At 57.3% G+C, this 57,072-nt stretch carries 52 protein-coding genes, 5 tRNA genes, 1 other RNA gene and 1 pseudogene (2 of these 59 only partly in view); 18 read left to right on the plus strand and 41 right to left on the minus strand.

Going from position 1 to position 57,072, the window contains the following annotated elements; genetic code table 11:
• A protein-coding gene (zitB, locus tag HCK03_RS18820) for a CDF family zinc transporter ZitB (protein ID WP_041144649.1) crosses the window boundary here: on the plus strand, positions 1 to 841 show its 3' portion. The gene continues 98 nt to the left of window position 1, outside the view; only the last 841 of its 939 coding nucleotides appear in the window; the start codon falls outside the window, past its left edge; the stop codon is at positions 839 to 841.
• Here zitB and pnuC read toward each other — a convergent pair.
• From pnuC to sdhC, 27 genes are all read right to left on the minus strand, one after another.
• Entirely contained in the window at positions 838 to 1,557 is a 720-nt protein-coding gene (gene pnuC, locus HCK03_RS18825; protein ID WP_041144648.1) for a nicotinamide riboside transporter PnuC, read from the minus strand. The two genes, zitB and pnuC, sit on opposite strands and share 4 nt — an antisense overlap.
• 33 nt (positions 1,558 to 1,590) lie before the next feature.
• Positions 1,591 to 2,634 (minus strand): quinolinate synthase NadA, encoded by a 1,044-nt coding sequence (nadA, locus tag HCK03_RS18830; RefSeq protein ID WP_134525433.1) that lies wholly within the window; start codon positions 2,632 to 2,634, stop codon positions 1,591 to 1,593.
• Between the two features lie 347 nt (positions 2,635 to 2,981).
• Positions 2,982 to 3,118: non-coding RNA, RtT sRNA (locus HCK03_RS18835), on the minus strand.
• 31 nt (positions 3,119 to 3,149) lie between these two features.
• Positions 3,150 to 3,225, minus strand: a tRNA-Lys gene (locus HCK03_RS18840).
• Positions 3,226 to 3,355: 130 nt separating this feature from the next.
• A tRNA-Lys gene (locus HCK03_RS18845) sits at positions 3,356 to 3,431 on the minus strand.
• 157 nt (positions 3,432 to 3,588) lie between these two features.
• Positions 3,589 to 3,664: transfer RNA gene (locus HCK03_RS18850), tRNA-Lys, on the minus strand.
• A 3-nt stretch (positions 3,665 to 3,667) separates the two neighbouring features.
• Positions 3,668 to 3,743, minus strand: a tRNA-Val gene (locus HCK03_RS18855).
• A 147-nt stretch (positions 3,744 to 3,890) separates the two neighbouring features.
• Positions 3,891 to 3,966: transfer RNA gene (locus HCK03_RS18860), tRNA-Lys, on the minus strand.
• A 162-nt stretch (positions 3,967 to 4,128) separates the two neighbouring features.
• On the minus strand, positions 4,129 to 4,926 hold the full coding sequence (cpoB, locus tag HCK03_RS18865) for a cell division protein CpoB (protein ID WP_167692037.1): 798 nt from the start codon (positions 4,924 to 4,926) through the stop codon (positions 4,129 to 4,131).
• Between the two features lie 9 nt (positions 4,927 to 4,935).
• Positions 4,936 to 5,460 (minus strand): peptidoglycan-associated lipoprotein Pal, encoded by a 525-nt coding sequence (gene pal / locus HCK03_RS18870; protein WP_004859700.1) that lies wholly within the window; start codon positions 5,458 to 5,460, stop codon positions 4,936 to 4,938.
• A gap of 34 nt (positions 5,461 to 5,494) precedes the next feature.
• Positions 5,495 to 6,787 (minus strand): Tol-Pal system beta propeller repeat protein TolB, encoded by a 1,293-nt coding sequence (gene tolB / locus HCK03_RS18875; RefSeq protein WP_041144645.1) that lies wholly within the window; start codon positions 6,785 to 6,787, stop codon positions 5,495 to 5,497.
• Positions 6,788 to 6,916: 129 nt separating this feature from the next.
• The gene (gene tolA, locus HCK03_RS18880) at positions 6,917 to 8,272 is read right to left on the minus strand and encodes a cell envelope integrity protein TolA (RefSeq protein ID WP_167692038.1); all 1,356 of its coding nucleotides are present in this window, start codon (positions 8,270 to 8,272) and stop codon (positions 6,917 to 6,919) included.
• Between the two features lie 102 nt (positions 8,273 to 8,374).
• The gene (tolR, locus tag HCK03_RS18885) at positions 8,375 to 8,803 is read right to left on the minus strand and encodes a colicin uptake protein TolR (protein ID WP_015367661.1); all 429 of its coding nucleotides are present in this window, start codon (positions 8,801 to 8,803) and stop codon (positions 8,375 to 8,377) included.
• Between the two features lie 3 nt (positions 8,804 to 8,806).
• Complete coding sequence (gene tolQ, locus HCK03_RS18890) at positions 8,807 to 9,499, minus strand: Tol-Pal system protein TolQ (protein ID WP_115193300.1); 693 nt, start codon at positions 9,497 to 9,499, stop codon at positions 8,807 to 8,809.
• On the minus strand, positions 9,496 to 9,900 hold the full coding sequence (gene ybgC, locus HCK03_RS18895) for a tol-pal system-associated acyl-CoA thioesterase (protein WP_041144642.1): 405 nt from the start codon (positions 9,898 to 9,900) through the stop codon (positions 9,496 to 9,498). Before ybgC ends, tolQ begins: the two co-directional genes overlap by 4 nt.
• Before the next feature lie 285 nt (positions 9,901 to 10,185).
• A complete protein-coding gene (gene ybgE / locus HCK03_RS18900) occupies positions 10,186 to 10,470 on the minus strand; it encodes a cyd operon protein YbgE (protein WP_041144641.1) in 285 nt (94 codons plus the stop codon).
• Between the two features lie 130 nt (positions 10,471 to 10,600).
• Entirely contained in the window at positions 10,601 to 10,714 is a 114-nt protein-coding gene (gene cydX / locus HCK03_RS18905; protein ID WP_004100325.1) for a cytochrome bd-I oxidase subunit CydX, read from the minus strand.
• Positions 10,715 to 10,731: 17 nt separating this feature from the next.
• On the minus strand, positions 10,732 to 11,871 hold the full coding sequence (cydB, locus tag HCK03_RS18910) for a cytochrome d ubiquinol oxidase subunit II (RefSeq protein WP_167692039.1): 1,140 nt from the start codon (positions 11,869 to 11,871) through the stop codon (positions 10,732 to 10,734).
• Between the two features lie 15 nt (positions 11,872 to 11,886).
• Complete coding sequence (cydA, locus tag HCK03_RS18915; protein ID WP_041144639.1) at positions 11,887 to 13,455, minus strand: cytochrome ubiquinol oxidase subunit I; 1,569 nt, start codon at positions 13,453 to 13,455, stop codon at positions 11,887 to 11,889.
• Positions 13,456 to 14,732: 1,277 nt separating this feature from the next.
• On the minus strand, positions 14,733 to 15,602 hold the full coding sequence (sucD, locus tag HCK03_RS18920; RefSeq protein WP_041144638.1) for a succinate--CoA ligase subunit alpha: 870 nt from the start codon (positions 15,600 to 15,602) through the stop codon (positions 14,733 to 14,735).
• Positions 15,602 to 16,768 carry an ADP-forming succinate--CoA ligase subunit beta gene (gene sucC, locus HCK03_RS18925; RefSeq protein ID WP_041144637.1) on the minus strand — a complete coding sequence of 389 codons (1,167 nt, stop codon included), beginning with the start codon at positions 16,766 to 16,768 and terminating at the stop codon, positions 15,602 to 15,604. The genes sucD and sucC overlap by 1 nt, the downstream gene beginning before the upstream one ends.
• Before the next feature lie 121 nt (positions 16,769 to 16,889).
• Positions 16,890 to 18,110 carry a 2-oxoglutarate dehydrogenase complex dihydrolipoyllysine-residue succinyltransferase gene (gene odhB / locus HCK03_RS18930; protein WP_041144636.1) on the minus strand — a complete coding sequence of 407 codons (1,221 nt, stop codon included), beginning with the start codon at positions 18,108 to 18,110 and terminating at the stop codon, positions 16,890 to 16,892.
• Positions 18,111 to 18,124: 14 nt separating this feature from the next.
• Entirely contained in the window at positions 18,125 to 20,932 is a 2,808-nt protein-coding gene (gene sucA / locus HCK03_RS18935) for a 2-oxoglutarate dehydrogenase E1 component (protein WP_041144635.1), read from the minus strand.
• Positions 20,933 to 21,439: 507 nt separating this feature from the next.
• Positions 21,440 to 22,156 carry a succinate dehydrogenase iron-sulfur subunit SdhB gene (sdhB, locus tag HCK03_RS18940; RefSeq protein ID WP_041144634.1) on the minus strand — a complete coding sequence of 239 codons (717 nt, stop codon included), beginning with the start codon at positions 22,154 to 22,156 and terminating at the stop codon, positions 21,440 to 21,442.
• A gap of 15 nt (positions 22,157 to 22,171) precedes the next feature.
• Positions 22,172 to 23,938 (minus strand): succinate dehydrogenase flavoprotein subunit, encoded by a 1,767-nt coding sequence (gene sdhA, locus HCK03_RS18945; protein WP_041144633.1) that lies wholly within the window; start codon positions 23,936 to 23,938, stop codon positions 22,172 to 22,174.
• Positions 23,938 to 24,285, minus strand: a complete 348-nt coding sequence (gene sdhD / locus HCK03_RS18950) for a succinate dehydrogenase membrane anchor subunit (protein ID WP_041144632.1) — start codon at positions 24,283 to 24,285, stop codon at positions 23,938 to 23,940. Before sdhD ends, sdhA begins: the two co-directional genes overlap by 1 nt.
• A complete protein-coding gene (sdhC, locus tag HCK03_RS18955; protein ID WP_041144631.1) occupies positions 24,279 to 24,683 on the minus strand; it encodes a succinate dehydrogenase cytochrome b556 subunit in 405 nt (134 codons plus the stop codon). The genes sdhD and sdhC overlap by 7 nt, the downstream gene beginning before the upstream one ends.
• A 324-nt stretch (positions 24,684 to 25,007) precedes the next feature.
• Here sdhC and HCK03_RS26700 point away from each other — a divergent pair, with 324 nt between their 5' ends.
• Both HCK03_RS26700 and gltA read left to right on the plus strand, forming a co-directional pair.
• A complete protein-coding gene (locus HCK03_RS26700; RefSeq protein ID WP_421672170.1) occupies positions 25,008 to 25,139 on the plus strand; it encodes a hypothetical protein in 132 nt (43 codons plus the stop codon).
• A gap of 180 nt (positions 25,140 to 25,319) precedes the next feature.
• Entirely contained in the window at positions 25,320 to 26,603 is a 1,284-nt protein-coding gene (gene gltA / locus HCK03_RS18960) for a citrate synthase (RefSeq protein WP_041144630.1), read from the plus strand.
• A gap of 118 nt (positions 26,604 to 26,721) precedes the next feature.
• Here the strand turns inward: gltA and nei are convergent, their stop codons facing one another.
• The 6 genes from nei to HCK03_RS18990 are packed head-to-tail and all read right to left on the minus strand — an operon-like array spanning position 26,722 to position 31,302.
• Positions 26,722 to 27,513 (minus strand): endonuclease VIII, encoded by a 792-nt coding sequence (nei, locus tag HCK03_RS18965; RefSeq protein WP_167692040.1) that lies wholly within the window; start codon positions 27,511 to 27,513, stop codon positions 26,722 to 26,724.
• 15 nt (positions 27,514 to 27,528) lie between these two features.
• Positions 27,529 to 28,173: a pyroglutamyl-peptidase I gene (pcp, locus tag HCK03_RS18970; RefSeq protein ID WP_167692041.1), complete on the minus strand. Its 645-nt coding sequence runs from the start codon at positions 28,171 to 28,173 to the stop codon at positions 27,529 to 27,531.
• A 41-nt stretch (positions 28,174 to 28,214) separates the two neighbouring features.
• Positions 28,215 to 28,973, minus strand: a complete 759-nt coding sequence (gene pxpA / locus HCK03_RS18975; protein WP_115193305.1) for a 5-oxoprolinase subunit PxpA — start codon at positions 28,971 to 28,973, stop codon at positions 28,215 to 28,217.
• On the minus strand, positions 28,963 to 29,895 hold the full coding sequence (gene pxpC, locus HCK03_RS18980) for a 5-oxoprolinase subunit PxpC (protein WP_123551106.1): 933 nt from the start codon (positions 29,893 to 29,895) through the stop codon (positions 28,963 to 28,965). The genes pxpA and pxpC overlap by 11 nt, the downstream gene beginning before the upstream one ends.
• Positions 29,889 to 30,545 carry a 5-oxoprolinase subunit PxpB gene (gene pxpB, locus HCK03_RS18985; RefSeq protein ID WP_041144625.1) on the minus strand — a complete coding sequence of 219 codons (657 nt, stop codon included), beginning with the start codon at positions 30,543 to 30,545 and terminating at the stop codon, positions 29,889 to 29,891. Before pxpB ends, pxpC begins: the two co-directional genes overlap by 7 nt.
• 13 nt (positions 30,546 to 30,558) lie before the next feature.
• On the minus strand, positions 30,559 to 31,302 hold the full coding sequence (locus HCK03_RS18990; RefSeq protein WP_041144624.1) for a type 2 GTP cyclohydrolase I: 744 nt from the start codon (positions 31,300 to 31,302) through the stop codon (positions 30,559 to 30,561).
• Positions 31,303 to 31,572: 270 nt separating this feature from the next.
• On the opposite strand from HCK03_RS18990, the gene dtpD reads away from it, so the two are divergent.
• Positions 31,573 to 33,051, plus strand: a complete 1,479-nt coding sequence (gene dtpD, locus HCK03_RS18995) for a dipeptide permease DtpD (protein ID WP_167692042.1) — start codon at positions 31,573 to 31,575, stop codon at positions 33,049 to 33,051.
• On the opposite strand, the gene phrB is transcribed toward dtpD, so the two are convergent.
• The 3 genes and pseudogenes from phrB to HCK03_RS19010 form a co-directional block, all read right to left on the minus strand.
• Positions 33,023 to 34,465, minus strand: a complete 1,443-nt coding sequence (gene phrB, locus HCK03_RS19000; protein ID WP_134525419.1) for a deoxyribodipyrimidine photo-lyase — start codon at positions 34,463 to 34,465, stop codon at positions 33,023 to 33,025. The two genes, dtpD and phrB, sit on opposite strands and share 29 nt — an antisense overlap.
• Before the next feature lie 35 nt (positions 34,466 to 34,500).
• Positions 34,501 to 34,981, minus strand: a pseudogene (locus HCK03_RS19005) (YbgA family protein); the annotation flags it as partial.
• Positions 34,982 to 35,082: 101 nt separating this feature from the next.
• On the minus strand, positions 35,083 to 35,289 hold the full coding sequence (locus HCK03_RS19010; protein ID WP_004859627.1) for a DUF2517 family protein: 207 nt from the start codon (positions 35,287 to 35,289) through the stop codon (positions 35,083 to 35,085).
• Between the two features lie 309 nt (positions 35,290 to 35,598).
• Here HCK03_RS19010 and kdpF point away from each other — a divergent pair, with 309 nt between their 5' ends.
• The 6 genes from kdpF to kdpE are packed head-to-tail and all read left to right on the plus strand — an operon-like array spanning position 35,599 to position 43,418.
• Positions 35,599 to 35,688: a K(+)-transporting ATPase subunit F gene (gene kdpF, locus HCK03_RS19015; RefSeq protein WP_015584874.1), complete on the plus strand. Its 90-nt coding sequence runs from the start codon at positions 35,599 to 35,601 to the stop codon at positions 35,686 to 35,688.
• Complete coding sequence (gene kdpA / locus HCK03_RS19020; RefSeq protein ID WP_167692043.1) at positions 35,688 to 37,367, plus strand: potassium-transporting ATPase subunit KdpA; 1,680 nt, start codon at positions 35,688 to 35,690, stop codon at positions 37,365 to 37,367. Before kdpF ends, kdpA begins: the two co-directional genes overlap by 1 nt.
• Positions 37,368 to 37,387: 20 nt before the next feature.
• Positions 37,388 to 39,436, plus strand: coding sequence for a potassium-transporting ATPase subunit KdpB (kdpB, locus tag HCK03_RS19025; RefSeq protein ID WP_041144618.1), 2,049 nt, complete (start codon positions 37,388 to 37,390; stop codon positions 39,434 to 39,436).
• Positions 39,437 to 39,446: 10 nt separating this feature from the next.
• Positions 39,447 to 40,022, plus strand: coding sequence for a potassium-transporting ATPase subunit KdpC (gene kdpC / locus HCK03_RS19030; RefSeq protein ID WP_115193310.1), 576 nt, complete (start codon positions 39,447 to 39,449; stop codon positions 40,020 to 40,022).
• Positions 40,023 to 40,024: 2 nt separating this feature from the next.
• The gene (kdpD, locus tag HCK03_RS19035) at positions 40,025 to 42,721 is read left to right on the plus strand and encodes a two-component system sensor histidine kinase KdpD (RefSeq protein ID WP_134525417.1); all 2,697 of its coding nucleotides are present in this window, start codon (positions 40,025 to 40,027) and stop codon (positions 42,719 to 42,721) included.
• 19 nt (positions 42,722 to 42,740) lie between these two features.
• Complete coding sequence (kdpE, locus tag HCK03_RS19040) at positions 42,741 to 43,418, plus strand: two-component system response regulator KdpE (protein WP_041144615.1); 678 nt, start codon at positions 42,741 to 42,743, stop codon at positions 43,416 to 43,418.
• A gap of 106 nt (positions 43,419 to 43,524) precedes the next feature.
• On the opposite strand, the gene pgm is transcribed toward kdpE, so the two are convergent.
• A complete protein-coding gene (pgm, locus tag HCK03_RS19045) occupies positions 43,525 to 45,165 on the minus strand; it encodes a phosphoglucomutase (alpha-D-glucose-1,6-bisphosphate-dependent) (protein WP_041144614.1) in 1,641 nt (546 codons plus the stop codon).
• Positions 45,166 to 45,198: 33 nt separating this feature from the next.
• Positions 45,199 to 45,747, minus strand: a complete 549-nt coding sequence (gene seqA, locus HCK03_RS19050; RefSeq protein WP_041144613.1) for a replication initiation negative regulator SeqA — start codon at positions 45,745 to 45,747, stop codon at positions 45,199 to 45,201.
• Between the two features lie 183 nt (positions 45,748 to 45,930).
• Here seqA and ybfF point away from each other — a divergent pair, with 183 nt between their 5' ends.
• The 8 genes from ybfF to tcuC all read left to right on the plus strand — a co-directional run bounded on the left by ybfF (position 45,931) and on the right by tcuC (position 53,585).
• Complete coding sequence (gene ybfF / locus HCK03_RS19055; RefSeq protein ID WP_167692044.1) at positions 45,931 to 46,704, plus strand: esterase; 774 nt, start codon at positions 45,931 to 45,933, stop codon at positions 46,702 to 46,704.
• 133 nt (positions 46,705 to 46,837) lie between these two features.
• Positions 46,838 to 47,131: a LexA regulated protein gene (gene ybfE / locus HCK03_RS19060; protein WP_041144611.1), complete on the plus strand. Its 294-nt coding sequence runs from the start codon at positions 46,838 to 46,840 to the stop codon at positions 47,129 to 47,131.
• A 150-nt stretch (positions 47,132 to 47,281) separates the two neighbouring features.
• Positions 47,282 to 47,812 carry a flavodoxin FldA gene (gene fldA, locus HCK03_RS19065; RefSeq protein WP_148250773.1) on the plus strand — a complete coding sequence of 177 codons (531 nt, stop codon included), beginning with the start codon at positions 47,282 to 47,284 and terminating at the stop codon, positions 47,810 to 47,812.
• A gap of 292 nt (positions 47,813 to 48,104) precedes the next feature.
• The gene (fur, locus tag HCK03_RS19070; RefSeq protein WP_071844897.1) at positions 48,105 to 48,551 is read left to right on the plus strand and encodes a ferric iron uptake transcriptional regulator; all 447 of its coding nucleotides are present in this window, start codon (positions 48,105 to 48,107) and stop codon (positions 48,549 to 48,551) included.
• Between the two features lie 129 nt (positions 48,552 to 48,680).
• Positions 48,681 to 49,607 (plus strand): tricarballylate utilization LysR family transcriptional regulator TcuR, encoded by a 927-nt coding sequence (gene tcuR / locus HCK03_RS19075; protein WP_041144608.1) that lies wholly within the window; start codon positions 48,681 to 48,683, stop codon positions 49,605 to 49,607.
• A gap of 97 nt (positions 49,608 to 49,704) precedes the next feature.
• Positions 49,705 to 51,108: an FAD-dependent tricarballylate dehydrogenase TcuA gene (gene tcuA, locus HCK03_RS19080; RefSeq protein WP_167692045.1), complete on the plus strand. Its 1,404-nt coding sequence runs from the start codon at positions 49,705 to 49,707 to the stop codon at positions 51,106 to 51,108.
• Positions 51,095 to 52,234: a tricarballylate utilization 4Fe-4S protein TcuB gene (gene tcuB, locus HCK03_RS19085; RefSeq protein ID WP_143967548.1), complete on the plus strand. Its 1,140-nt coding sequence runs from the start codon at positions 51,095 to 51,097 to the stop codon at positions 52,232 to 52,234. The genes tcuA and tcuB overlap by 14 nt, the downstream gene beginning before the upstream one ends.
• Positions 52,235 to 52,289: 55 nt before the next feature.
• Positions 52,290 to 53,585 carry an MFS transporter gene (gene tcuC / locus HCK03_RS19090; RefSeq protein ID WP_167692046.1) on the plus strand — a complete coding sequence of 432 codons (1,296 nt, stop codon included), beginning with the start codon at positions 52,290 to 52,292 and terminating at the stop codon, positions 53,583 to 53,585.
• A gap of 52 nt (positions 53,586 to 53,637) precedes the next feature.
• On the opposite strand, the gene chiQ is transcribed toward tcuC, so the two are convergent.
• From chiQ to glnS, 3 genes are all read right to left on the minus strand, one after another.
• Positions 53,638 to 53,970, minus strand: coding sequence for a ChiQ/YbfN family lipoprotein (chiQ, locus tag HCK03_RS19095; RefSeq protein WP_041144604.1), 333 nt, complete (start codon positions 53,968 to 53,970; stop codon positions 53,638 to 53,640).
• A 47-nt stretch (positions 53,971 to 54,017) separates the two neighbouring features.
• Positions 54,018 to 55,421: a chitoporin ChiP gene (chiP, locus tag HCK03_RS19100; protein WP_076944938.1), complete on the minus strand. Its 1,404-nt coding sequence runs from the start codon at positions 55,419 to 55,421 to the stop codon at positions 54,018 to 54,020.
• Positions 55,422 to 55,859: 438 nt separating this feature from the next.
• On the minus strand, positions 55,860 to 57,072 hold the 3' portion of the coding sequence (gene glnS / locus HCK03_RS19105) for a glutamine--tRNA ligase (RefSeq protein WP_167692047.1). Its footprint extends 455 nt past the window's final position; only the last 1,213 of its 1,668 coding nucleotides appear in the window; its start codon lies off the right edge, out of view; its stop codon occupies positions 55,860 to 55,862.

Consider the following 57,072-nt stretch of genomic DNA (forward strand, 5'->3'; position numbering starts at 1 on the left):
AGCCATTGGCGGTGCGCTCTCAGGCTCTCTGGCGCTGCTGGCCGACGCCGGGCATATGCTCACCGACTCCGCCGCCCTGCTCTTCGCCCTGCTGGCCGTCCGTTTTGCCCGCCGCCCGCCCAACGCCCGCCATACCTTCGGCTGGCTGCGTCTGACGACCCTCGCCGCCTTCGTCAACGCCATCGCGCTGGTGGTGATTACCATTCTTATCGTATGGGAAGCGATTCAGCGTTTTAACCATCCGCAGCCCGTCGCCGGGGCGCCGATGATGGCGATCGCCGTTGCCGGGCTGCTGGCCAATATTATGGCCTTCTGGATCCTTCACCGCGGCGGCGAGGAGCGCAACCTTAACGTTCGCGCCGCGGCGCTGCACGTGCTGGGTGATTTACTCGGTTCGGTAGGGGCGATCGTCGCCGCAATAGTGATTTTAACCACCGGCTGGACCCCGATTGACCCGATTCTGTCGGTGCTGGTGTCATGCCTGGTACTGCGCAGCGCCTGGCGCCTGCTGCAGGAGAGCCTGAACGAACTGCTGGAAGGCGCGCCGCGTTCGCTGGATGTTGAAGGCCTGAAGCGTGATTTACGCCGCTCGGTGGCCGAAGTCCGCGACGTGCATCATGTCCACGTCTGGCTGGTCGGAGAAAAAACGGTGATGACGCTGCACGTCCAGGTCGTCCCGCCGCACGATCACGACGCCCTGCTGAATCGTATTCAGGAATTTTTGCATCACAAGTATGACGTTGAGCACGCAACCGTGCAGATGGAGTATCAGCCCTGCAGCGGCCCGGAGTGCCGCCTTAACATGGCTCACTCCGGACACGCCCATCAGCATCATCATTAGCGAGAAAACGCGTGAGAACCCCGCTCACGCGCGCTGTTGATCCACATCCGGCTACCGTTGAGCGCAATAAAGGTCAGCAGCAGGTATTCCAGCGACATCGCATAGACGCCCTGGCGCGCAAAAATGACCACGCTGATCACGTTAATGATCACCCACAGTAGCCAGTTCTCAACGTATTTGCGGGTCATCAGGATCATGGCGGCTATCGACAGCACCATCATGCAGGAGTCCCAGAACGGGAAGGCATCCGGCTGTAGCGCCGGCATGGCGACCTGCAGCCCCAGCCCCTGCATTAGCGTCACCGCCACCCGCGTCAGGAATGCGAACACCGGATCGATAAATACCGTCATCAGGCCAATCGCCACCACGCACGCCGCCAGCCAGCCCAGCGCTTTGGGCAGCGGTAGCCAACGGATTTGCAGCGCGGCCTCATGGCTGCTGGTCTGCCGCGACCATGCGTACCAGCCGTAGACGTTCGCCACGAAGAAAAATACCTGCAGCAGCAGGCTGGCATAGAGCTGGATCTGGAAGAAGATAATGGCAAACAGGGTGACGTTAATCAGCCCAAAGGCATAGTTGCCGATCTTTTCCAGACTCGCCAGCCAGATGCACAGCAGACCGGCAATCGTCCCGACGGCCTCAATCCACGAGAGGTCGTATCCCCCGGCGCCAATGGGTATATGTACCAAAATATTCTGCGTACTTAAAAAATCCATCTTATCCCCAGAGCGTATTGCACGCGTTGTCGGTTATCCCCGTAGTGTAGCCGCAAAATCCAGCATTCTGTTAAGCGGGATTAATGCGCCGGTCCGCAGCTGCTCGTCAACCTGAATCTCGTGCGCTGCGCCGCCGTGCTCGAGGCCTTCTGCAATCGCCTTCAGGCCGTTCATCGCCATCCACGGGCAGTGGGCGCAGCTGCGGCAGGTAGCGCCTTCACCGGCCGTCGGCGCCTCCAGCAGCTCTTTCTCCGGTACCGCCTGCTGCATTTTATAGAAGATGCCGCGATCGGTGGCGACAATCAGCTGGCGCTGAGGCAGCGTTCTCGCCGCATTGATCAGCTGACTGGTAGAGCCGACGGCATCGGCCATATCGACAATTGACTGCGGCGATTCCGGATGGACCAGCACCGCGGCCTCAGGGTACAGCGACTTCATTCTGCTCAGCGCCTGGGTTTTAAATTCATCGTGAACAATACAGGCGCCCTGCCAGCACAGGACGTCTGCGCCGGTCTGTTTTTGCACGTAGTTGCCCAGATGGCGGTCCGGCGCCCAAATGATTTTTTCGCCCAGGCTATCAAGATGCTCAATCAGCTCAACCGCAATGCTGGAGGTCACCACCCAGTCAGCGCGGGCCTTAACCGCCGCGGAGGTGTTGGCGTAGACCACCACGGTGCGGTCAGGATGCGCATCGCAAAATTGATTGAACTCATCGATGGGGCAGCCGAGATCGAGGGAGCACTCGGCGTGGAGCGTCGGCATCAGGATTTTTTTTTCCGGACTGAGGATTTTTGCCGTTTCCCCCATGAAACGCACGCCGGCGACCAGCAGCGTGGATGCCGGGTGCCGGGCGCCAAAGCGCGCCATTTCAAGCGAGTCGGCGATGCAGCCGCCGGTCTCTTCCGCCAGCTGCTGAATTTCGGGGTCGGTATAGTAGTGGGCAACCATTACCGCATCGCGTTCGCGCAGCAGGCGCTTTATCTTTTCGCGATAAAAGTGCTTTTCATCGCGGCTTAACGGCATCGGCTTGGGGGGAAAAGGATAAATCGCCGTTTCAGGGTCAAACATTACGCTCATCTTGCAATCTCGTTTTACTGGCTTAACTCAAAGACCGTTAAAATGCCTTCACGCGGCACCGGGACGGCCGTAGTGTTTTATATGCTAAACAAGATAGCCGATTGTACAGAAAATGTCGTGGGGAATTTATCCGTGGGAAAAGGGATAACGCTGCGGGTTGAAGCTTGTATATCGCGAAGAGCAAAAAGGCGGCTATTGCGTTGGTGGGTCGTGCAGGATATCACTCGTCTCATCCTGAGACTCGCCCTGCGGGTCGCCACAAGTGGCGATTTTGTCGAACGTGCTGTAGGTTCGAATCTTATATATCGCAGATAGTAAAAAGGCGCCTTTAGGGCACCTTTTTAGATTGGTGGGTCGTGCAGGATATCACTCGTCTCATCCTGAGACTCGCCCTGCGGGTCGCCACAGGTGGCGATGCAAAATCGCTCCCGGCGATTTTGTCGAACCTGCAGCAGGTTCTCATCCAGCACGAATTGGAAATAGCAAAAAGGCGCCTTTAGGGCGCCTTTCTACATTGGTGGGTCGTGCAGGATTCGAACCTGCGACCAATTGATTAAAAGTCAACTGCTCTACCAACTGAGCTAACGACCCCTTGCGGGTTTACTACTTTAATCATTCAGGCCGGTGGGTCGTGCAGGATGACTCGGCTTTGCCTCGCCCTACGGGCCGTTGCTGCGCAACGTTATCCTTCACTGTCTCTACCGGTAAATACCTTAAGCGTTGGTGGGTCGTGCAGGATTCGAACCTGCGACCAATTGATTAAAAGTCAACTGCTCTACCAACTGAGCTAACGACCCGCTCGGGTACTACCTGAATCATTCTTCACTCGGCACTCGGCACTCGGCACCAATAAAATTGGTGGGTCGTGCAGGATGACTCGCTTGCGCTCGCCCTACGGGCCATTGCTGCGCAATGTTATCCTTCACGCTTAACATCTGAGTAAGACGTTAAAATTGGTGGGTCGTGCAGGATTCGAACCTGCGACCAATTGATTAAAAGTCAACTGCTCTACCAACTGAGCTAACGACCCGAGTGGTGGGTGATGACGGGATCGAACCGCCGACCCCCTCCTTGTAAGGGAGGTGCTCTCCCAGCTGAGCTAATCACCCGATACTACGCTGGATACTGCTACTAATTAACTTAGTCATTAATTAGTGGTGGGTTGTGCAGGATGACTCGGCTGCGCCTCGCCCTACGGGCCGTTGCTAATGCAACGTTATCCTTCACGTTTTACTATCGCGTTCCACCAGAACGATTGGTGGGTCGTGCAGGATTCGAACCTGCGACCAATTGATTAAAAGTCAACTGCTCTACCAACTGAGCTAACGACCCACTTTTTTTATCGCTTCAGGCTTGTTCGATATCCCTTGGCAACGGCGGCATATATTACTGATTTAAGAATTCAGCGCAACAAGTATTTCGATAAAAAACATCTGACTGCTTAGGATTCATGCGACACGACCAGAAATACTGCAATTTCTGGTCATGGCATAATCAGCCGAGAGCGTTAAGGCGTTTCTGAGCTTGTTTCGCGCCATCGGTCCCAGGAAATTTACCGACCACCTGCTGGTAAACGGCCTTCGCTTTTGCGGTATCACCTTTGTCCTGCATGATCACGCCGACTTTAAACATCGCATCCGGCGCTTTTGGGGATTTAGGGTAATTCTTCACCACCGAAGCAAAATAGTAGGCCGCATCGTCTTTTTTCCCCTTGTTGTAATTCAACTGACCGAGCCAGTAGTTGGCGTTCGGTTGATACGTTGAATCCGGGTACTTTTTGACGAAATTCTGAAACGCAGCCATCGCATCGTCCTGGCGGGACGAATCCTTCACCAGCGCAATAGCGGCGTTGTAATCAGTATTGGCATCTCCGGTCAGCGCCGGAGCGCCGGAGTTCGCCGCTGGAGCCGCCGTAGCGGCCGCTGCGCCCTGCGCGTCGTCGGACGATGCCGCCGGCGCCTGTGCATCCGGCGTAGCCCCACCGCTGCTCATACCGTTAATTTGCAGCAGGATCTGTTTCTGGCGCTCAACAACCTGATTAAGCTGATACTGACTTTCCTGAATCTGACCGCGCAGGGAATCAATATCGTTCTGGTTATCGGAGAGCTGTTGCTGAAGCTGAGTTAAAAGCTGACTGTGAGCGTTAGAAATACGCTCGAGTTGAGTGACGCGGTCTTCGACCGAGCCTGAGCCGACACTACTGATTGGCGCCTGAGCAAAAGCGGCCCAGGGGGCCGCTATGCCAACCAGTAACGACAGACTCAACAGATGATGTCTGAAGTTACTGCTCATGCAATTCTCTTAGTAAACCAGTACGGCGCGACGGTTTTTGGCGTAAGCCGCTTCGTCGTGGCCCAGTACTGCAGGTTTTTCTTTACCGTAAGAAACGATGGAGATCTGGTCAGCAGAAACACCTTTGCCCTGCAGATACATCTTAACGGCGTTAGCACGACGCTCACCCAGAGCGATGTTGTATTCCGGAGTACCGCGCTCATCCGCGTGACCTTCAACGGTCACTTTATAGGACGGGTTGCTACGCAGGAAGTTAGCGTGCGCATCCAGCATTGCAGCGAAGTCAGAACGGATATCGTACTTGTCCAGATCGAAGTAAACGATGTTGTTCTGCTGCAGCTGCTGCATCTGCAGACGAGCCTGCTCTTCGGAAGACATGTTGCCGCCGTTAGCGTTAGCATCCATACCAGTGCCGGCACCCAGCATGCCTTCACCGCTCTGGTCGTTGCTGGCGTTCTTGTTGGAAGAACACGCCGCGATTGCCATAACCGGCAGAGCGATCATCAGCCCTTTCAGCACTTTGTTCAGTTGCATTTCTTTGATTCCTTTAATAATCAATTATTTATTATCACAGATACGGAGACCAGGCAGGGAATTTTACCTGTCCATCAGTCGCCGGAAGACGCGCTTTGAAACGCCCATCTGTAGAAACCAGATTCAGCACGGATCCCATCCCCTGAGAAGAGCTGTAGATTACCATAGTGCCGTTAGGTGCCAGACTTGGCGTTTCGTCCAGGAACGTTGACGACAGAACTTGTACGCCACCCGCTACCAGATCTTGTTTGGCAATGTGCTGCTGGCCGCTGGCCGAGCTCACCATTACCATAAATTTACCGTCACTGCTGACGTCCGCATCCTGGTTCTGCGAACCTTCCCAGGAAATACGCTGCGGAGTACCGCCGCCAACGCTGACTTTGTACACCTGCGGACGACCGGCCTGGTCAGAAGTAAAGGCCAGGTTTTGACTGTCCGGGAACCAGGTTGGTTCGGTGTTGTTGCTACGACCGTTGGTCACCTGACGAATCTGACCAGAGCCCAGATCCATCACGTACAGGTTCAGGCTACCGGTTTTCGACAGCGCGAAGGCCAGCTTGCTGCCGTCCGGCGAGAACGCCGGCGCGCCGTTATGCTGCGGGAACGAGGCAATCTGACGCACCGCGCCGTTAGCCAGGGTCTGAACGACCAGCGCAGAACGACCGCTTTCGAAGGTAACGTAAGCCAGCTTAGAACCGTCCGGAGACCATGCCGGAGACATCAGCGGCTGCGGCGAACGGTGGACAACAAACTGGTTGTAGCCATCGTAGTCGGAAACGCGCAGCTCATAAGGGAACTGGCCGCCGTTGGTCTGTACAACGTAAGCAATACGGGTACGGAACGCGCCCTTAATAGAGGTCAGCTTCTCAAATACCGCATCGCTGGCGGTGTGACCCGCATAGCGAAGGTACTGTTTAGTCACCTTATAAGAGTTTTGTGCCAGAATCGTCCCCGGCGCACCGCCGGTGTCAACCAGCTGGTAAGCAACGTTGTAAGAACCGTCCGGGTTTGGCGTGACCTGACCTACGACCACGGCGTCAATACCCAGCGCGGACCATGCGGCAGGTTGAACTTCCTGCGCGGTTCCCGGCTGTTGAGGCAGACGCGAGCGATCCAGCGGGTTGAATTTACCGCTGTTGCGCAGGTCAGCCGCCACCACACCGCCAATATCTTCAGGTGCAGCACCCGGTCCGGCCCACTGGAACGGTACAACGCCGATCGGGCGTGCCGAGTCCACCCCTTGGGTGATCTCGATACGTACTTCTGCGTGCAGCACAGCTGCCCACAGCATTAAAAAACCAAATGCTACTCGTAATGCCTGCTTCATCATATCTCCCTTATCCGGGCGGAAGGCCCACGATAATTTAGCAGAATGTTAACAAACTCAAATACACAAAACTACCAAAACCCGGTAACAACCATAGATTGTTTTGCCCCGTTTTCACGGGGAAAACTATCACAGTTTAAAGTCTAGTTTGGCATCTTTTACTTTCTCATAAACTGCCTGGCTAGGTGGTTTCGGAATCCTCGCCGTTTTGGCCGCAGTCAATGCTGCCTGGCAAAGAGCCGGATCCCCACCTTCCTGTTGTATATCAAGCAATTGCCCATCAGGACCCAGCTTGATATGCAGCACACAAGACTTTCCTGCATACAAATCAGCACCGTACAATCGGCTCTGAATAGCATTACGAATCTGCGACGCGTAGCCGCTGATATCTGCGCCAGACGCCCCGCCGTTGCTGCCCGAGGTGCCGGTTGAGTTCGACGGCTGCCCCTGACCTTTCGCTCCGCCACCTTTCGGCGCATTCTTACCCGAACTCAGATCGCCGAGCAGGTCGTCAACGCCGTCAGCTTCTTTCGCTGCCGCGGCTTTCTTCGCGGCGGCGGCTTTACCGGCTGCGGCTTTCGCTGCGGCGGCCTTAGCAGCCTTATCCGCGGCCGCTTTTTCGGCGGCTGCAGCTTTGGCGGCAGCGGCTTTCTCCGCTTTTTCTGCTGCTGCGGCTTTATCAGCCGCGGCCTTTTCAGAGGCGGCCTTTTCAGAGGCGGCTTTGGCTGCAGCCGCTTTCTCTGCGGCTTTCTCTGCCGCAGCCTTCTCGGCGGCGGCCTGTTTAGCCGCGTCCTGCTGGGCTTTCTTCTCAGCCTGCTGCTGCGCTTTTTTAGCCGCATCGGCTTCAGCTTTCTTCTGCGCGTCTGCCGCAGCTTTCGCCTCGGCCTTCTTCTGCGCGTCAGCTGCGGCTTTCGCCGCTTCAGCTTCCGCCTGCTTTTTCGCATCGGCGGCGGCCTTGGCTGCCGCAGCTTCCGCTACTTTAGCCTGGGCATCAGCCTTCGCTTTTGCATCGGCAGCGGCTTTCGCCGCCGCTTCCTGCGCTTCTTTCGCCTGAGTGTCAGCTTGCGCTTTCGCCGCTGCAGCCGCTTTCTCTGCCGCCTCTTCAGCCTGCTTCTGCTGTTCTTTCGCTTCTTTAGCCGCTTCCTGAGCCTGCAGACGATCCTGCTCCAGCTGCTTCAGGCGCTCCTGCTCTGCGGCTTGTTTTTCACGCAGCTCTTCGGCCTGCTGCTGAGCCTGCTTTTCGCGTTGCTCCGCGGCGCGGCGCGAACTGGCCTGCTGCTGCTGCTGACGGTTGTAGTTGTTAACGACCGCCCCAGGATCGACCATCACCGCATCAATGGAAGAGCCTCCTCCTCCACCGGACGAAGTATCCAGATGCTCATCGAACGAACTCCAGATCAGCAGCGCGATCAGAATGATGTGCAGCACGACTGAAACTATGATGGCTCGTTTAAGCTTGTCGTTTTGTTCGGTTGCCTTTGACACTATCGGTTCCCAAAAACTGTTCGCCTGTTCCCGCTTTTCTCGCAGGCGACGAGCCTGTTTATCTCGTCGCCTGCGTCCGGCGGGCGCACATATCTGAAGCGATTAAATAGGCTTGGTCATTAAGCCAACCGATTTAACCCCTGCGCTATGCAACAGGTTAAGCGCTTTAATAATTTCATCGTAAGGTACGTCCTTCGCACCGCCGATCAGGAACACCGTTTTCTCATTGGCCTCGAGTCGGCGCTTCGCTTCGGCAATAACCTGCTCCGGCGGCAGCTGCGACAGCGTTTCCTGGCCAACTTTCACGCTGTACTGCCCGACGCCGGAAACTTCAACGATCACCGGCGGTTCGTCGTTGCTTTTAACCGCCTGCGATTCGGTAGCATCCGGCAGGTCGACCTCTACGCTCTGCGTAATGATCGGCGCTGTTGCCATAAAGATCAGCAGCAGCACCAACAAGACATCCAGCAGCGGAACGATGTTGATCTCGGACTTCAGTTCGCGACGTCCGCGTCCACGTGCTCTGGCCATGGCTTACCCCTTATTGCTTTCGCTGCTGGTAAACGCCTGACGGTGCAGAATCGCGGTGAACTCTTCCATAAAGTTGTCGTAGTTCAGTTCAAGTTTGTTCACCCGCTGGTTCAAACGGTTATAGGCCATTACCGCCGGGATTGCTGCAAACAGGCCGATTGCCGTGGCGATAAGCGCTTCGGCGATACCCGGCGCAACCATCTGCAGGGTCGCCTGCTTCACCGCACCAAGGGCGATAAAGGCATGCATAATCCCCCAAACGGTACCAAACAGGCCGATATACGGACTGATGGAGCCGACGGTTCCGAGGAACGGGATATGCGTTTCCAGGGTTTCCAGCTCGCGGTTCATGGAGATACGCATGGCGCGCGATGCCCCTTCAACCACCGCCTCTGGCGCATGGTTGTTTGCGCGATGCAGACGAGCAAACTCTTTGAAACCACTATAGAAAATCTGTTCCGAACCGGCCAGGTTATCGCGACGCCCCTGGCTTTCCTGGTACAGGCGAGAAAGCTCAATACCCGACCAGAACTTGTCTTCAAAGGCCTCAGCCTCGCGGGTTGCGGTATTGAGGATACGCGTTCTCTGAATAATGATAGCCCAGGAAGCGATAGAAAAACCAATCAAAATCAACATGATAAGTTTAACCAGAAGGCTGGCCTTCAGGAACAAATCAAGGATATTCATGTCAGTCACTGCTTAAACTCCGCGACAATAGACTTGGGAAGCGCACGAGGCTTCATTAAGAGTGGATCAACGCACACAATGAGAACCTCAGCTTCGTTTAACACTGTATTCTCGGCGTTGACGATTCGCTGCGTGAAGACCAAAGAGGTGCCTCGCATCGAAGATATTTCCGTCTGGATTTCGAGCATGTCGTCGAGTCTGGCGGGCGCAAAATATTCAAGCGTCATTTTGCGAACCACGAAGGCAACTCGCTCAGCCAACAAAACCTGCTGACTGAAGTGATGGTGGCGCAGCATCTCTGTACGTGCTCTTTCATAAAAAGCGACGTAGCTGGCGTGGTAAACCACACCACCGGCATCGGTATCTTCGTAGTAGACCCGAACCGGCCATCGAAACATATACTTATTCATTCCTGCTGCCTCTTTGTTGGCTTCGTCCACTCACGCCAGTCACTTACTCTTGTAAGCTCCCGGTGATTTGCGTACCTGCCGCCGCGATGCATTGAGAATGCCGTTGTATATCGCGTTGTGTTCACTTTACATCCCGGTAATGCAAAAAAAGATTAGTGCTTTCAAACTTCGCTACTATACGCGCGGGAATCGTGGTTTGGAATGGGAGAAAGTAAACGGCGAGTAAATTTTTATGGGCTTATGCAAGCCCATGAGGTTACCAGAGTTCTCTTATACTCTTATCTTTCAAAAGAAGAAAAAGAAAAGCCCGGTTATGAGGACAATATCAGCGATAAGTGGACAGAAAATCCCCTGCCAGAAAACGGCGCGCGGACGAAAGCCCACGCCGTGGATAACGCCGGCACAAACGGCCCACATCAGCAGGAAACCATGCCAGATTTCAAGCTCGCTGGTTTTCGCCGCAAAGCGCGACGGATCCCAGAAAATGCAGCCCGCCAGCAGCAGCGCCATCACCAGAGAAAGCGCCCTGAGCGGGCGCTTATCCATTATCGCATAGATATATTTTATCATTCGTGTTGCCTCCTTGTTGGCTGCGTCCGCTTACCCCAGTCGCTTACCTCAGTAAGCTCCCGGGGATTCCCTGGCTTGCCGCCTCGATGCAACCCGACTGATTTCGTATATCGCGTTGCGATAACTCTCATCAGTGTTCTTCTTTACCTGCTTTGGTGGCTTCCACGTGCTCAAGCGCCAGCGCGGTGATAACCCCAAAAGCACAGGCAAGAAGCGTTCCCAAAATCCATGCGAAATACCACATATATATAGCTCCTTACCTTAGTACAGCGAGTGGGTGTTCTTTTCGATGTCTTCTCTGGTGATGCGGCCAAACATTTTCCAGTAACACCAGCTGGTGTAGCCCAGAATAATCGGCACGAAGACAATCGCCACATAGGTCATCAGGTTCAGCGTCAGCTGGCTGGAGGTCGCATCCCACATGGTCAGGCTAACGTTCATCATCGTGCTGGACGGCATGATGAATGGGAACATAGCGATACCCGCAGTCAGGATGATACACGCCAGAGTGATGGAGGAAGAGACAAACGCCAGAGCGCCCTTCTCCAGCCGTGAGGTCAGAATAGTCAACAGCGGCAGCACGACGCCCAGCGCAGGGATGGCCCACAGCGACGGCATGTTGTTGAAGTTGACCATCCACGCACCGGCCTGACGCGCCACTTCTTTCGTCAGCGGGTTAGACGGCGCTGCGCGGTCGATAACCGAGGTCACCACGTAACCATCGATACCGTAGACCACCCAAACGCCTGCCAGCAGGAAGCAGACCAGCGTGACCAGTGCCGCAACCTGTGAGGTGACGCGAGCACGCAGGTGCAGTTCACCGACGGTACGCATCTGCAGGTAGGTCGCGCCCTGGGTCAGGATCATCGCCACACTCACTACGCCGGCCAGCAGGCCAAACGGATTCAGCAGCTGGAAGAAGTTACCCGTGTAGTACAGGCGCATGTATTCATCCAGGTGGAACGGCACGCCCTGCAGCAGGTTACCGAACGCCACGCCGATCACCAGCGGCGGCACGAAGCTACCGATGAAGATGCCCCAGTCCCACATGTTACGCCAGCGGGTGTCCTCAATCTTCGAGCGGTAGTCGAAACCAACCGGACGGAAGAACAGAGACGCCAGCACCAGAATCATTGCCACGTAGAAGCCGGAAAACGCCGCGGCATAGACCGTCGGCCAGGCAGCAAACAGCGCGCCGCCCGCGGTAATCAGCCATACCTGGTTTCCGTCCCAGTGTGGAGCAATGGAGTTGATCATGATTCGACGCTCGGTGTCGTTACGACCGAGGAAGCGGGTGAGCATGCCCACCCCCATGTCGAAGCCATCGGTGACGGCAAAACCAATCAGCAGAATGCCGATCAGCAGCCACCAGATTAAACGCAATACTTCATAATCGATCATTTGACGACTCCTGTCTTAGCGTGCCGGCTGAGTAGTCGCGGAAGACTGCTCAAAATGGTAGCGACCGGTTTTCAGGCTGCTTGGGCCACGGCGTGCGAATTTGAACATCAGGTACAGCTCCGCCACCAGGAACAGGGTGTACAGACCGCAAATCAGCAACATCGAGAAGATCAGGTCAGCGGCGGTCAGCGAGGAGTTCGCCACCGCGGTCGGCAAGACCTCACCTATCGCCCACGGCTGACGGCCGTATTCAGCAACGAACCAGCCGGATTCGATGGCAATCCACGGCAGCGGAATAGCGTAAAGCGCGATGCGCAGCAGCCATTTTTTCTCGCCGACCTGATTGCGGATAACCGTCCAGAAGGAGGCCGCAATAATACCCAGCATCAAAATGCCGCAGGCAACCATGATACGGAAGGCAAAGTACAGCGGAGCCACGCGAGGGATCGAGTCCTTCGTTGCCAGCGCAATCTGAGCTTCCGTCGCGTCGGAGACGTTCGGCGTATAGCGTTTCAGCAGCAGCCCGTAGCCAAGGTCTTTCTTGACGCTGTTGAATTCGTCACGAACGGCCTGATCTTTCGAACCAGCACGCAGCTCTTCAAGCAGGGTGTAGGCCTTCATGCCGTTGCGGATACGCGCTTCGTGCTGAACGAGCAGCTCTTTCAGACCGGTAACCTGCTTATCCACGGAACGGGTGGCAATAATCCCCAACGCATACGGAATTTGAATCGCGAAGCGGTTTTTTTGCGCATCCTGATCGGGAATACCAAACAGGGTGAAGGCGGCCGGTGCCGGCTGCGTTTCCCATTCGGCTTCGATAGCCGCGAGTTTGGTCTTCTGCACGTCGCCCATTTCGTAACCGGACTCATCACCGAGAACGATAACGGAGAGAATAGCGGCCATACCGAAGCTTGCCGCGATGGCAAAGGAGCGTTTAGCGAAGGCGAAGTCGCGACCGCGCAGCATATAGTAGGAGCTGATGCCCAGAACGAACATCGCGCCGCAGACGTAACCAGAGGCGACGGTGTGGACAAACTTCACCTGAGCAACCGGGTTCAACACCAGCTCGGAGAAGCTGACCATCTCCATACGCATGGTTTCGAAGTTGAAGTCCGAGGCGATCGGGTTTTGCATCCAGCCGTTAGCCACGAGGATCCACAGTGCGGAAAGGTTGGACCCCAGAGCCACCAGCCAGGTTACCGCCATGTGCTGTACTTTGCCCAGACGATCCCAGCCGAAGAAGAACAGACCGACAAAGGTAGATTCGAGGAAGAAGGCCATCAGCCCTTCAATGGCCAGCGGCGCACCGAAGATATCGCCCACGTAGTGAGAGTAATAAGACCAGTTTGTCCCGAACTGGAACTCCATGGTCAAACCGGTTGCTACACCCAGCGCAAAGTTGATACCAAACAACTTGCCCCAGAATTTGGTCATATCTTTATAAATCTGTTTGCCGGAAAGGACGTAAACCGTTTCCATGATGGCCAGCAGGAACGCCATACCGAGCGTCAGTGGCACAAAAAGGAAGTGGTACATCGCGGTCAAGGCAAACTGTAAGCGCGACAGTTCGACTATATCTAACATCATGACTCCTTGCTCATCGCATGAAGACTCCGAGAGTGAACCCCGTTAGAAAGGGTCACACACATGCCCCAATACAAATTTATTTGCGCCTTTTCGCCGTACCCTTTCTTCCTGAGAGGAAACGGTAATGGAGAAAAGTTACAAACATGTTAAAAAAACACCCAAATTGATCCCGTGGTTATATTACGCTGCAAATCCCTTACAATAAATAGGTTTTTATTGAGATAAATTTGCGCTTTTCGACAGCGATCAATTTATAGCGAAAATACCGGTTTTCGGCCAATTTGATCGGCGACAATTTAACTCCATTTCTCATTTTTTTCCAACAGTTAAACATTGATTTAAATCAATTTTCATTTTGAATGTTAATTATGTTTACTATGTGCAACGCTAGTAAACGATAGGTTAAAGATATGTTTTGCGAAGGTGTCATCAGTTACTGAAAATGATAGTCGATTTATTTAAAGCCGGATCGTCTTTTAAGCGGAAGGGACAATGCCGGGACGGGAGACTATCGGCAAATAATGCCGCATAGCTCACGGATTTTTTTTATCAAGTTATTGCCCGTTTATTTTCAACTTATTTTATTTATCATTGTTTTTACCAACACTTAACACCGCAGGGAAACTATCTCACAATCGACGAAGCAGGGATGCCGCTCCGCTACCGCCGCGATGTTCTGGCCATGCCTCGCGCCACCACGCTGACGGCGTAAAGAATAATGCCCAATGCTGGTCAGCCCTCCCCTCTTGCGCCCTGCAAAAAAATAAATATATAACAAAGGGTTCTGCCATCACCTCCGGGGTTTAAAAGAACATATGCAGAAAACCGCCCTCGCCCAGGCACCGTTTTATACCCGTTGAGAATTAATTTAAAAACGATTTTATAACGTTATTAAATCGTTATTTAACATCGATGATAAAAATAAAATATCGTGTAAAAATATAAACTCAGCCTTATTTAAGCCGCTATTTATGGCCTATACCCTGCAAACAAAATTAAAGTAACCCCTTGATTAACATTGATTTAAATGAGGTCATTAAACCTTCAGCTCGTCCTGCATTGATAGCCGATGCTCCTGAGGAGAGCGCGTAAAAAAACGGCCCGAGTCACGGGCGTTATTGATCGCCGTAGTCGGCGTAACGGAAAAGGTCGGAAATATTAGCGGGAGCGGCGCATAAAAAAGGCCACCGGAAGGTGGCCAACCATGTCGAAACTGGACCGGCCCCGAGCTATTCACTCTCAGCGATCGAATAGCAGGGGCCGTTTTATTACATTTACTTAATGATAGATTTCAGCGCTTCGCCGATGTCTGCCAGGCTACGAACGGTTTTCACACCGGCCGCTTCCAGGGCAGCAAACTTCTCGTCAGCCGTGCCTTTACCGCCGGCGATGATGGCGCCTGCGTGGCCCATACGCTTGCCTTTCGGCGCGGTCACACCGGCGATATAACCCACTACCGGCTTGGTTACGTGCTCTTTGATGTAGGCTGCCGCTTCTTCTTCAGCGCTGCCGCCGATCTCACCGATCATCACGATCGCTTCGGTCTGCGGGTCTTCCTGGAACAGCTTCAGGATATCGATGAAGTTAGAACCCGGGATCGGGTCACCGCCGATACCGACGCAGGTAGACTGGCCGAAGCCGTAGTCAGTAGTCTGCTTAACCGCTTCATAGGTCAGCGTACCGGAACGGGAAACGATACCCACTTTACCCGGCTGGTGAATGTGGCCCGGCATGATGCCGATTTTGCATGCGCCAGGGGTGATAACGCCCGGGCAGTTAGGGCCGATCATGCGCACGCCGGCTTCATCCAGCTTCACCTTCACGGTCAGCATATCCAGCGTCGGGATACCTTCGGTGATGGTGATGATGAGCTTAATGCCCGCATCGATAGCTTCCAGAATGGAGTCTTTGCAGAACGGAGCCGGTACGTAGATAACGGTCGCGGTTGCGCCGGTTGCGTCTACGGCTTCGCGCACGGTGTTGAACACCGGCAGGCCCAGATGCGTGGTGCCGCCTTTGCCCGGCGTCACGCCGCCGACCATCTGCGTACCGTAAGCGATCGCTTGTTCGGAGTGGAAAGTCCCCTGGCTACCGGTAAAGCCCTGGCAGATAACCTTGGTGTTTTTATCAATTAAAATGGACATTATTTCCCCTCCACTGCAGCAACAACCTGCTGCGCTGCGTCCGTCAGACTTTTCGCTGCAATAATATTCAGGCCGCTGTCAGCCAGTTTCTTCGCGCCCAGTTCGGCATTGTTACCTTCCAGACGAACGACCACCGGAACGTTAACGCCCACTTCCTCTACCGCGCCGATAATGCCGTCAGCGATCAGGTCGCAACGCACGATACCGCCGAAGATGTTAACCAGTACGGCTTTAACATTGCTGTCGGAAAGGATGATTTTAAACGCTTCGGTTACGCGCTCTTTGGTTGCGCCGCCGCCAACGTCAAGGAAGTTAGCCGGTTCGCCGCCGTGCAGCTTAACGATGTCCATGGTGCCCATCGCCAGGCCTGCGCCGTTAACCATACAGCCGATGTTGCCGTCCAGCGCAACGTAGTTCAGCTCCCACTGTGCAGCCTGAGCTTCACGCGGATCTTCCTGAGACTGGTCGCGCATTTCGCGCAGATCCGGCTGACGGAACAGGGCATTGCCATCGGCGCCCAGCTTGCCGTCGAGGCAGATCAGGTCGCCCTGTTTGGTGATAACCAGCGGGTTGATTTCGATCAGCGCCAGATCGCGCTCGAGGAAAATATTCGCCAGCCCCATGAAGATCTTGGTGAACTGCTGAACCTGCTTACCTTCCAGACCCAGTTTGAACGCCAGCTCACGGCCCTGGTAAGGCATCGGGCCCGCCAGCGGGTCGATAGCAATTTTGTGGATCAGGTGCGGCGTCTCTTCCGCCACTTTTTCGATTTCCACGCCGCCTTCGGTGGAAGCCATGAACACAACGCGACGGGAGCTACGGTCAACCACGGCGCCAAGATAGAGCTCTTTGGCGATATCGGTCGCCGCTTCAACCAGGATTTGGTTAACCGGCTGGCCGTGCGCATCCGTCTGGTAGGTCACCAGGCGTTTGCCGAGCCAATGTTCAGCAAATGCGCGAATGTCTTCTTTGCTGTTAACTACTTTCACACCGCCCGCTTTACCGCGGCCGCCAGCGTGAACCTGACATTTCACTACCCACGGACCCGCACCGATTTTTGAAGCGGCTTCTTCTGCTTCGCGCGGAGTAGTACAGGCATAACCCACCGGCGCCGGTAAGCCATAGCGGGCAAACAGTTGTTTTGCCTGATATTCATGTAAGTTCATGTGTTCAGTCCATCCTTCAGGTAATCGTTATCATTTAGTCTGTAAGGCGATAAATCGCCGTTTACAGCGCTGATGATGTTTTTATTGGCCCGGCACGCTGAACGCTGCCGGGCCATGATCGCTACACGTCCAGCAGCAGACGAGTCGGGTCTTCCAGCAGCTCTTTAATCGCTACCAGGAAGCCTACCGATTCACGTCCATCGATCAGACGGTGGTCGTAGGAGAGCGCGAGGTACATCATCGGCAGAATTTCTACCTTGCCATTGACCGCCATCGGACGATCTTTAATGGCATGCATACCCAGAATTGCGCTCTGCGGTGGGTTGATGATTGGCGTAGACATCAGAGACCCGAAGACGCCGCCGTTGGTAATGGTGAAGTTACCGCCGATCAGATCGTCAACGGTCAGCTTGCCGTCGCGGCCTTTCAGTGCCAGCTCTTTAATATTCTTTTCGATATCCGCCATGCCCAGCAGATCGACATCGCGCAGAACCGGCGTTACCAGGCCACGCGGCGTCGATACGGCCATGCTGACGTCGAAGTAGTTATGATAAACCACGTCGTCGCCATCGATGGAGGCGTTCACTTCCGGATAGCGCTTCAGCGCTTCCACGACCGCTTTCACGTAGAAGGACATAAAGCCCAGGCGGATGCCGTGACGTTTTTCGAACGCGTCGCCGTACTGCTTGCGCAGATCCATAATCGGCTTCATGTTGACTTCGTTGAAGGTCGTCAGCATGGCGGTAGAGTTTTTCGCTTCCAGCAGACGCTCGGCCACGCGTTTGCGCAGACGGGTCATCGGAACGCGTTTTTCAGAGCGGTGGCCCAGCTGAGCAACCGGAGCAGCGGCCGCAGCCGGCGCCTTGGTTTCCGCTTTAGCCGGCGCTGCCGCCAGATGTTTTTCAACATCTTCACGGGTCAGACGGCCGCCAACGCCGGAGCCTTTGATCGCGCTCGCATCGAGGTTATGTTCAGCCAGCAGGCGACGGATCGCCGGGCTGAGCGCATCGTTACTCTGCTCTTCCAGAGAAGCCTGCTGACGCTGAGCCGGGGTGGACTCTTTCGCATCGGACTTCGCACCGGACTCTTTGCCCGCGCTGTTGCCTTCACGCAGGCGGCCCAGAATTTGACGAGAAAGCACGGTTGCGCCTTCGTCTTCCAGCACTGCTTCCAGAATGCCGTCCGCTGATGCCGGTACTTCCAGTACCACTTTGTCAGTTTCGATTTCCACCAGCACTTCATCACGCTGGACGCTATCGCCCGGTTTTTTATGCCAGGTCGCAACGGTCGCGTCAGCTACGGACTCAGGCAGGTCGGGAACCAGAATATCTACGCTACTCATTATGTATCCTTTAATTAATCGACGTTCAGCGCGTCATTGACCAGATCTTGTTGCTGTTTCTGGTGAACGGACATATATCCTACCGCCGGAGAGGCGGAGGCCGGGCGGCCTGCATAACGCAGAGAGGCCCCAAACGGAATCACTTCGCGGAAGTGATGCTGGCTGCAGTACCACGCGCCCTGGTTGAGCGGTTCTTCCTGACACCAGACAAAATCATGCACCTGCGCATAAGGCTTCAGCGCTTCCTGTACCGCCTGATGCGGGAACGGATAGAGCTGCTCTACGCGCACGATAGCGACATCTTTTTGGTCGTTCTTACGACGCTGCTCCAGCAGGTCGTAATAAACTTTACCAGAGCACAGTACCACGCGCTTCACGGCTTTCGGGTCGAGATCGTCCACTTCGCCGATAGCCGGCAGGAAGGTGCCGTTTGCCAGCTCGTCGAGGCTGGAAACCGCCAGCGGGTGGCGCAGCAGCGACTTCGGTGACATCACCACCAGCGGACGGCGCATACCGCGCAGCGCCTGACGACGCAGCATGTGGTAAACCTGTGCCGGGGTAGACGGGACGCAAACCTGCATGTTCTGCTCGGCGCAGAGCTGCAGATAGCGCTCCAGACGCGCGGAAGAGTGCTCCGGGCCCTGGCCTTCGTAGCCGTGCGGCAGCAGCATCACCAGGCCACACATCCGGCCCCACTTCTGCTCGCCTGAGCTGATGAACTGGTCGATCACAACCTGAGCGCCGTTGGCGAAGTCACCGAACTGCGCTTCCCAGATAGTCAGGGTACGCGGTTCCGCGGTGGCATAGCCGTATTCAAACGCCAGTACCGCTTCTTCAGAGAGCACGGAGTCCCAGACTTTGAAATGCTCCTGGCCGTTGTGCACGTGCTGCAGCGGAATATAGGTTGAGCCGTTCACCTGGTTATGAATAACCGAGTGGCGGTGGAAGAAGGTGCCGCGACCGGAGTCCTCGCCGGACAGACGAATCGGAATGCCTTCATCAACCAGCGTCGCGTAGGCCAGGTTTTCCGCCGCGCCCCAGTCAAACAGCTTCTCGCCGGCCGCCATCGCCTGACGATCGCCGTAAATTTTGGCGACGCGAGACTGCATTTCAATGCTTTCAGGCACGGTGCTGATGCGCTTAGCCAGTTCCTGCAGGCGCTTCATCTCTACCTTGCTCGGGTAGCTCTCATCCCACTCGTGGTTGAGGTACGGCGACCAGGTAAAGGAGTGCAGGTTCATCGGACGCCACTCTTCTACCACGCATTCGCCGGCATCCAGCGCGTCGCGGTAGAGGTTGACCTGCTCGGTTGCATCTTCCAGCGTCGAAACTTTGTCCTGCTCGAGTTTGTCAGCATAGATTTTGCGCGGAGTCGGATGCTTTTTGATTTTCTGATACATCAGCGGCTGGGTTGCGCTCGGCTCATCGGCTTCGTTATGGCCGTGACGGCGGTAGCACACCAGGTCGATCAGAACATCGCGTTTAAAGGTATTGCGGAAATCCAGCGCCAGGCGGGTAACGAAAGCCACGGCTTCCGGGTCATCTGCGTTAACGTGGAAGATCGGCGCCTGAACCATTTTACCGATATCGGTACAGTACGGCGTAGAGCGCGCGTCCAGCGGGTTCGAGGTCGTGAAGCCCACCTGGTTGTTGATAACAATACGTACGGTACCGCCCACTTCGTAACCGCGGGCTTTCGACATGTTCAGGGTTTCCTGAACCACGCCCTGACCGGTGATCGCGGCGTCGCCGTGAATGGTAATCGGCAGCACTTTATTGCTGCTTGGCTCGTCCAGACGATCCAGACGGGCGCGCACGGAACCGATAACCACCGGGCTGACGATTTCGAGGTGCGACGGGTTAAACGCCAGCGCAAGGTGTACCAGACCGCCTTCGGTTTCCATATCGGAAGAGAAGCCCATGTGGTACTTCACGTCGCCGGTGCCGAGGTGTTCTTTATGCTTGCCGGCGAACTCGTCAAACAGATCCTGCGGCTTTTTACCGAGGACGTTGACCAGCACGTTCAGACGACCGCGGTGCGCCATGCCCAGCACCACTTCGCGGGTGCCGCTTTTGCCAGCGTGGCGGATCATCTCTTTGAGCATCGGGATCAGCGCATCGCCGCCTTCCAGCGAGAAGCGTTTCGCGCCCGGGAATTTCGCGCCGAGGTAGCGTTCCAGACCTTCAGCGGCGGTCAGTTCGCTTAAGAAGCGTTTTTTCTCTGCCGCGCTAAAGCTGGCTTTCCCTGCTACCGATTCAATACGCTGCTGGATCCAGCGCTTCTCTTCGGTAGAGGTGATATGCATGTATTCCGCGCCGATAGCACCGCAGTAGGTCTGTTTGAGCGCTGACAGCAGCTCGCCCAGCTTCATCGTATCTTTACCGATGGCAAAGGAACCTACGTTATAACTTTCCTGGAAATCGGCCTCGGTCAAATCGTGGTATGCCGGGTCTAAATCTGCCACTCTATCCTGTTTCCACAGTCCCAGCGGATCGAGATTCGCATGCTGATGACCGCGGAAGCGATAGGCGTTGATGAGCTGCAGGACTTTAACCTGCTTCACATTGGTGTCAGGGTCGGAAATCGAAGAAGTGTAACGTGAGGCATCCTTCGCCAATCGACGGAAATAATCACGCGTTTTGGAATGAAATTGATCCGGTTTGACTCCGGTGCCAGGTAACTGCTGGAACATAGAACGCCAGTTGGCGTCAACAGAGTCAGGATCGGTTAAGAAGTCTTCATAGAGCTGTTCTATCCAGCTCTGGTTCGAACCAGAGAGGTAAGAAGAGTCCAGCCAGGCTTTCATTGCGCCGTTCTGCATCGTGATCCCTTAAGCATTTATATGCTTATTTCGCCGTAGAAACTACCACGCACATGGATTGTACGTGCCGGGGTTCACTCATTACGGACGAGTTGTGGCTTCTGCGTCCGCTAAGGAACCTTTAAAAACTGCCATTAATCTTCGGCGTTCAGGCTGCGGTTGCGTTAGCTGCCTTCACTTACCCCGGTCACACAGTTCACTATGCTCCCTGGGATGCGTTCAGTTGCCGCCTTACCTCGCTCTGAACGCCTTGATTACTGGTACATATTTGGCGGTTTTTAAAGATTTCCTGCCATCCCCTTCATACTTCAAGTTACATGTGCGTTGGCTTTCCTCACTCACCCCAGTCACTTACTTGAGTAAGCTCCTGAGGATTCGCGGCGTCGCCGCCTTCCTGTAACTCGAATTATTTAGGGTATTCATTTCCCGGCGGCACAAACGCTGCCGGGGCTACTGCTTCGGGTAGCCCGGATAAGCGATAGCGCCATCCGGGACAGACCGGGTTACTTACGCACTGCGCTGCAGCAGCATCGACTTGATATGGCCGATGGCGCGCGTCGGGTTCAATCCCTTAGGACAAACACTGACGCAGTTCATAATGCTATGACAGCGGAATACGCTGAAAGCATCGCTTAACCCTTCCAGGCGGCTGTCGGTTTCGGTATCGCGGCTGTCGATCAGGAAGCGATACGCCGCCAGTAAACCTGCCGGGCCGACAAACTTGTCCGGGTTCCACCAGAACGACGGGCAGGACGTTGAACAACATGCGCACAGAATACACTCGTACAGTCCGTCGAGTTTCTCACGCTGCTCCGGCATCTGCAGATGCTCACGAGCCGGAGGATTTTGCCCATTATTCAACAAGTAAGGCTTAATCTTCTCATATTGTGCATAGAATTGCCCCATGTCTACAACCAAATCGCGGATAACCGGTAAACCTGGCAGCGGACGGATAACAATTTTCTTGCCCGGCTGATTCAGCGCGGAGATCGGCGTGATGCACGCCAGACCGTTTTTACCATTCATGTTCAGACCGTCGGAGCCACAGACCCCTTCACGGCAGGAACGACGAAATGAGAGCGACGGGTCTTTTTCCTTCAGCTGCATCAGCGCGTCCAGCAGCATCATGTCGCGACCTTCTTCCGCTTCCAGGGTGTAATCCTGCATATGCGGAGCATCGTCAACGTCCGGGTTATAACGATAAATTGAAAACTCGAGTTTCATTTTCCTGTCTCCGCATTAATAAGTACGAATCTTCGGCGGGAATGCCGGGCGCAGTTTCGGTTGCATGTTGACGCTACGACGCGTCATCGCTTCCGACTCTGGCAGGTACAGGGAATGGCACAGCCAGTTTTCATCGTCACGTTCCGGGAAGTCGAAGCGGCTATGCGCGCCACGGCTTTCGGTACGGAAGTTTGCCGACACCGCGGTGGCGTAAGCAGTTTCCATCAGGTTATCCAGCTCCAGGCACTCGACGCGCTGGGTGTTGAACTCGCTGGAGGTATCGTCCAGGCGCGCATTTTTCAGACGCTCGCGGATCGCCTTCAGCTGCTCAAGCCCTTTCGCCATCGCATCACCTTCGCGGAACACCGAGAAGTTGTGCTGCATACATTCCTGCAGCGCTTTGCGGATCTCGGCCGGGTCTTCACCGTTACGGTTGCCGTTCCAGCGGTTGAGGCGCGCCAGGGAAGCGTCGATCTCTTCTTCCGTCGCGTCGCGAAGCTCGCCCTGTTCGGCGATAGATTCCTGCAGATGTACGCCGACCGCGCGGCCGAACACCACCAGGTCAAGCAGCGAGTTACCGCCCAGACGGTTAGCGCCGTGAACCGATACGCAGGCGATTTCACCGACGGCGAACAGCCCAGGAATAACCACATCTTCGCCCTGCGCGTTAACGGTCAGCGCCTGGCCGCTTACGCGGGTCGGAATACCGCCCATCATGTAGTGGCAGGTTGGGATAACCGGAATCGGCTCTTTCACCGGGTCAACGTGCGCAAAGGTGCGGGACAGTTCAAGGATACCCGGCAGGCGGGATTCGAGAACTTCTTTACCCAGGTGGTCAAGCTTCAGCTTGGCGTGCGGGCCCCACGGACCGTCGCAGCCGCGACCTTCGCGGATTTCGATCATGATGGAACGCGCCACCACGTCACGACCCGCCAGGTCTTTCGCATTCGGAGCATAGCGCTCCATAAAGCGTTCGCCGTGTTTATTCAGCAGATAGCCGCCTTCACCGCGGCAGCCTTCGGTGACCAGAACCCCAGCCCCGGCGATACCGGTTGGGTGGAACTGCCACATTTCCATATCCTGCACCGGCACGCCGGCGCGGATCGCCATCCCAACGCCATCACCGGTATTGATGTGGGCGTTGGTGGTGGATTGATAAATACGACCTGCACCACCGGTAGCCAGCACGGTTGCGCGGGCCTTGAAGTACACCACTTCGCCGGTTTCGATACACAGCGCGGTACAGCCAACGATGGCACCGTCGGCGTTTTTCACCAGATCCAGCGCGTACCATTCGGAGAAGATAGTGGTGTGGTTTTTCAGGTTTTGCTGATACAGCGTATGCAGCAGGGCGTGGCCGGTACGGTCAGCTGCCGCCGCGGTACGTGCCGCCTGCTCGCCGCCGAAGTTTTTCGACTGGCCGCCAAACGGACGTTGATAAATGGTGCCATCTTCGAGGCGCGAGAACGGCAGGCCCATATGATCCAGTTCGAGAATCGCTTCCGGACCGGTTTTGCACATATATTCAATGGCGTCCTGGTCACCAATGTAGTCCGACCCTTTAACGGTGTCGTACATGTGCCATTCCCAGTTATCTTCATGGGTATTACCGAGCGCAACGGTGATGCCACCCTGCGCGGAAACGGTATGGGAACGAGTAGGGAACACTTTGGAGAGCAGCGCACAGGACTGGCCGCTCTGGGAAATCTGCAGCGCCGCGCGCATACCTGCGCCACCGGCACCAATCACAACAGCATCAAATTCTCTGACAGGCAATTTCATTACACACCCCACACCACAACAAATCCATAAAGAACGTAAGCCACCAGCGCAACGACGATAAGCAGTTGCAGAACCAGGCGCACAGCCAGTGGTTTAACGTAGTCCGTCAGTACCTGCCACATACCGATCCAGGCGTGGATCAGGATGGAGACGAGGGCCAACAGGGTGAAGACTTTAGTGAACGCGGAGGAGAAAAAACCCGTCCAGACTTCCCATGAGATTTCACCCGTGGTGGCAAAGAAGCCGACCATATAGATGATGTAGAGGGTCAGAACGATGGCGGTAGCACGAACCAGAATGAAGTCATGTACGCCGTTGCGTCCCAGTGCTGAGGCGTTGCTTACCATACGAGGACTCCTGCGAGAAGTGAAAGCACGACAGTAATAACAAAAGAAATCCTGGCGGAGCGTGTCCCTACTTCGAGGGTTTCTTCCAGATAGCCAAAGTCCATCATCAGGTGGCGGATACCGACCACTGCGTGATAAGCCAATGCGGTCAGAATGCCCCACATAATGAATTTCACGAAGAAGCTATCCATAATGGATGCCGCAGTGAGGAAACCTTCGGGAGAGGAAAGGCTGGTGCCCAGCAACCAAAGCAGAATCCCGACCGCCACGAAGGTGATCACACCGGATACGCGATGGAGAATGGACGCTATCGCCGTGATTGGGAACCGGATCGTTTGCAGATCCAGATTGACAGGTCTTTGTTTTTTCACATTTCTTACCATGAATAACGCCCACATGCTGTTCTTATTGTTTCCTTCCTCCGGTCTGCTTGCGGGTCAGACAGCGTCCTTTCTATAACCTGTAGTCATGAATAAACTCCTTTTCAGGAGCGAAAACGTGACCAAACAACGCTGGGTGGCTCGGGATTGCAGGGTGTTCCGGAGACCTGGCGGCAGTATAGGCCGTTCACAAAATCATTACAATTAACCTACATATAGTTTGTCGGGTTTTGTCCCGAACAGTGATCAAAGTCACGATAACAACATTATTTTAAAATTTAATCACCTGATTTGACAAATATTAAACATTCTTGTTACAACCATTACCAGATAAATGCAATAATGCTCAAAAGTTATGGGGTCACTCTTTCACCTGAGAATAAGTTATGCAACAGTGTGACGGTATTGACCAATGTAATCAGGACGGTTATTAGTGGTATAACGATTTTTAAATTCGGGCTGCTAAAACGCTGATTTGCTGTTATTTCGTCGTAAACTGAAAACGTTCCATCAAGCGCCTTTGCTCTGTACCCTGCCAATTCCGCTGTCGCAGAGCTGTGTGCAACATAACAAACTGGTAACGTAATCAGGCACGAGCCGAAGGCAAATCCCCCCCGGCAGTCTTAAGCAATAAAGGCGCTAAGGAGACCATAAATGTCTGATGCAAAAGCAAAAATCACCCTAGGTGGTGATACTGCTATCGAACTGGATGTGCTAAAAGGCACGCTAGGCCAGGATGTTATTGATATTCGTAGTCTTGGTTCAAAAGGCGTATTTACCTTTGACCCTGGTTTCACTTCAACCGCATCGTGTGAATCTAAAATCACGTTTATCGACGGTGATGAAGGTATTCTGCTCCACCGTGGTTTCCCGATCGATCAGTTAGCGACCGAGTCCAACTACCTTGAAGTCTGCTACATCCTGCTGAACGGCGAAAAGCCGAATCAAGCCCAGTACGAAGAGTTCAAAACCACCGTTACCCGCCACACCATGATCCACGAGCAGATTACCCGTCTGTTCCACGCGTTTCGTCGCGACTCGCACCCGATGGCGGTGATGTGCGGTATCACCGGCGCGCTGGCGGCGTTCTATCACGACTCCCTGGACGTTAATAATCCACGCCACCGTGATATCGCTGCGTTCCGCCTGCTGTCCAAAATGCCGACAATGGCAGCGATGTGTTACAAATATTCAATCGGCCAGCCTTTTGTTTATCCGCGCAACGACCTCTCCTACGCGGGTAACTTCCTGAATATGATGTTCTCCACGCCGTGTGAAACCTACGAGGTTAATCCGGTACTGGAACGCGCCATGGACCGTATTCTGATCCTGCACGCTGACCACGAACAGAACGCGTCAACTTCAACCGTCCGTACCGCAGGCTCCTCAGGCGCGAACCCGTTCGCCTGTATCGCTGCGGGCATCGCCTCCCTGTGGGGACCGGCGCACGGCGGCGCGAACGAAGCAGCGCTGAAGATGCTGGAAGAGATCAGCTCCGTTGAGCACATTCCGGAATTCGTTCGTCGCGCGAAAGATAAAAATGACTCTTTCCGCCTGATGGGCTTTGGCCACCGCGTGTATAAAAATTACGACCCGCGCGCCACCGTCATGCGTGAAACCTGCCATGAAGTGCTGAAAGAGCTGGGCACCAAAGACGATCTGCTGGAAGTGGCGATGGAGCTTGAGCACATTGCGCTCAACGACCCGTACTTCATCGAGAAGAAACTCTATCCGAACGTCGATTTCTACTCCGGTATCATCCTGAAAGCGATGGGTATTCCGTCCTCCATGTTTACCGTTATCTTCGCGATGGCGCGTACCGTAGGCTGGATTGCCCACTGGAACGAAATGCACAGCGACGGCATGAAAATTGCCCGTCCGCGTCAGCTGTACACCGGCTACGACAAACGCGATTTCAAGTGCGACATCAAGCACTAAGCCAGGTTTCGGCAACAAAAAACGCGCCTTAAGGGCGCGTTTTTTTATGGCTGCTGTCGGCGATAAGCTCGTTCACCTCGCCCCTTTTCCCGCAGGATTCGCGTACAGGCTGCGCGCTTTAACGCTGGCAGCCAGGGCACCAGTAGAACGGCCTCGAGGAGAGCATGGTTCTCTCGATAAGCGTGCCGCAGCGTTCGCAGGGCTCGCCCTCGCGGTGGAAAACCTTAAAGCGAAACAGCGCCCCGTGGTGCCGATTTTCATCCACCTGGTCGCGGGTAGTGTAGGACAGCCGCGGGATCGCCAGCAGCGCCTGCGCCAGGGCATCGAGCTGGCTGTCCGTCAGCGCCGAGGCCTTGTGCCGACCGGTCAACCCAACCTGCCAGAGAATCTCAACGCGCAGGTAGTTGCCCAGCCCGGCGAGGAATGCCTGGTCCAGCAGCAGGCCGGAAAACTGACGCTGACGGAATTTTGCCGACAGCAGGCGGGCCTTGACCTCTTCCACCGTCAGGCTCATATCCAGCACGTCAGGGCCGACCCGGAGTAAGAAAGGGTGTACCGCCAGCTGCGCCGGGGTCAATATTTCAATATCCGAAGCGCTGTAGAGCAGAACCGCCTTCTCCGCCGTCTGCAGTCTGACGCGCAGAATGCGCTTGGTCGACGGCTGCTCCCCTGCCGCAACCACGCGCCACACGCCGTACAGCTGATTGTGGCTGTACAGCGTCAGCCCGCCGGAGAAATGCGTCAACAGGGCTTTACCGCGCGTCTCAATGTGCGTCACCTGCTGGCCCACCAGCTCAGACTGCCAGGGCTGCAGCTGCGGGAAGGCAAACCAGACCTCGGTCAGAGGTTTGCCTTTAATCGCCAATTCCAGGCTATCCGCCGCGCGGCGGATTTCCGGACCTTCCGGCATAATATCGTCCTTCTGTTAGTGCGTCGCGCCGCCGGTAACGCTGAGATCGTCGTCGTGAGTCAAGGATACGGCAATCGCCGTTTCCAGCGCCGCTCGTATCGTTTCCAGCGCCATGCTCGCCTCGCCGGGATGGGCCGCAGCCTGCTCCGGCAGATACGGAATATGAATAAAGCCGCCTTTTACGCCAGTCTGACCCTGCAGCTTGTGCAGCAGACCGTACATGACGTGATTACACACGAAGGTCCCCGCCGTTTGTGATACCGAGGCGGGAATGCCCTGCTTACGCAGCGCGGCGACGATCGCTTTGATCGGCACGCTGCTGAACCAGGCGGCCGGACCACCGGCCACGATCGGCCGATCGATTGGCTGCTGGCCCTTGTTATCCGGGATCCGCGCATCGTCGACGTTGATCGCCACGCGTTCAACGGTAATGTCAGCCCGCCCTCCCGCCTGGCCAATAGCAAGGGTTAACGCGGGCCTGAATTCATCCAGCGCGGCGTGAAGCACCGTCAGCGCCTCGTTAAAAACGCAGGGCAGCTGCCGCGCCACGACGCGCTCTCCGGCAATGATAGCGCCATCGAGTCGCTTTACCACTTCCCACGAAGGGTTAACCGCTTCGCCATCAAACGGTTCGAAACCGGTGATCAATACGCCCGCCATACTCCCTTCTCCTCTCCCGGCATCGTTATAGTATGTTGTAACTATCTACCGACCTGGTCTTCCACCGCCGCGCTAACCTGAACGTGGCGTCCGGCAAACGCCGCGCGTAAACGGCGGGCAAACTCCAGCGCGTGCTCCCCGTCGCCGTGCAGGCAGACGGTTTCCGCCACAACGTGCGCCCACTCGCCGGTAACGCTGCGCACCCGGTGGTGCTGCACCATCTCGAGGGTTTGCGCCAGCGCCTGCTCCTCATCGGCAATCAGCGCGCCGGGCTGTGAACGCGGCACCAGGCTGCCGTCGGCCAGGTATCCCCGATCGGCAAACACCTCCTGGCGGGTGGCTAGCCGGTAATGCTGGCCCGCCCGGATCAGCTCGCTGCCCGCCAGCCCAACCAGCACCAGCTCGGGGTTAAAATCGCGAACGGCTCTGGCAATCGCATCCGCCAGCGGAGCCTCTTTTGCCGCCTGGTTGTAGAGCATTCCGTGCGGCTTGACGTGCCGCAGCTCGCCGCCCTCGGCGCGGACAATCGCGGCCAGGGCGCCAATCTGGTACAGCGTCTGGACGTAAACCGTCTCCGGCGGCAGCGCCATCGCGGTACGGCCAAAATTTTGCCGGTCGGGATAGCCCGGATGCGCACCAATCGCAACGCCGTTTTTGAGCGCCTCGCGCACGCACTGATGCATCAGCAGCGCATCGCCGGCGTGAAACCCGCAGGCGATATTGGCGGAAGAGACCAGCTGCAAAAGAGCGCTGTCGTTGGCACAGCCTTCGCCAAGATCGGCATTAAGGTCAATTATCATCGTTAAGCCTCCACGCCAGCTGGTCCAGGTAGCGCTGGCGGTCGGCGCGCGCTTTCAGCGCCTCCTCCAGCGAGCAGGGAACAAAGTGAATGGGCTGACCCAACGGAATTTGCGCCAGCTGGTACATATCCGCCTCAATGATGCTCGCAATCCGCGGATAGCCGCCGGTGGTTTGCGCATCGTTCATCAGCACGATCGGCTGACCGCTATGCGGCACCTGCACCACGCCGGGCAGCAGGCCGTGAGAGAGCATTTCGCGATCGGTGGTGCGCACGAGCGGCTGTCCCTGCAGGCGGTAGCCCATTCGGTTGCTCTGGGCGCTCAGCTGCCACGGCGAGCGCCAGAAGGAGGCCTGCGAGGCGCTGTCGAATTCATGATATTCCGGCCCCGGCAGCGCGCGAATGCGGTTGCCGATCGGCAGCTGCCTGACGCCCTGCGGACCGCTAAACTCGCGGGACGCTTTACCCAGTTTCAGCCGATCGCCGTCCTGCAGACGTCGTCCTTCCAGCCCACCAATGCCGACCTTCAGATCCGTGCTGCGCGATCCCAGCACCACCGGCACGTCGATGCCCCCCGCCACCGCCAGATAGCTGCGGATACCGTACTGAGGATTTTTTAGCACCAGATGCTGGCCGGCTTTCGCCGCCGTCCGCCAGCCGACCCATACCGGCCTGCCGTCCACCGTCGCCTCACAGGCGGCGCCGGTCAGCGCAAACCAGCAGTCGCGTTCAAACGCAATATCCACCTGCCCAAGGGTGATCTCCAGAGCGGCCGCATTGGCGTCATTCCCTACCAGCAGGTTAGCGATCGTCAGCGACGGCTTATCCAGGGCGCCGCAGCGGCTGATGGCCGACCGACGCAGCCCTTCCCGTCCGCCGTCCTGCACCGAGGTGTACATCCCTGCGCGGATCATCTTCAACATAGGCCCTCCTTTTGCGGCACAAAGCGTACCCGGTCGCCAGAGCGCAGCAGCGCCGGCTCTTGACGCTGGGCATCAAATAGCGCCAGCGGCGTGCGCCCGAGCAGCTGCCAGCCGCCCGGCGTCGCCAGCGGATAGACGCCGGTTTGCGCGCCGCCGATGCCGACTGAACCCGCCGCAACCTGCAGGCGCGGCTCCGCGCGACGCGGCATTGCCAGCTGCTCCGGCAGGCCGCCGAGATAGGGGAAGCCCGGCTGGAAGCCGAGGAACCACACCACGTACTCCACCGACGAATGCAGCTCCACCACCTGCTTCTCCGTCAGCCCGCAGTGGCGCGCCACCTCGCCGAGGTCGGGGCCCGCCTCTCCGCCGTAGATGACCGGGATCGCAATCTCCCGCGACTCAGGCTCCAGGGCTTCACTCTCTTCCCACCAGCGCTGTAAACGTTCAATCGCATCCCACGCCATGAGCTGCGGATGGCGCAGCACCACGGTGATATTGTTCATCCCCGGTATCACATCCACCGCATCTTCATGGTCCGCCAACCGCTGGGCCAGGCGCCAGATGCGCTTTTGGCTTTCCAGCGTCACCGGGGGCTCCAGCTCCAGAACTACCGCCGTTTCGCCTAGCAGATAACAACGCGCTCGCTGCACTTTTCTCTCTCCCTTAGGCCGGGTTGGGGATATCAATAAACGTGACGTCCAGATCGGTATTTTCCGTCAGCCATTCGCTGAGGGCGCGAATGCCGCCACGCTCGGTGGCATGGTGCCCGGCGGCATAAAAATGCAGCGACTGCTCGCGCGCCGAGTGAATGGTTTGCTCCGACACTTCGCCGGTAATAAAAGCATCGACGCCAAAGCGCGCCGCGCTGTCGATAAAGCCCTGGCCGCCGCCGGTGCACCACGCCACCCGGGAGACTTTTTCCGGCCCGGTATCGCCGCACCACAGCGGTTTGCGGCCCAGACGCGCTTCAACCCACGAGGCCAGCTCGAGGCCGGAGACCGGCATCGACAGTTCGCCCCACGGCACCAGAGGTTCAATTTCGCCCTTGATAGTAATACCCAGCAGCTGGGCCAGCTGCGCGTTATTGCCCAGTTCAGGGTGAGCATCCAGCGGCAGGTGCCAACCGTAGAGGTTGATATCGTTGGCCAGCAGGGTCTTCAGGCGCTGGCGCTTGATGCCACGAATTGCCGGCGCCTCTCCCTTCCAGAAATAGCCGTGATGGACAATCACCGCGTCCGCCTGCAGGCGGACGGCCTCATCAAGCAGCGCCTGGCTGGCGGTCACGCCGGTGACAATTCGTTGCACCGTCTCGCGTCCTTCCACCTGCAGGCCGTTCGGCGCATAGTCGCTAAAGGTCGCGCTATTGAGCTTTTCGTTAATGAGTTGTTCCAGTTCGCTATTTTTCATTGCCGCTCCATCAGGTCGTCAGGTTATCTGCGAAGATAACATAACGATAACCTCGCTGACCGTCGATAGCACGCGCGCGACGCGCTCTATTTTGACTTTTAGCTTAAAGCCGCAATTTGTCTACCCGCCACTTCGCGCATTCGTGTATATTTATGCACTATTACAGCATATTAAATAATCAGAAAGCCTTTTAGACCATGAATTTCACTACTAAAGCGCTATTCATGCAGGAAGATCGACTTTCGTTTTACGGCAGGAACTGAGCGTTACATGAACACACAATCATCGCAGCCGCGCGCCATCTACTACGTCGTCGCGCTGCAAATTTGGGAATATTTCAGTTTTTACGGTATGCGGGCGCTGCTGATTTTGTTCCTCACCAATCAGCTTAAGTATGATGACAACCACGCCTACGCCCTCTTCAGCGCCTACTGTTCCCTGGTTTACGTTACGCCGATCCTCGGCGGCTTTCTGGCCGATAAGCTGTTAGGCAACCGCATGGCGGTGATGATCGGCGCGCTGCTGATGGCCATTGGCCACCTGGTGCTCGGCGCCAGCGAAATCGCCCCCACCTTCCTCTACCTGTCGCTGGCCATTATCGTTTGCGGCTACGGGCTGTTTAAGTCCAACGTCAGCTGCCTGCTCGGTGAGCTATACGAACCGACCGATCCGCGTCGCGACGGCGGCTTCTCGCTGATGTACGCCGCGGGCAATATCGGCTCGATTATCGCGCCTATCGCCTGCGGATACGTGCAGGAAGAGTACAGCTGGGCAATGGGCTTCGCGCTGGCGGCCATCGGCATGATCGCCGGGCTGGTGATTTTCCTCTGCGGCAGCCGTCATTTCCGCCACACCTCCGGCGTCAATCGCGAGGCGCTGCGCGCCCGCCACTTTCTGCTGCCGAACTGGGGCTGGCTGCTGGTGCTGCTGGTGGCTACGCCGCTGCTGATTACGGTGCTGTTCTGGCAGGAGTGGTCGCTCTATGCGCTGATTGTCGCCACCGTCATTGGCCTCGCGGTGCTGGCAAGGATCTATCTGCGGGCGGATACCGCCAAACAGCGCCGGGATCTGCGGCTGATTATTATCCTGACCGGCTTCAGCCTGCTGTTCTGGGCCTTTGCCCAGCAGGGCGGCAGCTCCATTAGCCTCTACATCGACCGCTTCGTTAACCGCCACGTGATGAGCTACGAAGTCCCGACCGCAATGTTCCAGTCGGTGAACGCCTTTGCGGTGATGCTCTGCGGAATGGTGCTGGCGTGGCTGGTCAAAGAGAATATCAGCGGCAACCGCACCGTGCGCATCTGGGGCAAATTTGCGCTCGGCCTTGGCCTGATGAGCGCCGGCTTTTGCATCCTGACCCTGAGCGCCCGCTGGTCGGCAACCTACGGCCACTCCTCAATGCCGCTGATGGTGCTGGGGCTGGCTGTCATGGGCTTTGCCGAACTGTTTATCGATCCGGTGGCGATGTCGCAGATTACGCGGATTGAAATACCCGGCGTCACCGGCGTGCTGACCGGCATCTATATGCTGCTCTCCGGCGCCATCGCCAACTATCTGGCGGGGGTTATCGCCGACCAGACGTCGCAGGCTTCGTTCGATTCAGCCGGGGCGGCGCACTACGCGATTGAGGCCTACATCGACGTATTTAGCCAGATTACCTGGGGCTCGCTGGCCTGCGTCGGCCTGGTGCTGGCAATCTGGCTCTATCACTCCCTGCGGGTCAGGACCCGCCGCCTGGCGCTGGAGTAGCGCCTTTGCTGGCGGCTTCCCAGGCTGCCAGCGTCTCCAGCCGCGCCTGCTTGTGATCGACCAGTGGGCGCGGGTACGCCAGGGTTACGCCCTGCTTATCGGCCCAGACCCACGGCTGGTGCAGGGCCTTTTCCGGCACCGCTGCCAGCTCCGGCAGCCATTGGCGAATAAACCGTCCCGCTTTATCAAACTTCTCGCCCTGAGTCGTGGGGTTGAAGATGCGGAAATAGGGCGCCGCATCGGTGCCGGTAGACGCCGCCCACTGCCAGCCGCCGTTATTGGCGGCTAAATCGCCGTCGATCAGCTGGCTGATAAAATAGCGCTCGCCGGCACGCCAGTCGACGCGCAGATCCTTCACCAGAAAACTGGCGACAATCATCCGCAGGCGGTTGTGCATCCAGCCCGTCGCGTTGAGCTGACGCATCGCGGCATCGACAATCGGAAAGCCGGTGCGCCCCTCCTGCCACGCCTGCAGCCCCGGCGCATCGTCGCGCCACGCCACCCTGTCGGTCCAGGCGATAAACGGCCGCCCCTTGCACAGCCCCGGATAGTAAACCATCAGGTGGCGGTAGAACTCGCGCCAGATAAGCTCGTTGAGCCACACCGATCCGCCCTCGCCGTCCAGCGCGCCGGGCAGCTCCACCAGCAGACGATGCAGACACTGGCGCGGCGAGAGCACGCCCGTCGCCAGACACGGCGAAAGCCGGCTGGTGCCCTCCAGCGCGGGAAAGTCGCGCTGCTGGTCATAATCGGCGGCCTTGTGCTGGCAAAAAGCGCGCAGGCCGGCGATGGCCGCTTTTTCGTCGGCGGCAAACAGCAGCGGATCGAACGCCGTCTGGGGGTAGTCAATCTCCGGCAGGGCGGCGGGTGTCAGCGGCCCGTTTTTACGCACCTTCGGCGCCGCCACGCACTCCGGCAGCGTCTCGCGCAGGCGGCGAACAAAGGCATTTTTGAAGGGCGTGAACACCTTATACATTTCACGACTGCCGGTCAGCACGCTGCCGGGCGGCAGCAGCAGGCTGTCGTCAAACCCCTGGCACACCACGCGGCTCAGCGTTTTCTCCGCCGCCGCGTCGCGCTGGCGCTCGTTAATTTCATACTGATAGTTGTAAAACAGATGGCTGACCTGCTGCTCCTCGCAGAAGCGGGCCAGCAGGGCGACGCTGGCGGAGAAATCTGTCGCCTGCGCCACCTGCAGGGCGATACCGCGCTCGGCCAGCGCGGCCTGCAGGCTGCGCAGATGGCTGACGATAAACGCCGCCTGACGCGGCGCCATCCCGTGCTGACGCCACTGTTCGGGCGTGGCGATAAACAGCGCCAGAACGTGAGCGTCGGGATCGCGGCAGGCCGCAGCCAGCGCCAGATTATCGTGAATGCGCAGATCCGCGCGAAACCAGACCAGATGGGTGGCCATAAAACTCCTGCTCTTATGCTCTTAATAACGTCTCGTTAGCCCTGCGCCTCGGGCCAGGGCTTGAAATAGCGCTGGTCGGCGAGCCAGGGATCGGGAAATTCGCTCATATAGTGTTGGAGGAGGCTCACCGGCGCAAGCAGCGGCTGGTGACCGCGGCGATATCAGCGACGTCAGCTCCTGCTTCTGCTGCGCGGTCAAATGTTCGCGAAAGTAGCCCTGGACGTGCATCAGCACGTTGGTGTGGTTGGCGCGGGTGGAGGGATGGGCCAGCAGCTTCACCAGCCGCTCGCGGTAGGCCACAAAAAATTCCTCCAGCGACGGCCAGCGGGCGATCTCCGCCACGAAGGGACCGATCTGGCGGTATTCAGGCTGTGAATGGGCCAGCAGTAACAGCTTATAGCGGCTGTGAAAATCCATTAGCCGGCCGCGGCTCAGCCCGTCGCGGCGCAAATTATCCAGCTCGCCCAGGGTGTAAAGACGGGTTTGCTCATCGTCCTCTAGCCAGTTATCGCTCATCACGGCTCCTTTATCGTTAAGAGCTCTCAGTGTAAGCCACTACGGGCGAAAAAAAACCGCCGGTTTTCCGGCGGTTGCTTTATCAGTCGACAGGCTGGCTATCAGTAAAAATCAGCGGCGGCCTTTTCGGCCTGCGCCATCCATACCGGCTGTTCGCTGGTCTTAGCCCATACGCGATGCAGCCAGCTGTAGTAGCGGGCTCTGTCTTTCCAGAACAGCATCACCGGCAGTGCCGCAACGCCGGCCACGACGGCGAAAGCACGACGTAAGAAGACTACGTGAGCAGGATAAGTTTTGTATAACGCCATAATTTCTCTCCCTTATGTCAGGCCGGCAATCAACGCCGGTAAAGTTTCAATGTTTCTCTGTGCAAAATAATAGCGCTTTGGTTGTAATTTTACTACTCATCCGACCACTAAAAGCGGCCTATTTAGCCTTTATTTACATTCATCCGGTAACTGAGTTACATAAAAGTTAAATTAATACTAACCATTAGTTAAATAATGGTCTTTTGCATTTTTATACTTTTTTTACACCGCCCCCGCCGATTTTTGCAAAATCTTTGCGCCGTAATTCCTATCCTGCAGGTAAATCGTAAATACACCCGGAGGTGGATTGTGAGTGCAGGCGTAATCGCTGGCGTGGCGCTGGTGTTCCTGTTGCTGGCTTATTTGGTTTATGCCCTGATCAACGCGGAGGCATTCTGATGGCCGCTCAAGGATTTTTACTCATCGCCAGTTTTATTCTGCTGCTGATGGTTCTGGCCCGCCCGCTGGGAACGGTGCTTGCCAGAATGATCGCCGATACCCCGCTGCCCGGCCTGGCCGGGATAGAGCGCGGGATCTGGCGCGTCGCAGGTATTCGTTCGCAGGAGATGAACTGGTATCAGTATCTGTTTGCCATTCTGCTGTTTAACGCCCTCGGGCTGGCGGCGCTGTTTACGCTGCTGATGCTGCAGGGATCGCTGCCGCTTAACCCTCAGCATCTGCCCGGCCTCTCGTGGGACCTGGCGCTGAACACTGCGGTGAGCTTTGTCAGCAACACCAACTGGCAGGCCTACGCCGGTGAAACCACCATGAGCTATCTCAGCCAAATGGTGGGCCTGGCGGTGCAGAATTTCCTTTCGGCGGCAACCGGCATTGCGGTGATCTTCGCCTTCACCCGCGCCTGGTCACGCCAGCAGGTGAGCACCCTCGGCAACGCCTGGGTCGACCTCACCCGCATCACGCTCTGGCTGCTGCTGCCGATCTCGCTGCTGATCGCCCTGTTCTTTATTCAGCAGGGGGTACCGCAAAATCTGCTGCCGTACCAGGCGTTCACCTCCCTGGAAGGCGTGCGCCAGTTGCTGCCGATGGGGCCAGTGGCGTCGCAGGAGGCGATTAAAATGCTGGGGACCAACGGCGGCGGCTTCTTTAACGCCAACTCGGCGCACCCGTTCGAAAACCCGACGGCGCTAAGCAATATGGTGCAGATGCTGGCGATCTTCCTGATCCCGGCGGCGCTGTGCTTTGCCTTCGGCGAAGCGGTGGGCGATCGCCGTCAGGGCCGGGCAATTCTGTGGGCCATGACGCTTATCTTCATCGTCTGCGCGGCGGTAGTGATGTGGGCGGAAACCCACGGCAACCCGCACCTGCTGGCACTTGGCGCCGATAGCAGCGTCAATATGGAGGGCAAAGAGAGCCGCTTTGGCATTTTAGCCAGCAGCCTGTTTGCGGTGGTGACCACCGCCGCCTCCTGCGGTGCGGTGAACGCCATGCATGACTCCTTTACCGCTCTGGGCGGCATGGTGCCGATGTGGCTGATGCAGATCGGTGAAGTGGTCTTCGGCGGCGTCGGATCGGGCCTGTACGGCATGCTGCTGTTCGTCATGCTGGCGGTATTTATCGCCGGACTGATGATCGGCCGGACGCCGGAATATCTGGGGAAAAAGATAGACGTGCGCGAGATGAAAATGATCGCCCTGGCGATCCTCGTCACCCCGACCCTGGTTCTACTCGGTACCGCGCTGGCGATGATGACCGAGGCCGGACGGGCGGCGATGTTTAACCCCGGCCCGCACGGCTTTAGCGAGGTGCTGTACGCCATCACCTCGGCGGCCAATAACAACGGCAGCGCCTTCGCTGGCCTGAGCGCGGCCACCCCGTTCTGGAACCTGCTGCTGGCGTTCTGCATGCTGGTCGGTCGTTTCGCGGTCATCATCCCGGTGATGGCGATCGCCGGCTCGCTGGTCGGCAAGAAAATTCAGCCCGCCAGTACCGGCACGCTCGCCACCCATGACGTGCTGTTTATCGGCCTGCTGATCGGTACCGTGCTGCTGGTTGGCGCCCTGACCTTTATCCCCGCGCTGGCACTCGGCCCGCTGGCGGAACACTTCTCCTTACTTTAAGCGATGCGGAGCAACCTGTTATGAGTCGCAAACAATTAGCCCTGCTGGAGCCGACGCTGGTGCGCCAGGCGCTGCTGGACGCGGTGAAAAAGCTCAACCCTGCGGTGCAGTGGCGTAACCCGGTGATGTTCATTGTCTGGATCGGCAGCCTGGTCACCACCCTGCTCGCCGTCGGCATGACCAGCGGACATATAGCCGGCAGCGCCGGTTTTACCGCCGCCGTGAGCATCTGGCTGTGGTTTACCGTGCTGTTCGCCAACTTTGCCGAAGCGATGGCGGAGGGGCGCAGTAAGGCCCAGGCCAACAGCCTGAAAGGCGTGAAAAAGACCTCATTCGCCCGTAAGCTGCGCGCCCCGCAGCACGACGCCCAGATCGACCATATTCCGGCCGAGGACCTGCGCAAAGGCGACGTGGTGCTGGTGGAAGCCGGGGATATCATTCCCTGCGATGGCGAAGTGATCGAAGGCGGCGCGTCGGTGGATGAGAGCGCCATCACCGGGGAATCGGCGCCGGTGATCCGCGAATCCGGCGGCGACTTCGCGTCGGTCACCGGCGGGACGCGCATTCTCTCCGACTGGCTGGTGATCCGCTGCAGCGTTAACCCCGGCGAAACCTTCCTTGACCGGATGATCGCGATGGTGGAAGGCGCCCAGCGGCGCAAAACGCCGAACGAGATCGCGCTGACCATCCTGCTCATCGCCCTGACGCTGGTGTTCCTGCTGGCCACCGCCACTATCTGGCCCTTCTCCGCGTGGAGCGGCAGCGCGGTCAGCGTAACGGTACTGGTGGCGCTGCTGGTATGCCTGATCCCCACCACCATCGGCGGCCTGCTGTCGGCCATCGGCGTCGCCGGGATGAGCCGCATGCTGGGCGCGAACGTCATCGCCACCAGCGGGCGCGCGGTTGAAGCCGCCGGCGACGTTGACGTCCTGCTGCTGGATAAAACCGGCACCATTACCCTCGGCAATCGTCAGGCCTCGGCCTTCCTGCCGGCCCGCGGCGTGGAGGAGCGAACCCTCGCCGACGCGGCGCAGCTCTCCTCGCTGGCCGATGAGACCCCCGAAGGCCGCAGCATCGTGGTGCTGGCTAAACAGCGCTTTAACCTCCGCGAGCGCGACCTGCAGTCGCTGCAGGCAACCTTCGTACCCTTCACCGCCCAGACGCGAATGAGCGGCATCAACATCGACCAGCGCATGATCCGCAAAGGTTCGGTCGATGCCATTCGTCGCCACGTCGAGGCCAACGGCGGCCACTTCCCGGCGGACGTCGATAAACAGGTGGAAGAGGTTGCCCGCCTGGGCGCCACGCCGCTGGTGGTGGCCGAAGGCGAGCGCGTGCTGGGGGTTATTTCGCTGAAAGATATCGTCAAGGGCGGGATCAAGGAGCGCTTTGCCCAGCTGCGCAAGATGGGCATCAAAACGGTCATGATCACCGGCGATAACCGCCTGACCGCGGCGGCGATTGCCGCCGAAGCGGGGGTCGATGATTTTCTCGCCGAAGCCACGCCGGAAGCCAAGCTGGCGCTGATTCGCCAGTACCAGTCCGAAGGTCGGCTGGTGGCGATGACCGGCGACGGCACCAACGATGCCCCGGCGCTGGCCCAGGCCGACGTCGCGGTGGCGATGAACTCCGGCACCCAGGCGGCAAAAGAGGCCGGAAATATGGTCGACCTCGACTCCAACCCGACCAAATTAATTGAGGTGGTGCATATCGGTAAACAGATGCTGATGACCCGGGGTTCGTTAACCACCTTCAGTATCGCCAACGACGTGGCGAAATACTTTGCCATTATTCCGGCCGCCTTTGCCGCCGTTTACCCGCAGCTCGCCATGCTCAACGTGATGCGCCTGCACTCGCCGTCATCGGCGATCCTCAGCGCGGTTATCTTTAACGCGCTGATTATCGTCTTCCTGATCCCGCTGGCGCTGAAGGGCGTGAGCTATCGCCCGCTGTCGGCATCGGCCATGCTGCGCCGTAACCTGTGGGTCTACGGTCTTGGCGGGCTGCTGGTGCCGTTTGTCGGCATCAAAATCATCGATCTGCTGCTGACCCTGACCGGGTTGGTGTGAGGAAAATACCATGTCATTCATTCGTCCGGCCGTTGTGCTATTTATTCTGTTAACGCTGCTCACCGGCGGGCTCTATCCGCTGCTGACGACCGCCCTCGGGCAGTGGTGGTTCCCCCAGCAGGCGAACGGGTCGCTGATCCGCATTGATGGCGAGGTGCGCGGCTCCAGCCTGATTGGGCAAAACTTTACCGCCGCAGGCTATTTCCAGGGGCGGCCATCAGCCGTCACCCAAACGGCGGATAGTCCGCTGGCGTCCGGCGGGAGCAACCTCGCCGCCAGCAACCCGGCGCTGGATAAAGCCATTGGCGAACGCGTAGAGGCGCTGCGGCGCGCCAACCCCGACGCCAGCCCACGGGTGCCGGTGGAGCTGGTCACCACCTCGGCAAGCGGGCTGGATAATGGCCTGACGCCGGCGGCCGCGCTGTGGCAGGTTCCACGCATCGCCAAAGCCCGCCAGCTGAGCGCCGAGCAGGTCACCCGGCTGGTGAATGAGGCGACGCAAAAACCGCTGGCCAGTTTTCTCGGCCAACCTGTGGTAAATATACTGCAGCTGAATATGGCGCTGGATGCCCTGAAGGATAACTAAAAATGAGTGACGAGCCGCTGCGCCCGGACCCTGACCGTCTGCTGCAACACGCTGCCGATCCGCATCGCGGCAAGCTAAAGGTATTCTTTGGCGCCTGCGCGGGCGTCGGTAAAACCTGGGCGATGCTGGCCGAGGCGCAGCGGCTTCGCGCCCAGGGGCTCGATATTCTGATCGGCGTGGCGGAAACCCACGGGCGCAAAGAGACGGCGGCGATGCTGGAGGGGCTAAGCACCCTCCCCCCGCGCCGTTTCTCCCACCGCGGGCGCTACGTTCACGAATTCGATCTCGACGCCGCCCTGGCCCGCCGCCCGGCGCTGATTCTGGTCGATGAGCTGGCGCACAGCAACGCCCCCGGCTCACGCCACCCTAAGCGCTGGCAGGACGTCGAAGAGCTGCTTGAAGCCGGCATCGACGTCTTTACCACCGTTAACGTCCAGCATCTGGAAAGCCTGAACGACGTGGTGAGCGGCATCACCGGCGTGCAGGTTCGCGAAACCGTCCCCGACCCGTTCTTTGATGCCGCCGATGACGTGGTGCTGGTGGACCTCCCACCCGACGATCTTCGCCAGCGTCTTAATGAAGGGAAAGTGTATATCGGCGGCCAGGCCGAACGCGCCATCGAGAACTTCTTTCGCAAAGGCAACCTGATTGCCCTGCGCGAGCTGGCGCTGCGCCGCACCGCTGACCGGGTCGATGAGCAGATGCGCGCCTGGCGCGACCGTCAGGGCCAGGAGAAAGTCTGGCACACCCGCGACGCTATCCTGCTGTGCATCGGCCACAATACCGGCAGCGAGAAGCTGGTACGCGCCGCCGCCCGCCTCGCCGCCAGGCTCGGCAGCATCTGGCACGCGGTCTACGTTGAAACTCCGTCTCTGCATCGCCTGCCGGAAGCCAAACGGCGGGCGATCCTCGCGGCGCTCAGGCTCGCCCAGGAGCTGGGCGCGGAGACCGCCACCTTGTCCGATCCTTCGGAAGAGAAGGCGGTTTTGCACTACGCCCGGGAGCATAACCTCGGAAAAATCGTTATTGGCCGTCAGCGGCAGCGCCGCTGGTGGGATCGGCAGGGCTTTGCCGACCGCCTGGCCCGCCACGCGCCGGACCTCGACCTGGTGGTGATCGCCCTTGATGAAAAGAGCGCCCCCCTGCCCGCCCGCACCGGCGATAGCCGCAGCACGATGGATAAGTGGCGGCTGCAGCTGCAGGGCTGCTGCGTTGCGGTGGCAATCTGCGCGGTGATTACGCTCGTCGCCATGCAGTGGCTGGTGGCCTTTGAGGCCGCCAACCTGGTGATGATCTACCTGCTCGGGGTGGTGGTTATCGCCCTGCTGTACGGCCGCTGGCCGTCGGTGCTGGCGACGGTTATCAACGTCGTCAGCTTCGATCTGTTCTTTATCGCCCCGCGCGGCACGCTGGCGGTTTCCGACGTCCAGTATCTCCTGACCTTCGGGGTGATGCTCACCGTTGGCCTGGTGATCGGTAACCTCACCGCCGGCGTGCGCTACCAGGCTCGCGTCGCCCGCTACCGCGAGCAGCGCACCCGTCATCTGTATGAGATGTCAAAAGCGCTGGCGGTCGGACGCAGCCGGGAAGATATCGCGCTGACCAGCGAACGCTTTATCGCCTCGACTTTCCAGGCCAGGGGCCAGCTTCTGCTGCCCGACGAGAGCGGCGCTCTGCGGCCGCTGACCCAGCAGCCGGGGCTCACCTCGTGGGATGATGCGATTGCGCGCTGGAGCTTCGATAAAGGCCAGCCCGCCGGTGCGGGCACCGATACGCTGCCCGGCGTTCCCTACCAGATCCTGCCGCTGAAAAGCGCCGCCCGCAGCTGGGGGCTGCTGGTGGTTGAGCCGGATAACCTGCGCCAGCTGATGATCCCCGAGCAGCAGCGGCTGCTGGAGACCTTTACCCTGCTGGTGGCCAGCGCCCTCGAGCGGCTGACGCTCACCGCCAGCGAAGAGCAGGCCCGGCTCAACAGCGAGCGCGAGAGCCTGCGTAACTCCCTGCTGGCGGCGCTGTCGCATGATTTACGCACCCCGCTGACGATCCTCTTCGGTCAGGCGGAAATACTGACCCTCGACCTGGCGAGCGAAGGGTCTAAACACGCGCCGCAGGCCAACGAAATTCGCCAGCACGTGCTCAACACCACCCGGCTGGTGAATAATCTGCTGGATATGGCGCGGATCCAGTCCGGCGGCTTTAATTTACACAAAGAGTGGCTCACTCTCGAAGAGGTGGTTGGCAGCGCGCTGCGGATGCTGGAGCCGGGCCTCGGCGGCCAGCATATTCATCTGGCGCTGCCCGACCCGCTGCTGCTGGTTCACGTAGACGGGCCGCTGTTTGAGCGGGTGCTGATCAATCTGCTGGAGAATGCGCTGAAGTACGCCGGACCGCAGGCGCAAATCGGCATTACGGCGCAGGCCGACGATCGCCAGCTGCAGCTCGACGTGTGGGATAACGGTCCGGGGATCCCCCAGGGCCAGGAACAGGCTATCTTTGATAAGTTCGCCCGCGGTCATAAAGAGTCAGCCATCCCAGGCGTAGGGCTGGGGCTGGCGATCTGCCAGGCGATCGTCGAAGTCCACGGCGGCACCATCGGCGCGCAAACGCGCCCTGAGGGCGGCGCCTGCTTCCGTGTTACACTGCCGCGAGAGGCGCCGCCGGAGCTGGATGAGTGGTGCGGCGACGCGCGAACTGACTGAAAGCACTAGCCGAGGAACCGTGATCAACGTTCTTATTATTGAAGATGAACATGCTATTCGTCGCTTTCTGCGCACCGCGCTGGAAGCCGACGGCATGCGCGTATTTGAAGCCGAAACGCTGCAACGCGGTCTTCTCGAAGCCGCAACCCGCAAGCCTGACCTGACGATCCTTGACCTTGGCCTGCCCGATGGCGACGGCAGCGATTTTATTCGCGAAGTGCGCCAGTGGAGCCAGATGCCGATTATCGTGCTGTCGGCGCGCACGGAAGAACAGGATAAAATTGCCGCCCTCGATGCCGGCGCCGATGACTACCTCAGCAAGCCGTTTGGCATTGGCGAGCTGCAGGCGCGGCTACGGGTCGCGCTGCGCCGTCACGCCGGTGCCCAGGCCGATGAGCCCATCGTCCGCTTTTCCACTATTCAGGTTGATATTCCGGCGCGGCGGATCCTGCGCGGCGAGGAGGAGATTCATCTGACCCCGATTGAGTTCCGCCTGCTGGCTGCGCTGCTGAATAATGCCGGCAAGGTGCTGACCCAGCGCCATCTACTGAATCACGTCTGGGGGCCGAATGCGGTGGAGCACAGCCACTATCTGCGAATTTATATGGGGCATCTGCGGCAAAAGCTGGAGGTTGATCCTGCGCGACCGCAGCATCTGCTGACCGAGACCGGCATTGGCTATCGCTTTATGCCTTAGGTTCAGTTGGAAGAGCGTCGGGCCGCGGCGAAAGCGCCGGGCCCGATCGGGAGCGTCCCCTCTTCCCGGCTAGCGTCGCGCTATCGGGAGAGGGTTCACCAGGCTATCAGGCGTTTTTCAGCACTTCGCTGACAATTTCTACCGCCTCTTTCTCAATCTGCTTGCGATGTTCTTCGCCGAGGAAGCTTTCGCAGTAGATCTTGTAGGCGTCTTCCGTGCCTGACGGACGGGCGGCAAACCAGCCGTTGTCGGTCATCACCTTCAGACCGCCAATCGACGCACCGTTACCCGGCGCGGCGGTCAGGCGAGCGGTGATCGGATCGCCCGCCAGCGTGCTTGCGCTGACCATCTCCGGCGACAGCTTCGACAGCGCCGCTTTTTGCGCGGAGGTTGCCGATGCCTGCAGGCGGTTATAGCTCGGCGCGCCGAAGCGTGCGGCCAGCTCATCATAGTGCTGCTGCGGGTTTTTACCGGTGACAGCGGTGATTTCCGCGGCCAGCAGGCACATGATGATCCCGTCTTTATCTGTAGACCACGGCGTGCCGTCAAAACGCAGGAACGAAGCGCCCGCGCTCTCTTCACCGCCGAAGCCAAAGCTGCCGTCAAACAGGCCGTCAACGAACCACTTAAAGCCCACCGGCACTTCCACCAGTTTACGGCCAAGATCGCCGACCACGCGGTCGATCATCGCCGAAGAGACCAGCGTTTTGCCGACGGCAACCTCTTTGCCCCACTGCGGACGGTGCTGGAACAGATAGTTAATCGCCACCGCCAGATAGTGGTTCGGGTTCATCAGTCCGGCCGGGGTTACGATGCCGTGACGGTCGTAATCCGGATCGTTGGCGAAGGCCAGATCAAACTTGTCGCGCAGCGCCAGCAGGCCGGCCATCGCGCACTCGGACGAGCAGTCCATACGGATAGCGCCGTCTTTATCCAGGTGCATAAAGCGGAAGGTTTGATCGACATGATCGTTAACGATGGTCAGATTCAGCTTGTAGTACTCGGCGATGCGTTTCCAGTATTCAATCCCGGAGCCGCCCAGCGGATCGACGCCAAGCTTAAGGCCCGCTTTTTGAATCGCCGCCATATCGACGATATCGGCCAGACCTTCAATAAACGGCTGAACCAGATCCTGCTCTTTCACGTGGCCGGAGGCCAGAGCGGCATCGAGGGAGATGCGCTTCACGCCCTGCAGGCCGGAAGCCAGCAGTTCGTTAGCCCGGTTCTCCACCACCTTGGTGACGTTGGTATCAGCCGGACCGCCGTTCGGCGGGTTGTACTTGATACCGCCATCTTCCGGCGGGTTATGCGACGGCGTAATTACGATGCCATCCGCCAGCGGACCACCCTTTTTGTTGTGCACCAGAATGGCGTTGGAAATCGCCGGCGTCGGGGTGAAGCCGTTGTTTTCCTGCACGATCACATCAACACCGTTAGCCGCCAGTACTTCCAGTACGGAAATAAAGGCCGGCTCGGAGAGCGCGTGGGTATCCTTACCGACGTAGCATGGACCGGTAATGCCGTTCTTCGCGCGATCTTCCGCAATCGCCTGAGCAATCGCCAGAATATGCTGCTCGTTGAAGTTATGGCGACCTGCGCTGCCGCGATGGCCAGAGGTCCCGAACTTCACCGCATGCTCCGCGTTGCCTGCTTCCGGCTTCAGTACATAGTACTGGGCAGTCAGCTGGGCGACGTTAATCAAATCACTCTGTTGTGCAGGCTGCCCCGCACGCTTATCGATTGCCATTGCCTGATCCTTCTGATGCAAAGGTGAATAAAGCTAGATCGTGCCGCAAACCTTCTCAATCAACTCCGCAGGGAATTGCATTGACTGCATGATATGTTCAATCATGCTGCATTTACGGCCAGTATTGGTATTGGTGATCACCCACCACGGCGTGCCGGGGACCTGCTTAGGCTTGGTCTGATTGCCGCTTTTCAGCAGGATGCGGGCATCTTCAGCGAAATAGGTTCGCGTACGCCCGTGCAGAGACTCGGTGGCCGCAGCAAACGCTTTGCTGTCCAGCGAGTAGAGCGTCGTCAGCACCAGCATAAAACGGTTTACCGCGCGCTTTTGCTCGGCGTATTCATCAGATAACAGCAGTTCGCGCACGGCGCGGACTTTATCCTTCACCGGGTTAACGGGCTTGACCTCAACAACGGCGGTCGGAGCCGGGGCCGGCGCGGCTTTCGCAACGGCAGTGGCAGTCTGGGAAGCGGCGGAAAATTTCAGCATGCGCCGTAAAATGTCGGATGCACTCTCACCAATATGCTGGGTGTGGCTGGCAATATAGCGATAGAGATCATCATCAACTTCAATTGTTTTCATCTTAATCCAGTACGATATCTTATTCTGAATACAAGTTGTCAGGATTATAAGGACAAATCCTAACCGCGGAAAGCGTCAAACCAGGATGGCGGTAAAACTCAGATAGCTCTGGGTCTTGCAGCCGGATGGCAGAATGTCCAACATAATACCCTAACCCGACGGAGCGAAAAAAAGAACTTTGCCATGAAATTAAATAGCCGCGCGCAATCTGCACAAAATCCGCACAATAATTCCCCTGTCGTCCTGGTTCACGGTCTGTTTGGCAGCCTTGATAACCTGGGTATCCTCGCACGCGACCTGGTCGCCGACTACGATATCCTGCAGGTTGATATGCGCAATCACGGTCTTTCCCCGCGCGATCCGCAGATGACCTACGCCGCGATGGCTCAGGATCTGCTCGACACCCTTGACGACCTGCAGCTGGAAAAAGCGACCTTTATCGGCCACTCAATGGGCGGTAAAGCGGTGATGGCGCTTAGCGCCCTCGCGCCGGAACGCATCGACGGCCTGGTGGCTATCGATATCGCGCCGGTGGATTATCACGTCCGCCGCCACGACGAAATCTTTGCCGCCATCAACGCCGTGACCGCCGCCGGCGCCGCAACCCGCCAGCAGGCGGCGGTGGTCATGCGCGAGCACCTGCAGGAAGAGGGCGTGATTCAGTTCCTGCTGAAGTCCTTCGTTGACGGCCAGTGGCGGTTTAACGTACCGGTCCTGTGGGATCAATATAGCCATATCGTTGGCTGGCAGCCGGTTCCCGCCTGGCCGCATCCGGTCCTGTTTATCCCGGGCGGCAACTCTCCCTACGTGTCCGATGAGTATCGCGACGCGCTGCTGGCGCAGTTCCCGCAGGCCCGCGCGCACGTGATTGCCGGCGCGGGCCATTGGGTCCATGCGGAGAAACCGGAGGCGGTACTGCGCGCAATTCGCCGATATCTCTCCTCTTTAGCGGCATAACTGGCTAAAAACTGCCCGACCGCGCCGCAGAATGCCCGCGGTCGTTGGCGCAGCGGTTCGCCTGATGTATTATGGCGCGCTATCTGTGTCGGCAATGGCCCGACAACTCGTTTCCCCGAAGTCACTCTGAATCATGGCAAAAGAACAAACGGACCGTACGACATTAGATTTGTTCGCAACCGAGCGTCGCCCGGGTAGACCAAAGACCAATCCGCTTTCGCGCGACGAGCAGCTGCGCATCAATAAACGCAACCAGCTTAAACGCGACAAAGTTCGCGGTTTAAAGCGCGTGGAGCTCAAGCTCAACGCTGAAGCGGTTGATGCGCTCAATGAGCTAGCTGATGCCCGCAATATGAACCGTAGCGATCTGATTGAAGAGATGTTGATGAACCAGCTGGCAGCCCTGCATAGCCAGGGTAAAGTCTGAGAAACCTCAAAAACAACACTTTCATGTAGCAGAGTGTGCAGTCGGGTGTGATTGCTGTTTCCGCGCCCTTCCCTGTTCTGCTATGATTGCCGTTATCTGCGGGCATTACGCCACTACCACATCATTAAGTTTCAAGAGGTTATTTTACTCATGGCAATCATCGGCATCTTTTTTGGCAGCGACACCGGCAACACCGAAAATATTGCAAAAATGATCCAAAAGCAGCTCGGTAAAGACGTTGCTGATGTTCACGACATTGCCAAAAGCAGCAAAGAAGACCTGCAGGGTCATGACATTCTGCTGCTGGGCATCCCAACCTGGTACTACGGTGAAGCGCAGTGTGACTGGGATGATTTCTTCCCGACGCTGGAAGAGGTCGACTTCAACGGTAAGCTGGTCGCCCTGTTTGGCTGCGGTGACCAGGAAGACTATGCTGAATACTTCTGTGATGCGCTGGGAACCATCCGCGACATCATCGAACCGCGCGGTGCAACCATCGTCGGCCACTGGCCAACGGCGGGCTACCATTTCGAAGCCTCTAAAGGTCTCGCCGATGACGACCATTTCGTCGGTCTCGCTATCGATGAAGACCGTCAGCCTGAGCTGACCAACGAGCGCGTTGAGAAATGGGTTAAGCAGATTTCTGAAGAACTGCATCTCGAAGAAATCAAAAACGCCTGATGGTTAAACGGCGATACCTTCGGGTATCGTCGTATTAATAGGTAAAAGCAATAAAACTAATAGCTACAAGTTTTTAACTTTTAATCACATATCTGTACAATGTCCTCTGATTTAACGAGGAGACGTGACACAGTTTGTAGCGTGTGCCTCGTTTTTGACAGCATACAAGGCTCGATGCTTGCGGTTTTCATTTCATCATGGCAGTTCTATAATGAGACGCGTTACATCGGGTGATTCTCTGTATTACTTCCGCTAATGGAAGTAGATCGTTTAGCAACAGGACAGATTCCGCATGACTGACAACAATACCGCATTGAAGAAGGCTGGCCTGAAAGTCACACTTCCACGATTAAAAATTCTGGAAGTGCTGCAGGGGCCGGATAACCATCACGTCAGCGCGGAAGATTTATACAAACGCCTGATCGACATGGGGGAAGAGATCGGTCTGGCTACCGTTTATCGCGTACTGAACCAGTTTGATGATGCCGGCATTGTTACCCGCCATAATTTTGAAGGCGGTAAATCCGTTTTCGAACTGACACAGCAGCATCATCACGATCACCTGATTTGCCTCGATTGTGGCAAAGTGATCGAATTCAGCGATGACTCTATCGAAGCGCGTCAGCGTGAAATTGCCCACCGTCACGGTATCCGCCTGACCAACCACAGCCTGTACCTGTACGGTCACTGTGCTGAAGGCGACTGCCGCGAAAATGAACACGCGCACGACCCCAAGTAATATGATGCCAGCAGGAAAGCCAACCGGACGGTTGGCTTTTTTTATACGCTGAATTCGCCGCGCCATATTCCCTCCTCCGCGATGTTGCTTTAATGTAAAATCCCTTCCCGCCTGACCCCGAGAATCGACATGGAACTTCGTCAGCTACGTTACTTCGTTCGTATTGTGGAAACCGGCAGCATGGGCAGCGCCGCGCTGGATCTCAATATTGGCGTCTCAGCGCTCAGTCAGCAAATGACGCGCCTGGAAAGTGAACTCTCGATTCGCCTGCTCCAGCGTACCTCGCGCGGCGTCACGCCCACCAGCGCCGGCCTGGCCTTTTACTTTCAGGCGCAGCTGGCGCTACGCCATGCCGATGATGCGATCCTGGCTGCCCGCGAAGCTCGCCTGTCCGGGCACGTCAGCGTCGGCATGGCACCCAGCACCGCGTCGATACTGGGGATGCCCTTTATTAACGCGATGCGGGAAAGCTATGCCGATGTTCGTCTGCACGTCGTGGAAAGTCTCTCCGGCAACCTGGAGCGGATGATCAACACCCGCCAGATTGATTTAGCCGTCGTTTTCCAGAAGGAGAAAATCCTGCGCTGGAGCGCCAGACCGATCCTCGAAGAACGGCTATTTTTGATTGGCACCTACGCCGTACTGGCCGATATCGCCGACGACGCCATCTCCCCCTCTCAGCTGGCAAACATTCCCTTGATTATGCCCAGCCAGGGCCACGGCCTGCGTGGCAGGCTGGAGGCGATCGGCCAGGAACACGCCATCAAGCTGGATATTGCCGCTGAAATTGATGGCCTGACTCTACTGATGCGCGCCGTGCGCAGCGGTCTTGGGGCCACCCTGCAGCCCGGGGCCGCCATTTCCCATCTTGATAAAGAAGCGCTGAGAGTGATCGGCGTCCACAACCCGATACTCAGTCGCCCCAACTTTTTGGTTAGCCTGTCTGACGATGAGCTCACCCCGGCAGGTCTTGCCGCCCGCGTGGTGCTTAGCAAAGTCATGCGCCAACTGGTGGATGCAGGCAGCTGGCCGGGAGCCACCCTTTACGCTAACTAAAGCCCTCTTTAGCTACGCAGCATAGCGCCCGCACAGCCCCAGCGTATACATTCCAATTACAAATTTAACAATTAGTTAAAGAGTAATGGAGTCTACGATGGTTGATGTACTGGTGATTGGCGGAGGCAATGCTGCGTTATGTTCCGCTTTAACCGCCCGCGAAGCAGGCGCGTCGGTGCTGTTGCTGGAGGCAGCCCCTCGCGAATGGCGCGGGGGAAATTCCCAACATACCCGCAATCTGCGCTGCATGCACGATGCGCCGCAGGATGTGCTAGTGGATAGCTATACCGAAGAGGAGTTCTGGCAAGATCTCTGGCGAGTCACCGAAGGGAATACCAATGAAGCGCTGGCGCGTCTGGTAATCCGTACCTCTTCACGCTGCCGTGACTGGATGCGCCAGCACGGCGTTAACTTTCAGCCTCCCCTCTCCGGAGCGCTGCACGTGGCGCGCACCAATGCCTTTTTTATGGGTGGAGGCAAGGCCCTGATGAATGCCTACTACCGCAGCGCGGAAAGGCTGGGCGTGCAAATCCGTTACGATACGCCGGTGCAGGCGCTTGAGCTTCGTAACGGCAGGTTTGTCGCAGCCCTGGCGGGAGAGGAGCGCATTGCTGCCAAAACCTGCGTGCTTGCTGCCGGAGGTTTCGAATCCAACCGCCAATGGCTCCGTGAGGCCTGGGGTGAAAACGACCGCGGCGAGTGGCCTGCCGATAACTTCCTCATTCGCGGCACCCGCTTTAATCAGGGGGTGCTGCTCAAATTTATGATTGACGCCGGTGCGGATATTATCGGCGATCCTTCTCAGTCGCACTGCGTGGCGATTGATGCCAGAGCGCCGCTGTATGACGGTGGCATCTGTACCCGCGTGGACTGCGTCTCGCTAGGCGTGGTGGTTAACCGTGATGCGGATCGGTTTTATGATGAAGGCGAAGATTTCTGGCCGAAGCGTTACGCCATCTGGGGACGTCTTGTCGCCCACCAGCCGGGGCAAATTGGTTTTTCCATTATCGACAGTAAAGCCATCGGCCACTTTATGCCACCGGTTTTCCCAGGGGCGCAGGCTAATACCCTGGAAGAGCTGGCCCGCCAGCTAGGTCTGGATGCCGCGCGCTTTACCCGCACGGTGAATCAATACAATCAAGCCTGCCGGCCAGGGCAATTCGATCATACCACCCTCGATAACTGCGCGACGTCAGGCCTGACGCCGCCAAAAACTCACTGGGCGCGGCCTATTGATACTCCGCCTTACTACGGATATGCCCTGAGGCCGGGGATCACCTTCACCTATCTGGGGCTGAAAGTGAATGAACATGCGGCGGTTCACTTCGCCGGACAGCCAAGCCGCAATCTGTTTGTGGCCGGCGAGATGATGGCAGGTAACGTGCTTGGTAAGGGCTATACCGCAGGCGTCGGCATGTCGATCGGGACCACCTTTGGGCGTATCGCCGGAGAACAGGCCGCGCTGGCCGCACGTCAGGAGGCACACCATGAAGCCGCTTGAGAAATTAATCATCGAGGCGCAGATTCTCACCGAACCGGAAGCGGAAGTCGAACGGGTGATGCAGGTTTGTAATGCCTGCCGCTATTGCGAGGGCTTTTGCGCGGTATTCCCGGCGATGACCCTGCGCCTTGAGTTCGGGAAAGCAGATATCAATTATCTGGCAAACCTGTGCCATAACTGCGGTGCCTGTCTGCATGCCTGCCAGTACGCGTCGCCGCATGAGTTTGCGATTAACGTGCCGAAGGCGATGGCAGAAGTGCGGCTGGAAACATATCAACACTATGCTCAGCCGGCCGCTTTCGGCGCGCTGTACCGCCGGGCGGGCGTGACCGTTACGCTGGCGCTGGTCCTGGGCCTGATTCTCTTTTTACTCCTCGCGATGGGGCTGAAAGGTTCGCTGCTCCACCCACCCTTAGCGGGTGATTTCTACCAAATCTTCCCGCACAGCCTGCTGGCGTGGATGTTTGGTTCGGTGTTCATTCTGGCGATCGGTTTACTTATGACGGGCGTTATCCGCTTCTGGCGAGAGATCTCTCCCGGCACGCCGCGCTCCGCAGAGATTGCCGAGGCCTCCCACAACGCGCTGACGCTGAAATATCTTGATGGCGGGCACGGTAAGGGCTGTAACGAAACTGATGATGCCTTCACGTTAATGCGCCGCCGCTTTCACCACTGCACCTTCTACGGCTTCATGCTCTGCTTCGCCGCCACCCTGGTGGCGACGGGATATCACTACTTCGCCGGTTGGGAAGCACCCTACCCCTTTTTCAGCGTTCCGGTGATCCTCGGCACGCTGGGCGGCATCGGTCTTGTTGTCGGCCCGCTGGGCCTGCTGTGGCTGAATCTAAAACGCTCGGCGCTGCATGGCGACTCGCGGCAGAAGCCGATGGATCGCGGATTTATATTGCTGTTATTGCTGACCAGCCTGACTGGCCTCGGACTGCTGGCGGGAAGAGAGACATCGTGGATGGGGATTCTGCTCGCCATCCATCTCGGCGTGGTCATGGCACTTTTTTTGACTATCCCTTACGGAAAATTTGCCCACGGATTTTACCGCTGTGCTTCTTTACTCAAGTGGGCGATTGAGAAGCGTCGCGGAAAGCAAACGGGGGTCGCTGGCGACTAACCCGCACACTCTTACCTCTATAAATACAAGATAAAGACAATGGAGAGCAAACCCAATGACTCAACCCACATCGCGTGCCGGAACGTTCGGCGCCATACTGCGTGTGACCAGCGGTAATTTCCTCGAACAGTTCGACTTTTTTCTGTTCGGTTTTTACGCCACCTATATCGCGAAGACCTTCTTCCCGGCGGAGAGTGAGTTCGCCGCATTGATGTTGACCTTTGCCGTTTTTGGCTCCGGTTTTTTGATGCGTCCCATCGGAGCAATCGTGCTGGGCGCCTACATCGACAGAATCGGCCGACGCAAAGGGCTGATGGTGACCCTGGCGATCATGGGCTGCGGCACGCTGCTGATAGCCCTGGTTCCCGGCTATCAAACCATCGGCATCCTGGCGCCTGCGTTAGTTTTACTGGGACGGTTGCTACAGGGATTCTCTGCTGGCGTGGAGTTGGGCGGGGTTTCCGTTTATCTCTCTGAGATCGCCACGCCGGGAAATAAAGGCTTCTATACCAGCTGGCAGTCCGCCAGCCAGCAGGTGGCGATTGTCTTTGCCGCGCTGATTGGCTACGGCCTGAACGCCACGTTGGGCCACGATGAGATTTCCGAATGGGGCTGGAGAATCCCATTTTTCATTGGCTGCATGATTATTCCACTGATTTTTGTTTTACGCCGCTCGCTCCAGGAAACGGAAGCCTTTTTACAGCGCACTCACAGTCCCGACACCCGGGAGATTTTTACCACTATAGCTAAAAACTGGCGCATCATCGCCGCCGGCACCCTGCTGGTGGCGATGACGACAACCACTTTTTATTTTATTACCGTCTATACCCCAACCTACGGAAGAACGGTTTTGCACCTCAGCGCGCGGGATAGCCTGATTGTCACTATGCTGGTTGGCATTTCTAACTTTATCTGGTTACCGATCGGCGGGGCAATTTCCGATCGCATCGGGCGTCGCCCGGTGCTGATGGGCATTACCATACTTGCTCTGCTCACCACGTGGCCGGTAATGAACTGGCTTACCGCCGCGCCGGATTTCACGCGTATGACGCTGGTGCTGCTCTGGTTCTCCTTCTTTTTTGGCATGTACAACGGCGCAATGGTTGCCGCACTCACCGAGGTGATGCCTGTGTATGTGCGTACCGTGGGCTTTTCGCTTGCGTTTAGCCTCGCCACCGCCATTTTCGGCGGCCTGACGCCGGCAATCTCTACCGCGCTGGTGCAGATGACCGGCGATAAGAGCTCGCCGGGATGGTGGTTGATGTGCGCCGCACTGTGTGGGCTCGCCGCCACGGCGATGCTGTTTGTTCGTCTAAGCCGCCATTATCAACCGGCGGAAAACAAACTTTGAAATGCAAACGGGCGGAGATAATGCTCCGCCCGCTTTCACTCTGTCACCCGTTTTATTGCGTCGTATTATTGCTGCGGATCTCTTTCCAGATCTGGTCGCAGCGCGCTTTGACCGCCTGATCGTTCCCGGTGCGGGTTGCCAGGATACACTGCTGATAATCCAGCACCCGCACGCTTTCCTGAGTGGCGAACTGCTGGTGCTGCTTATCCTCTTTAAGAACGTTCAGCACGCTCTGGCAGGCCTGAACTTTATCCGGATTCCCTTCTGCCGTATTGATGCAGGCGCTGTAGGCATCCTTCAACTTAGTGTCTTCTTTTGGCGCCGGTGACTGCGCACAGGCCACCAGACCCGATGCCATGATGGCGATGAGCAATAGCTTTTTCATAATCAACCTCACAGGCTGGCGGCAGGCTTACGCCCGCCGCTGCGGCATCAGAAAATAGTGAACGGGGCAATAACCATAAACTTCACGTCACGCTCATCCTGGAAGATGTTGCCGTAACCGCCGCTCCAGCTTGGAATGTCGGAGTGGTTGTCGTACTGAGTGAAGTGGAGTTTGAACAGCGTTCCTTTTGCCCGGCCGTCCTGTACGGTATACATGGCGTCGAGGCTATAGGCCGACTCTTCCAGACGTTTGTCCGCGTTGTAGTACGCGTCAGGCGTCGCCATTTTGCCCGGTTTCGCATCCCATGCGTAAACGTAAGACGCGCCAAACGCCCAGCCCGGCATATTCCAGTTTTTCATGTCGTACATCGCGCCGAAGAACACGGCCTTTTCGCCGTTGGCGTTAAAGTCGGAGCGGTTATCCCACCACACGTCCAGGCGGCCGTTAGAGGAGGCGTAGGTTGGGGTCATGCGCTGCAGGAAGTAGCCCTGCTGGCCCTCGGCCTTAACCCAGGTACCTTCCAGACGCAGGTCCAGCACGTCGGCAACCTTGTAGCCAAAGGTCAGCGCCTGCAGCCAGGCGGTGCCGTCGTAAATATCGTTGGCGCCGCCGTTGCTGACCTTATCGCGGGTGCCGTAGAACTGATAGCTGGTGTTTAACGGGGTACCGGCAACGTCAAATTTGTAGCTGGCCTTCGCAAAATACTGGTCGATATACCCCTGAGCCTGGCCAAACGCGGCCTCCAGCACGAGGTCGTTTTTAAAATCATATTTGGCGCCCAGAGAGTGCAGATAATCGACTTTCGTCTTCTTATCGTTCTGGTAGAAATCATCCATCTCAATGTGCCACGGCGCTTTGTATTCGTTCGTCCACATATAGGAGAAACTCAGCGCGCCGGAATCGCCGTAATCAAAGTTGGCTCCGGCTTCAGCACCTTGATAAGTGCCCGGCATAAAGCTCCAGTGCGGAGCCAGCAGCGTTTGCCCGGTTGGCTGAATGTAGCCAGCGCGCGCCCACGTCGGGCCATACTTAAATTTTGCCGCCGCTTTATAGAGGCTGATCCCGCTCTTATCGCCGGAGTAATCTTCGTCGTAGGCTTTATTTCTTGAGGAGAAGGCAATTTCGTTCGGGTGGCCGCTTTCACTGCTTTCCGCCATTTCAATGGCGGTAAAGGCCGCCACGTCGATACCAAACATATCGGCGGCATAGCCGGACTGGAAGTCCAGGTTGGCGTTCCAGGTTGAATGCGAAAGGTTGGTTTTGTACTTATCGCCGTCGGTGACGTCTTTACGGTCGCGCTCACGCTGCCAGTAATAGATACCGCCGGTTAATGTGGAATCATCAATAAAACCTGCTGCGCTGGCCTGCGGAACAACGATCCAGCTCGACATCGCGGTGACGGCGGCAATAGCCAGCGCCAGCGTACTACGTTTGCCACTAAACGTACGCATGTGCATATCCTCTTTGACGTTTTAAAACGCGGAGCCAAGGGCAAGCCGCGAAAAATAAATAAGACTGCTAAAAAGCGGTGCGGAAAAGTCCGCAAATCCACTATGGATAGACTATTTTTCGTGACGCGAATTATCAATCTCTTTCGCCGATCAAAGCTTAAGATTATGACAAAGCGCACATATTCTATGTCTTTTTGTTACAGCCTTAAATTTCGTAGATTTAGTACGGAAGTGTTTGCAAAATCAGGATAAAACGGGAAATGAAAACGCTTACAGCGGTTTTTTAGGCGATAATCGCCGACGGGCCAGGCGGGATATATTACAGGTTGTAAACAAGATTAATTCGCATCGCGAAAATAACCAGATTCGGCCGCGAAAGACGGAAATAAAAAACGCCGCGGGAGGCGGCGTTTTTGCTGACGAAGCGGGGACGCGGGGTTATGCGCCGATCTTCGCCCAGGTATCGCGCAGGCCAACGGTGCGGTTGAACACCAGATGGTCAGCGGTAGCATAGCGGCTGTCGAGGCAGAAGTAGCCTTCACGCTCGAACTGCAGCGCCTTACCGGCCTGCGCCTGCGCCAGGCTCGGCTCGGCAAAGCCGTGCTTGATAACCAGCGATTCAGGGTTCATTACGGCAAGGAAGTCCTCTTCGGCGCCCGGATTCGGCACGCTGAACAGACGGTCGTACAGGCGAATTTCTACCGGCAGCGCGTGCGCCACGCTCACCCAGTGGATAACGCCCTTGACCTTGCGGCCGTCAGCGGGATCTTTGCTCAGCGTATCGGCATCATAGGTGCAGAAGATGGTGGTGATATTGCCCTCTGCATCCTTCTCTACGCGCTCGGCTTTAATCACGTAGGCGTTGCGCAGGCGAACCTCTTTGCCCAGCACCAGACGCTTGTACTGCTTGTTGGCTTCCTCACGGAAGTCCGCGCGATCGATCCAGATTTCACCGCTGAACGGCACGTCGCGGCTGCCCATTTCCGGCTTGCTCGGATGATTCGGCATGGTCACATTTTCACTGCCGCCCTGCGGATAGTTTTCGATAACCAGTTTTACCGGATCGATAACGGCCATCGCGCGCGGGGCGTTTTCGTTGAGATCTTCACGAATGCAGGATTCCAGCGACGCCATTTCAATGGTGTTGTCCTGTTTGGTCACGCCGATGCGCTTACAGAATTCGCGAATCGATTCGGCGGTATAGCCGCGGCGACGCAGGCCGGAAATCGTCGGCATACGCGGATCGTCCCAGCCCTCAACGTGCTTGTCGGTCACCAGCAGGTTGAGCTTGCGCTTGGACATCACGGTATATTCGAGATTCAGGCGCGAGAATTCGTACTGGCGCGGGTGAACCGGGATGCTGATGTTATCCAGCACCCAATCGTACAGGCGACGGTTGTCCTGGAACTCCAGCGTACACAGAGAGTGCGTAATACCTTCCAGCGCATCGCTGATGCAGTGGGTAAAGTCATACATCGGGTAGATGCACCACTTGCTGCCGGTCTGATGGTGATCGGCGAACTTAATGCGGTACAGCACCGGATCGCGCATGACGATAAACGGCGAGGCCATATCGATTTTCGCACGCAGGCAGGCTTTACCTTCGGCAAAACCACCGGAGCGCATCTTTTCAAACAGCGCCAGGTTCTCT

This window comes from Klebsiella terrigena (assembly GCF_012029655.1).
GTDB lineage: Bacteria > Pseudomonadota > Gammaproteobacteria > Enterobacterales > Enterobacteriaceae > Klebsiella > Klebsiella terrigena.

What these genes read in the sequence shown, in the direction of transcription:
- sdhC (WP_041144631.1), bottom strand. Translation starts at nt 24,683, where the DNA reads ATGTGGGCGTTATTCATGGTAAGAAATGTGAAAAAACAAAGACCTGTC.
- sdhB (WP_041144634.1), bottom strand. Translation starts at nt 22,156, where the DNA reads ATGAAACTCGAGTTTTCAATTTATCGTTATAACCCGGACGTTGACGAT.
- ybgC (WP_041144642.1), bottom strand. Translation starts at nt 9,900, where the DNA reads ATGAATAAGTATATGTTTCGATGGCCGGTTCGGGTCTACTACGAAGAT.
- HCK03_RS18990 (WP_041144624.1), bottom strand. Translation starts at nt 31,302, where the DNA reads ATGAAAAATAGCGAACTGGAACAACTCATTAACGAAAAGCTCAATAGC.
- tolB (WP_041144645.1), bottom strand. Translation starts at nt 6,787, where the DNA reads ATGAAGCAGGCATTACGAGTAGCATTTGGTTTTTTAATGCTGTGGGCA.
- tolR (WP_015367661.1), bottom strand. Translation starts at nt 8,803, where the DNA reads ATGGCCAGAGCACGTGGACGCGGACGTCGCGAACTGAAGTCCGAGATC.
- gltA (WP_041144630.1), top strand. Translation starts at nt 25,320, where the DNA reads ATGTCTGATGCAAAAGCAAAAATCACCCTAGGTGGTGATACTGCTATC.
- kdpB (WP_041144618.1), top strand. Translation starts at nt 37,388, where the DNA reads ATGAGTCGCAAACAATTAGCCCTGCTGGAGCCGACGCTGGTGCGCCAG.
- sucC (WP_041144637.1), bottom strand. Translation starts at nt 16,768, where the DNA reads ATGAACTTACATGAATATCAGGCAAAACAACTGTTTGCCCGCTATGGC.
- pnuC (WP_041144648.1), bottom strand. Translation starts at nt 1,557, where the DNA reads ATGGATTTTTTAAGTACGCAGAATATTTTGGTACATATACCCATTGGC.
- pgm (WP_041144614.1), bottom strand. Translation starts at nt 45,165, where the DNA reads ATGGCAATCGATAAGCGTGCGGGGCAGCCTGCACAACAGAGTGATTTG.
- sucA (WP_041144635.1), bottom strand. Translation starts at nt 20,932, where the DNA reads ATGCAGAACGGCGCAATGAAAGCCTGGCTGGACTCTTCTTACCTCTCT.
- fldA (WP_148250773.1), top strand. Translation starts at nt 47,282, where the DNA reads ATGGCAATCATCGGCATCTTTTTTGGCAGCGACACCGGCAACACCGAA.
- pxpC (WP_123551106.1), bottom strand. Translation starts at nt 29,895, where the DNA reads ATGTTGAAGATGATCCGCGCAGGGATGTACACCTCGGTGCAGGACGGC.
- odhB (WP_041144636.1), bottom strand. Translation starts at nt 18,110, where the DNA reads ATGAGTAGCGTAGATATTCTGGTTCCCGACCTGCCTGAGTCCGTAGCT.
- tcuC (WP_167692046.1), top strand. Translation starts at nt 52,290, where the DNA reads ATGACTCAACCCACATCGCGTGCCGGAACGTTCGGCGCCATACTGCGT.
- ybfF (WP_167692044.1), top strand. Translation starts at nt 45,931, where the DNA reads ATGAAATTAAATAGCCGCGCGCAATCTGCACAAAATCCGCACAATAAT.
- ybgE (WP_041144641.1), bottom strand. Translation starts at nt 10,470, where the DNA reads ATGATAAAATATATCTATGCGATAATGGATAAGCGCCCGCTCAGGGCG.
- tcuB (WP_143967548.1), top strand. Translation starts at nt 51,095, where the DNA reads ATGAAGCCGCTTGAGAAATTAATCATCGAGGCGCAGATTCTCACCGAA.
- cydB (WP_167692039.1), bottom strand. Translation starts at nt 11,871, where the DNA reads ATGATCGATTATGAAGTATTGCGTTTAATCTGGTGGCTGCTGATCGGC.
- sucD (WP_041144638.1), bottom strand. Translation starts at nt 15,602, where the DNA reads ATGTCCATTTTAATTGATAAAAACACCAAGGTTATCTGCCAGGGCTTT.
- kdpD (WP_134525417.1), top strand. Translation starts at nt 40,025, where the DNA reads ATGAGTGACGAGCCGCTGCGCCCGGACCCTGACCGTCTGCTGCAACAC.
- kdpA (WP_167692043.1), top strand. Translation starts at nt 35,688, where the DNA reads ATGGCCGCTCAAGGATTTTTACTCATCGCCAGTTTTATTCTGCTGCTG.
- sdhD (WP_041144632.1), bottom strand. Translation starts at nt 24,285, where the DNA reads ATGGTAAGCAACGCCTCAGCACTGGGACGCAACGGCGTACATGACTTC.
- pcp (WP_167692041.1), bottom strand. Translation starts at nt 28,173, where the DNA reads ATGGCGGGCGTATTGATCACCGGTTTCGAACCGTTTGATGGCGAAGCG.
- cydA (WP_041144639.1), bottom strand. Translation starts at nt 13,455, where the DNA reads ATGTTAGATATAGTCGAACTGTCGCGCTTACAGTTTGCCTTGACCGCG.
- chiQ (WP_041144604.1), bottom strand. Translation starts at nt 53,970, where the DNA reads ATGAAAAAGCTATTGCTCATCGCCATCATGGCATCGGGTCTGGTGGCC.
- seqA (WP_041144613.1), bottom strand. Translation starts at nt 45,747, where the DNA reads ATGAAAACAATTGAAGTTGATGATGATCTCTATCGCTATATTGCCAGC.
- kdpC (WP_115193310.1), top strand. Translation starts at nt 39,447, where the DNA reads ATGTCATTCATTCGTCCGGCCGTTGTGCTATTTATTCTGTTAACGCTG.
- nadA (WP_134525433.1), bottom strand. Translation starts at nt 2,634, where the DNA reads ATGAGCGTAATGTTTGACCCTGAAACGGCGATTTATCCTTTTCCCCCC.
- fur (WP_071844897.1), top strand. Translation starts at nt 48,105, where the DNA reads ATGACTGACAACAATACCGCATTGAAGAAGGCTGGCCTGAAAGTCACA.
- sdhA (WP_041144633.1), bottom strand. Translation starts at nt 23,938, where the DNA reads ATGAAATTGCCTGTCAGAGAATTTGATGCTGTTGTGATTGGTGCCGGT.
- tcuR (WP_041144608.1), top strand. Translation starts at nt 48,681, where the DNA reads ATGGAACTTCGTCAGCTACGTTACTTCGTTCGTATTGTGGAAACCGGC.
- cydX (WP_004100325.1), bottom strand. Translation starts at nt 10,714, where the DNA reads ATGTGGTATTTCGCATGGATTTTGGGAACGCTTCTTGCCTGTGCTTTT.
- nei (WP_167692040.1), bottom strand. Translation starts at nt 27,513, where the DNA reads ATGCCGGAAGGTCCGGAAATCCGCCGCGCGGCGGATAGCCTGGAATTG.
- cpoB (WP_167692037.1), bottom strand. Translation starts at nt 4,926, where the DNA reads ATGAGCAGTAACTTCAGACATCATCTGTTGAGTCTGTCGTTACTGGTT.
- HCK03_RS19010 (WP_004859627.1), bottom strand. Translation starts at nt 35,289, where the DNA reads ATGGCGTTATACAAAACTTATCCTGCTCACGTAGTCTTCTTACGTCGT.
- HCK03_RS26700 (WP_421672170.1), top strand. Translation starts at nt 25,008, where the DNA reads ATGCTCAAAAGTTATGGGGTCACTCTTTCACCTGAGAATAAGTTATGC.
- pal (WP_004859700.1), bottom strand. Translation starts at nt 5,460, where the DNA reads ATGCAACTGAACAAAGTGCTGAAAGGGCTGATGATCGCTCTGCCGGTT.
- phrB (WP_134525419.1), bottom strand. Translation starts at nt 34,465, where the DNA reads ATGGCCACCCATCTGGTCTGGTTTCGCGCGGATCTGCGCATTCACGAT.
- tcuA (WP_167692045.1), top strand. Translation starts at nt 49,705, where the DNA reads ATGGTTGATGTACTGGTGATTGGCGGAGGCAATGCTGCGTTATGTTCC.
- dtpD (WP_167692042.1), top strand. Translation starts at nt 31,573, where the DNA reads ATGAACACACAATCATCGCAGCCGCGCGCCATCTACTACGTCGTCGCG.
- pxpA (WP_115193305.1), bottom strand. Translation starts at nt 28,973, where the DNA reads ATGATAATTGACCTTAATGCCGATCTTGGCGAAGGCTGTGCCAACGAC.
- ybfE (WP_041144611.1), top strand. Translation starts at nt 46,838, where the DNA reads ATGGCAAAAGAACAAACGGACCGTACGACATTAGATTTGTTCGCAACC.
- chiP (WP_076944938.1), bottom strand. Translation starts at nt 55,421, where the DNA reads ATGCGTACGTTTAGTGGCAAACGTAGTACGCTGGCGCTGGCTATTGCC.